The organism is Spirosoma migulaei (assembly GCF_054776855.1).
Window position 1 is genome coordinate 1 of record NZ_BAAHBG010000035.1, and the last position, 45,667, is coordinate 45,667.

Consider the following 45,667-nt stretch of genomic DNA (forward strand, 5'->3'; position numbering starts at 1 on the left):
TCCCTTTAGAGCGACTGTGGACCGTCGAAAAAGCGGCACCAGACCTTATCGTCTGGGCAGCCCCGGTCATGTTTTTACTGACCGGAATAGAAATTCTGATTACGCATTTTCAGGAGAAGCCCTATTATAATAAACAGGAAACGATTGGGTCCATTTTAGTGGGTTTAGGCTCAGTTGTGATTGGAACCAGTCTGAAACTCGGCCTGCTGTATGGGGTCGTCTGGCTTTACAACCTGCTTCCCTGGCGCATGTCACTTCAGTGGTGGACGTTTATTCCCTGTTACCTCATCTTTGATTTTTTTAGTTATTGGGCGCACCGCATTTCGCATGAACGTCGATTCTGGTGGACAACCCATGTAGTTCATCATTCCAGTGAGCATTACAATCTGACGGTTTCATTCCGTCTGAGCTGGATTCAGAACTTAAAGGTTATTTTTTTTCTACCCGTAGCCCTGATCGGGTTTCACCCCATCATTTTCTTTACGGTTAGCCAGGTAGCCGTCCTGTTCCAGTTTTGGGTGCACACCGAGTACATCCGTCGGTTGCCGAATTGGGTCGAATTTATATTCGCCACGCCGTCTAACCACCGGGTACATCATGGATCGCAGGAGAAGTACATCGATAAAAATTACGGGGCTACGTTTATTATTTGGGATCGGTTGCTGGGAACCTACCAGCCTGAAGAGGAAGCGCCGATCTACGGTATCACGACGAATATTGGCAATAAAGCGAATCCAATCCACATCAATTTTCACGAGTTCATTGACATGGTGAATGACGTGCGAAAAGCTCGTGGCCTTCGACAGAAGCTCTTTTATCTTTATGGCAGTCCCATTGCCGTTTCACAAAAAAAACAGGAGCTTGTCAACGTAGAGACCGTTTCGGAGGATGAATTAGTTGAACGGGCGGTATAACGAACAGATTACTATCAATACACATTTAAACAATTCGATCACGATATGGAAAGCGAAGACAGAGAAGATATCATCCGGGCCAAACAGGCCATTTCACCGAACGGACTGGAAAACCAGTCGGCCGAAGGACACAGTGGCGTAGGCAGTGAACAACCCGTCAGCGATTTACCAGATGAAGAGCTGCCGAACGACGATCTGAACGAGGAATACTGTCTTACACTGAAATAGATTGTCAGATTTTCACCCAAAATCGACAACTATGCAAGACCACATTCGCGACCTGTTGAGTCGCTTTCAGTACAGCGAACAACTCCGAGAGACCGACGTTTTTCGTATCCTCTTTGGCGGTGAAGAAGTAAGCCAGGTAATGGAGGATTTAGGCATTCACAGTGGCCATACTCTACGTAGCTGGGTCCAACTCTATCGCCAGAAGATGAAGACGGGCTTGCTAACTTTACCCGCCATGAAGCAAGCACAAAAGCGCGACATGGCCGCCTTAAAACAGCGTAATGAGGAGTTGGAACAGACTCTACAGCAAGCCAATTTGCTGATCTTAGCGCTCAACACCATGATTGAGACCGCTGAAAAAGAATTAAACGTGCCGATCAGAAAAAAGTCTGGCACCAAACGGTCCTAACCCTTCGTGAAAACGAGATAGCAAAGGTGAGTGTCGGAAGCCTTTGTCGACTGTTTGCCGGGCCGCCGGAGCTGTGTGAGCCGACAAGCATTTCATGCTAGAAAACAACGTGCTCAGCGATCGGTGAGTCATGCGATGTTAGTATTAGACCTGGTGACGGCGCTCAGACGAGATGTGCCTGGCCTGGGCACCCGGAAATTACATCTTCTGTTGGCAGAGCCATTAGCCAAAAGTGGCATCAAATTAGGGCGTGATAAGCTGCACAAGATCTTATACAATCATGCTATGGTTATCCGTCAGGGTCGACAGACGCCACGAACAACGGATTCTAATCATCGCTTACAGAGATATCCTAATCTGCTTATTGATAGGGTTATAAATGCTCCCAGGCAGGTTTGGGTTAGCGATATAACTTACTTGTATATTGGGTTGGGATTTGGTTATCTATCGTTAATAACGGACGCTTATTCAAAGCTGATTGTGGGCTACTGCCTTCATCCATTCTTGACGGCAGAAGGCAGTCTAAAAGCCCTGGATTTGGCTCTATCAACCCACTTGGAAAGGGAAGACGAACTGATTCATCATTCTGATCGAGGCAGCCAATACTGTAGTTTTGACTACGTTCGCAAGTTGAAAGGAGCGAACATTTTGATCAGTATGACTCAGCAAGGCGACCCTTATGAGAACGCCATCGCTGAAAGGGTGAATGGAATTCTAAAGACGGATTTTCGGCTAAACCGAGTGTTCGTTACTTTTGAGGAAGCTGAGAAAGCGATTCATAAAAGTATTTATAATTACAACCACCTGCGGCCCCATATGAGCTGTGGTTACCTGACACCAGTGATGGCTCATCAGAGCGAGCAACCGTTGAAAAAGTACTGGAAACCGAAGGTATATAAACGGTCAAAGGTTGTCCGGGATCAAGGCCAATTTGGGTAAGTATATCCGTTTTATCTACTTTGACAATGCTATATCAGGATTAAGATTGACGAATATTTTTTAACTCAAAAACTGACAACTTATTTTCAGGATCGGACAACGGTCAACACTTTTCCGGACGGGTCAATTTTTACAAGCTTTCAAATACAATTTGTAGCCTGTGTATCACATCTTACGCCAACCCATGTTCTACGGCAAACTTCACCAGATCGGCAGGTTTGTTGATGCCCAATTTCAGATTGATATTGTTCCGATGCGTTTTCACGGTAGCCACGCTCAAAAACAGTTTATCCGCCATTTCTTCGTTTGTAAAACTCTGCCCGACTAAGCCGATAATCTCGATTTCGCGCTTGGTCAGTTGAAATTGCTTTTGAAACGAATCGTCAACGTGTTGATTGGGTGTCGTGCTTTTGGTGAGTTTTGGGTCGTAATAGCGCTTACCAGCTAGTACAGTTTCGATAGCAGTCAGTACTTCATCCACACCGGAATTTTTCAGGATATAACCTGGCACGCCCATCCGCTGGCAATCTTCCACAAACTTGCGGTCGCTGTACATGGTGAGCATGATAATTCGCACCTTCGGATAGCTTTTGAGTAGTTTGTCGGCCACTTCCAGTCCATTCAGGTGTGGCATATTGATATCCAGCAACACGACATCGGGCTGCATCCTAAGGACGGCATCAAGTACGTCTTTTCCACTGAATACCTGCCCAACTACCTGAAGAGTATCTTCGGCAGCGAGCATCATTTTCATGCCATCATTAAAAAGTTGATGGTCATCAGCGATGAGAATTTTGGGGGAAGTGTCCATGATTGAGCTTAATTAAGGGTAAGGTATTTCGGCCAGCACCGTTACACCGTCGGGGCTGATATTAGTGTTGATGGTTCCGTTTATGAACGCCACTTTCGAGTGCAGGTTGTTGTATTGGGGAGGATTTGGGCCATCATCTTCAGATAGCAGCGTCAGGCTGTTGTCGCCAAAAATCAATTGAAACGTAGCATGGGTGGCGGCCGAATTCTTTACAATGTCATTAATGAGTTCAGCTGCGATACGAAAAACCTGCACTTCCGTATTGGCATTCAACCGCCGTTCTGGCCCGCTTACGATGTACTGGAATTTTATATCGGTACTGACAGATACCTTGTCGATGGTCTCGGCCAGGGAGTTGGCTAAGCCTAGTTCAGCAAAATTCTTGGGCATCAGATTGTGCGATACCATGCGCAGGTTGTCCACCGCCCGAACCAACAGTTGGCGGGCTTCTGTCAATAATGGAAACCGCTCCCGAACGTCGGGTTTACGGAGCACACTCGACACATAGCCAATAGCCGTTGACAACATAGCCCCCACATCGTCGTAGAGATCTTCCGCCATACGACCCCGCTCAATTTCGAGCGCTTCGATAATGCGATCAGACTGGGCCTGCTCGCTTTGATGAAGAGCCGTTAGCAGTTGGTTATTTCGCTGGCGATAGTTGGTGAACCCGAAATAAAGTACACCCATCGACATCAAGACCAGATCGACTAAATAATTAACCAGCACAAGCCCTTCATTCGGCATCGGAAACAGTGCCTGGCCCGCCCGTGTCAGCAGCAGGTTGGCAAAAAACAGGAGTAATGTCAGCACCTGGATGGCCGTGATAGCTGCGTAAAATAGAATAATTGGTTCACGTCGATAGCTGCGTTCACGCAGACTCAGTACCGCTAACGGAAGCACCAGTAGTGAAAAAAACAGGGTTTGCCAGACCAGTACCCGGAAATAGAAAGACGGCACAGCCTTAAACAACACGAGTCCGATCGTTAAAACAATACTCGCAATGATCGTGTATTTAAATCGGTTAACCCAATGAATAATGCGGCTGTTATCTTCCCGTTGGCCAATAAACCGCTGCATAAAATGGGCGTGGGCCAGCACAATGAGCCAGGTGGAGATCGTCTGCGGATACCAGGCATTAATGACGGGTGCATTGGGCCAGCCGTACTGAAAGCCCAGCCCTGACGCAGCCATCAGGTTAAACGCAGTAACCACAATGACAGCCATAAACCAGCCATTAAGTGCGTCGGACGTGGCGAGCCAGACCATGCCATTCAGCAGCAATACCAGCACCGTTAGCCCGGCCAGCATGCCCCATAACAAATACCGCTGCCGGTCGTGGCGTTCAAATGCATTTGAGTCCCATACAGTTAATTGAGTGCTTAGAATTTCGTTGTGTTTATCAAGTTTGATAAATACGTCGGTGGGCCAACGAGCATCAGTAAGTACAGGAAATATCCAGTTAAAATGCGGAAATACGCGTGACCCAAACGGCAATGAATCGCCCGTAATAACCTGCCTGACCGTCTTTTTATTCACGACCTGATAAAAGTCAACCTGATTAATACGTGGATTGTCAATTTCCAGATAAACGACTTGCCGACTACTGGCGGGGGCCAGTTGCAAATGAAGCCAGTGGGTGGCAGACGTGTAGTTTTTCAGTAGGCGATTACCCGGTAAGACCCGGAATTGTTCCCGTTCGTGAAGCGATTGAATCTGGGCCAGGGTTAGCTGCCGGGTTGAATCGGCAAAGGTGTCTGCAAAGCCACCAACCAGCAATGGTTGCCCCAGCCTGATGAAGGCCGGGTGTTGCGCATAACCGGAGCCTATGGTCAGCGCAACTAATAATGCTATGTAACGGATTGACGCCAAGGCGCTGAGTTGGTTGATAGTTTATCAAAAGTAAGCGGATGGACCGCTTGATAACATACAAACAAGTTTGTATATTTTATTAGCCGTCTATACATATCACTGTCCCATTTTCGCCTGTTTGTGTGGTAACTATTGCCCCCAGCATTTGGGCGCGGGCAGAGAGATTTTTGAGACCAATACCAGCCTGCTTTTGGATTAGCATCGGATCGAATCCCTGACCATTGTCAGATACACTCAGTTGCCAGCCATCGGGCTTCTGCCGCAAAATGACCTGACCCTCCGTAGCGTTGGCATGCTTTATTAAATTGCTAATCAGTTCATTAGCTACTCGATAAAGCTGCCTGGTTTGCGTGTTCGATAAATTACATACGTCTGTAGTACCGCCCATTTCGTGGGTGAAGGATATATGTACCGAACTGGTTTGGCTGCGTTGCCGAACCAGTTCGGCCAGGGCAACCGGGAGGCCTTTTTGCGCCAGATCGGGGGGAATACTGTCTCGGAGAATCTGCTCAAGGCAGTCGTCCGTTTTATCAATCAGGCCAACGGCTTCGTTCAGCAAGCTTGAGGGGGTTAGCGTAGCCAGCAGCGAGCGGGTTTGGGTAAGTCGGCCACCCACATCCATTACAATGAGTGTTCCCACCTGTTGCCGTTCCGATTCCAGCACATCGATAACCACTTCGTTGGTAAGTTGCTGGGTCTGGGCCAGGCTAATCTGTAGCCGCCGGTGTTCGTCCAGCGATTTGCGATACCGGTAGGCCAGCAGGTATGAAAACACAACAAGATCGATGAAAAAGACAATCATCAAAATTAGGTAAGGCTCCACCAGAAATAGGCTTTCGCGTTGATAGCTCATCATATTCTGGCTCGCGACAACCAATTGTCCAGCCGTCTGAATTCCGAATCCGATGGCATATAATCGCTTTACGGCATCGGTACTTCTTAATCCAACCACCATATTGGCGATAACCACCAAAAGAAAGGTGTTGGTCAATACCGTATGTATTTGCCGGATCAGCCGATTTGCGCCCGCGTAAGATTCAGTGATGCCGGTTAGCTGGCAAATTACCAAGCAAATAAACAGCGCAAAAATGACATATTGGAGTACCTGAGTTGCCCAAAAGGCGGGTTTCGATTCAGCCCGCAGATTCAAAAAATGCTGTTGAAACAGGAGCATAGCGGGCAGGTATAACCAGAGGGCTTCAATTACGGGGTCCGGTTGATTAATGGCGGGCGTGGATGGCCAAAGAAACTGAAACCCCAATCCGGTATCGGCAAATTGCCGGAGGGCCAGACCTGAAATATACAAGCCGTAATAGGCATAAATCGGATCACGGGTGGTACTAAAAAACAGGAAGGACAACCCAACAATTAACCCCACAACGCCCGAAAAAATACCCCACAAAAAATACTCCCGTTGTTCTTTATCCTCAAAATCGCGGGTGCGCCAAAGGGTTAGTTCAGTGGCCAGATTCTTATATCGATTGTCGAGCCGGAGATAATAATCAGCCTGTTCACCGGGCTCAACATTGAGCAAATAAGCAAAGGTCTTCGTCGGTGAGGGCCGCTGGACAAAGGGCAGGCGACTCCCCGTTTTTCCCAGCGATGTAATACGCCCATTTTTCACCTCGAACAACTCCAGCCGGCCGATGGAATGATTGCGGATTTCAAACGTCAATTCCTTTGGTAACCGATCCGCTGCCAATCGAAATCGGAACCAATGGATGACCTCGGTATAACCAAAATTGATCCGACGTTTTCGAACTGGCGTGAAGCGATGCAACGAAGCTAAACGCATGGCATCCAACACTCTAGCTCGCCCACCAACATCCTCCCAGTGGGTATAAGGTGTAGCCTGCTCCGGCAGGGCATTCATCGACTGAAGATGGTACGCAGCAAGTCCCAGTATGGAAGCGACGACGACGACAAAGAGTAGAACCAGATTTCTAATCATACCTGTGCCGGATTAAGCATGAGCACACTCACCATAACCGAATTGCCCGTTTCGGTTGAGTCGATCAGTAACTCGGCTTTAAGCAACTCGGCTTTGGCGCGGAGATGATCGATAGTAGTAACGGACGAAAGGGCTGGCCCGCCGTCGTCCTCTACCGACAGATTCACTTGTTCCTCATGATACAGGAGCTGAACAAGGACTTCAGTAGCCTGCGGGTGCTGGCGGGCGTTGCGAATTAGTTGCGTGGCCAGGCTGAATAGCAGTTGCTCGCGGGGCTCGTCCATCGGCCGGGCTTCCCCCAAGCTCATGAACCGAACGGGTACTCCATGCCTGCCTAGTTTGCGGCAAACTTCAGCAATGGCATCCGCAAGCGGCTGCTCTACATTATGCCGGGGCAATAACTGGTGGGACAGGGTACGTAGTTCGTCAGCCGCTTCGTCAATCAGGCTCTGCGCCTGTGTCAAGGGTGGGGATGGCTCGGTTCGAAACAGGCGAGAAAGGTATCCTTTGGCGGTGGCCAGCAAGGGGCCAACGTCATCATGCAGGTCCTGAGCCAGTCGCTGCCGTTCGACTTCTAGCGACGTAATAAGCTGACTCTGAGCCATCTGCTGATTAGTCAGCAGCTCCAACTCCAATTGTTGGTTCTTTTCCTGAGCCTGCTTGTAGCGATACGTCAATCCCAACGTAAAAAACACCAGATCAATTAGTACGCTCATGCCCATTAGCGCGTACGTCTCTACATCGAAGGGAAGCGACCAGCCCCGTCCCTGGCAAAAGTTCATGAACGCCACGAGCACGTACCCACTAAATTGAACTGTTAGGGCGTATCTATAATAGCGTACTACTTTTTCGTCGGCGTGTTTAGTACGGCTTTTTTCATACAGGCTCAGCATCATCAGCAAGGCCATCATGGGTACAAAACAGGTCGTACCCAGGGACTCTAACCGGTACATATACGTCTCGCGGCCGGTAATTTGGAGCCAATGTACAGCAATGGATGCCGCCAGGGCTGTGGTTACCAAAATCCTGAACGCATTGACCCACCTATACATCCGGCTATTACGGCGATTTTGATGGATGAAATATTGCATGAATGTGGTTTGAGCCACCATAGCCGCCCAGATATAGAGGTAAACTGGTGAAAACTCGTTTAGGTACGGCACGTTCGGCCATAAGTACTGGAATCCCAGACCGGAGTCGGAGAAAAGGTGCATGGTAATGAAGTGCAGATACAAACTGTACCAAACGTAGATCCAGTCGCGCAGGGCCAGGAGCATAACCAAATTCAACACCAGCACAATGCAGATGATACCCACGTAGATGCCCCAAAAAAAGTATTCGGTGCGGTCGGAGGCTACAAACACCGGACGGTTCCAGAGCTGCATGGAAAACGATAAAATAGCGTACGGTTGCTTCACCCGCAGATAATACCCCGTTTGCTGCCCCGCTCGCAAGGTGATGGGAAATACATAATTATTATTCTGGTAAGGTCGCTGGGCGTAGCGAAACCGGTCGCCGGTTGGGCCGGCGGTTTGAATGCTGTCTCCGCTAACCTCGAACAGTTGGAGATCATCAATGTTGGCGTACTCTATTTCGAGCATCAGCCGGGTTTGCTGAGCAGTAGCAGGATTCTGAAGAGTAAAAAACAGCCAATGGGTATCAGTCGTATTGTAGCCAAAATCCTGCCGATCGGTCAGGCTAATCAAGGGCTGAAACTGGTCCATTCGCTGGCGTTCGATGACCTGCTGAATGCTCAGCTGACCCGTCGATTCAACGAGATGGAAGAGGTGATTTTGTAGCGAAACCTTACCCGTTGCATCAAACTGAACGGGGGCTACTCCTAGGGGCTGCCGGATTAACTGAGCGTTGACCACACCTGTCAGCAAAAGAAATACCCATAGGTAATAGGAACACTTCATGTTGATAATCAAGAGGAAGAACCTAAATAACGCCTTTTCGAGTGAAAATACAAACATGTTTGTATGGATTTACCCACCGGCTATCCGCCACCTTTGTATCACTCAGACGAGCTAAAAAATCTTCCTCTTTTTCTTACCAATTCATGAAAACGCAACAGAAAACAATCGGTATTATCGGTGCCGGTGTGAGTGGGTTAGCAACCGCCAAAACCATGCAGGAGCATGGTTTTGAGGTCGTTCTTTTTGAAAAAGAATCCGAGCTGGGCGGGGTCTGGACGTCCACCCGGCGGTACCCGAACGTGACCACGCAGAACACTCGGGATACCTACACCTTTTCGGACTTCCCGATGCCCAAACACTACCCCGAATGGCCCACCGGTCAGCAGGTGCAGGAGTACCTGACGAACTATGCCCGCTACTTCAAGGTGTTGCCTTTCATTCAGTTCAACACCACCGTTCAGCACGCCGAACCTATCGACGGTGGACGGGGCGGCTGGCTGCTTCACACGGCGCAACAGGGTCTGTCCAGTCAGCAGGCCGTTGATTTTCTTGTAGTTTGTAATGGGGTGTTCAGCGAACCCAATATACCCACCGTTCAGGGCCGAGAATTATTCAAGGGGCAGGTGATGCACAGCACCGAATTTCGGCAGGAACACCTCGACGCGGCTAAAACGCAGAAAGTAGCGGTGGTTGGTTTTGCTAAATCGGCTCATGATATTTTGTCGCAGGTAAGTTCGGTTTCTACCCAGCCGGTGTGTATTTACCGGGAAGCGAAGTGGAAAATGCCGCGTATCTTCCGAGGCCTCAATTTTAAATACCTGCTGCTACACCGCTTCGGCGAATCGCTGTTTCCGTACCGGTTTTTGTACGGCATTCATAAATTCCTGCACGGGCCCATGGGTAAACCCGTTACCAATTTCTTGGTGAAGACCATTGGTAATCAGGTGGCTTCTCAGCTAAAACTCAAACAAAGCGGTCTGCTGCCCGATAAGCCCTTCGACAGCATCGCCAACTGCTCCATTGGCCTGACCTCCGATAACTTCTACGAGCGGGCCGCTACGGGCGAAATCCAGCTCGAAAAAGGCGAAATCAGTCGCTTCGAAGCAGACGGTGTACGCCTGACCAATGGCAAAAAGATAGAAGCCGATATGGTGGTATTTGCCACTGGATTCCGGCAAACGGTGCCGTTTTTCGATGCAGTTATCAGTAATCGACTGCGAAATCAGAAAGGCTGGTTCCAACTGTACCGGAATGTGCTGCCCGCCGACGTACCCAACCTATCGTTTGTAGGCTATAACCCGTCTCTGTTTACACCTTTCACGTCGGAATTAGCTGCGCATTATTCGGCGCAATACGCGAAGGGGCAGCTTAATGTGCCCAGTGCCGAAGCGATGAAAGCCGAGATTGCCAGGCATCAGGAATGGCTCATGCAGCGGGTACCACACGGGCATTCGTCGGGGACGTGCATTATTCCTTTTTCGTTCCACCATGCCGACGAACTCATGCGCGATATGGGCCTGAAAACCCACCGAACCGGCAATCCGATCACTGAATTTATGGCTCCCTTTAATCCAGGTATGTATAAGGGATTAACGCAGGAATTGCAGACACTTCAGTCCGTAAAAACACCGGCAAGAACGAAAGAGTCGCTAGTTGAAGCTTAAAAATATAAACAAGGTTTTGTACAGACTGGTCTTCCGACTAGTCTGTGCGGACGTTTAAGTGACTTTCCAATTATGCATTCTCTATACAACTTCCTAAACCGCATGGCTAACGGGAAAACCGTGCTACTCCTGCTGGTTCTTTACCTAAGCTTCCCGGCCTACTGGCTCAAAAATGCGGAGAGCACCATCAATCAGTTAGCGGGTAAATCCATTGGCCCTATCGACCTGACCTTCGGCTTTAACACCGCCCGAACACTGACTATGGTAGCCGATTACGGCCCGGCGGCTCGCTCCTACTACGCCCAGATTGAAGTTACTGTTGATCTGGTTTACCCGCTTGTATATAGTTTGCTGCTGGCGGTTCTGCTGACGATGCTATTCCGCCACAAACCAAATCGAGGGTTTGTTGTACTGCCCTTTTTCACGCTGCTGTCCGACTATCTGGAAAACGCAGCCATTGTCACGTTACTCCTGAGTTACCCAACTCAATCGACGGTAGTCGCGGTGTTTTGTGAGCTGATCAAATTAGCCAAGTGGCTCTCGTTTGGGGTTACCCTTACACTAATCGTATACGGGTTTATCCTGAAAGGTATTAACCGGGCTAACCGGACAAGTACTGTTGTAAAAGATCTGCGTTAATGAGTAGTATAGCTAAATGAATTCGTACAATGGACATGCACTTAACGTTTACCATCGACCAGCCAGCCGATCTTGTTTTCAAGTACCTGACGGATATGCAAAAGTTTGCTTCGGTACATCCAGTCATTACCAAAATTGTCCCGGCAGGTAATCAGCAGTATGTTGTGCACGAAACCTTACGAATCGCTTTCCTGCCCGTTTCCTTTACTTATTCAGTGACGGTTGAGTCAGACCGGGCAAAAAACTGGGTGAAGATGCTGGCAAGGGTCATGAAATTAGTTACGATCCGCATGAACTTTACCATCCGTACCGAGAATAGTCGGACCGTAGTGGAGGAAATTATTGACTTCAACGCCCCGGTTCCGCTACAGTTTGTTATGCAGCCTATTTTCAGAAAACAGCATGAATTACTGTTCAAAAATATTGACGGCCTAAGCGAGTGTGAATAAACCAGGCGTCTAAGATTCTTCTTTTTTTCCGGTACATAGTAGTACAGCCGCCCCAACCGTTAGGACGGCTATATTTTTTCTAATCATCTGATTTCTTGAAAAATACAAACTTGTTTGTATGGATTTACCCCTCACCCATGTGCCACCTTTGTATCACCCAAACGGGACAAAATCAGTTCTCTTTTTTTAATCAAACCAATCAAAACCATGAAAAAAATATTCAGTATCATCGCCCTTCTCCTCATTGCCTTATCAGGTTACGCACAACCCGCCAAATACTCTTTTGAGGAGGTAGCGTACAGTCCCCGCGATCAAACCAAGTACGTAACATTTTATTCAACGGATATCGACGATGTAACTGGCGCCCCAAAGTACAAGGTAAAAGCCGCTATTGATATCAAGAATAATAAAGTAGTTGAGTGGTCGACGTATTTGGCTACTGCCGGCGTTTCGGGTGAAATCTGCATGAGTCAGATTACGCACATCAGCCATCTTTACTTAAGTACTCCCAACACGGGGGGCGTCGAGGCTTACGCCTGCAAGAATAAGTTTACCAATGTAGTCATTTATTTCCTGGCGGGTGCTACGACCTCCGACACACTCAAGTTCCTGATTTACGCACCATCGGGTCCACAAGACATAAAGTTATAAAGCCGGACAACAGGCAATCGAGCAGCCGGGAACCAAACGATCCCCCCGATTATACCGACAAATTACGTCCTCTTTTAATTAAGCCACCCGCGAACTGGCCCCGGCCAGTTCGCGGGTGGCTTGTACCCATTTTAGATCGTAACCCCTCCAAACCAGAGCTTGCTACTAACTGGTAATGAGGGAAATACAAACTTGTTTGTATTGGATTCAGGGTACTAAAACGGTCAATTTTGCAGGGCACCTCCCCTACTACAGATACCGTGAAAATTGCGCTGCTTTTCCTCTTTGCTTTCGACTTAGTAGGCAGGTCAGTTATGGCGAATGACTTGATGACCTGCCCGGATACCACAGGGTCAATACAGCCGGTTTCGGCAGCTCTGGTTCGGTCAGATACAATCCATCCGACCGAACCAGAGCTGAATGTTACTGGCGATCTGAACCTGACAACGAGTGTTTACGCCCTGCGAAATCAGGATACCACTTACGTTCTAAACTCTCCCTGGTATCTAAGCGGCACCCTGACTTTAACTACGCGTACGGGCTGGACTATTCCCCTTCAGGGCGTGTGGAGTACGCCAGCCAGCGGGTACGGGCAGGGGTATAATGCCATCGGGGTTAGCCCGCGCTACCAAAACTGGCTGATCCTGCATGGTGGCTACCGCAACGTGGAGTTTTCACCCCTAACGCTGGCGGGTCATACGTTTCTGGGTGCCGGCATTGAGTTGAATCCAGGTTTGTTGCGCGTTGGCTTCATTGCCGGACGGTTTAACCGGGCAGTTGAACCATCCACCACTGACCACGACCCAGTGCCCGCCTTCCGGCGAATAGGCTACTGTGCCAGACTGGGTATTGGGACGGATCGTAGCTATCTCGATATAATCCTGCTTCACGTAGCCGATGATGCCCGTTCTGTCCGCGCCGATAGTGTCTCGTGGCCGCTGCCCGCCGAAAACGCCGTGCTGGGCCTGAGTGGCCGGATTCAGGCCAACCGAAAATTAACCGTCGAACTGGATGCGGCTGGCAGTGCCTATACCAGCGACACTCGCGCTGAAGCCCCGCCTATAACCGGACCTGCCGACAATCCGTTTCGATACCTGAATTACCTGAATGGATTCAGCAAATTAATTACTATCCGGGCATCAACCAGCATCCGTACAGCCTTGCAGGCATCGCTTAGCTACCGCACAACCTGGGGCGATCTGAAACTCCGGTACAAACGCATTGAACCCGGCTATCAGTCGATGGGCGTGTATTATTTGCAGACCGATGTAGAGCGGTTTACAGTAGCTCCCACCATCCGGTTGTTTAAAAAACGACTTCAGTTGCGCAGCAGCCTGGGTTGGCAACATGATAACTTGTTCAATCAAAAGCGTATCCGCACCAACCGGCTGATTGCTTCCGCCAGCATCTCGTACGCATCCGATAACAATCTGACGGTCGAGCTAACGGGGTCTAACTACGGCATTACCCAGGCGGCAGGCTATCGCCCCCTCAATGATACAACCCGCGTGGCCCAAAACAACGGCACGCTGTCGGGTAGCGTGTTCAAGTGCTGGGCGAATAATACCCGACAGCACAGCCTGAACGGCTCGGCTACGTACCAGGCATTGCAGGACCTGAACCCCTACACCGCCGACGGGAACCAAAGCCAGAACTGGATATACGCGCTGGAGTATACATTTCAGCGATCGGCCGCCGGGTTGAATCTGAACATCAACTACAGTTATAGCCACTCCCGCGCTTCAGGATTGAGTTTTCTCGTTCACGGTCCTTCAGTGAGCATGGGCAAAAAGATAGGGAAAGACCACAAACTATGTGTATTGTTTATAGGGAGCTACCTCACAAACAAACAGCGCCTAAGTGATGCCGATGAGCTGAACACGGCTATAAATACTAGCCTTACCCTCGATTATCAGTTGACACCCTTACATCGTCTATCGGTGAACGGCACTATGCTTGTCAATCAGGGCGTACGTCCTTTTGGGCAGCAACAGGGTACAATTCAATATAGCGCGGCTTTTTAATGATTCTAAAATTAAAAAAACAGTTTTTTTCAGTAGTTACTTCAGTACTGGAAAAATAAGGGTGAATTAACCTGGGTATTCACCGATTTTGGCAATCGTAAACCCGAAGACCCAATTAATTACAATCTCGGACTAGCACACGGGTGTTTTTGCTCAACCTGTCAACAACAAGCCAGTGTGGTAGCTTTGCCGACAGTGTATGGATCAAGAAGACTTATTTGTTCACATTGTGGTTTCAATAAAGTTGCAAGCGTTTCTCAAACCTCTGCAGAACTACCGTCAGATCCTTATTTTGGCTTACCGCTTTGGTTGACTACTCCCTGCGGGACGAATCAGTTATGGGCGTATAATTATGAACACCTCAGGTTTCTACGTAACCATATTGAGGCTCAATTGCGGGAACGGACTGGGTTGGCCATGCGAAATCAAAGCCTGGGGAGTCGTTTACCCAAATGCATGCTTACCCGAAAGCATAGAGCACTTGTACTAAAATCAATCGCACACGTAGAGAAACTACATCAAAATTGACCTGGCTCCTTTCAACTGGGCATATTCTCCCAGCTATACTTATTTCTATCTTTTGCGTTGCTTGACAAGAAGCGTTATTATGAATAGGCGTTTAGATGTATCTTATGTTGGTTTGTCTAGTTTGGTTTATTTGTTATCGTTCACGAAAAGGTCAAGCATCATCATTAACTGAACGAGAAGTAATCATCTCCCAAAACCGTTCAGAAAAACGTCTGATTAATTGATCTACAAGTTTTTAATTGTCTCCACTACTTGGGTAATTTTTTCAACCTCCTCTTTACTCCACAACCGGGGATCTTTTTGCTTTCGATAAAAACTTGAAGGGTCAGTATCTAATTTCTTACAAATGAATGTGATAGTCAAATCAGCCTCTTTGATGTAATCAGTTATTTCATTTGAAAGTTGACGACCTATTGCCTGGGTCTGGTCATAAAGTTGAATCAGGGTATTGTCATTAAGTAGCTTTGCAAAAGCGGCAATCTCATCACGTGGTATATTCTGCGGGTAATTCAAGCGCTGGTAGTACATATTGGCCGTTAAGCCTAACCCTTCTTTTAAGGCTTTCAGCGATGAACTGGCTTTTACGCGATTCTTCAAGGTACTAGCCAGTTCAGCTAATGCCCCTTTGTAAGCGTTAAAAGCAATTATAATTTTAGATTCCATGCAATCCGTTGTTTAACCGCAAAGCTTTAACCATTTCCCTGTCAGTATAGCAGAGAATCGATTAGTTAAGTTATGTCTCATCTGACAGCGGCTTACCACATTCAACATGAAAAGCGTAGTCTTCTTCGCTCAAATTTTGCCGTAGAAACTCATCCATACCTAGGTCGTGTCGTTCAAGAACGTAACGACGGAACGGATAGCTATTTTTTGCTTTATCAAGTCCACCTTCCTTTTCTGCTCTTCGTAGTCCATCGTGCGGCAAACCCGCCAAATATTCTTCAAAATAGATCTCAAGCAATTCACGGGCGGAGTTACTTCCCGTCTGAAATTGTCCCTCCGGGGGGTTACTGATCTGTAGATTCAAAAGCTGTTCCAACCAAGCCAGTAAATCACCTAATGGTTGTTCACCCTCATTTCCCTTACCGAATACAGTTAGATTCTTTACTTGGTTATGATAGGTATAGGATGCATTACCGATTCGAAACATTCGCGCCATATAATCCCGCTGATCTTCAGGCAAGTTCGCTAGAACTTCAGCTTGTTGCTGACGGTTCGCCGCTGCGATTGTATTTTTCGATTGGGTGTCTCATGTTAAAACCCACCAAAATATGGAGTAAAAAAACCCTTTTGGTAATCGTGGTTCAGTTTACCTACATTCTCAAAACTATACGCTAAGTCAGTTGCCTGATTAAATTCCAGAAACTTCCATGTTTCAGGCTCCCAACCGCCTAAATTACGACCGTCCTCCGCAATCAGGCTAATTCCGTAGCTATTATCAGGCCGATCATAAACTTCATACACTAAGGCGTTTACCCCTTCTTCGCTTGGGTGCGTAATGGTTACCAGGTCACCCACCTGCCAAAATCGTAAAGACTGCACTGGCTCAACTCTAATCGGCTGCAACGCAATGACGCAGCTTTTTTCATCAACGGATTCTTTCAGCATTGACAAGCTAATTTCCTCAACCTCTGACTCCATCCATTCCTGATCATTCATTTCCCTTTCTAAGGCTACTTGTAATCCATCCCGGTGATCAATGAGAAAATCCGTAATATCGATTTCTTTCTGAAACGGTGCTCCAGCCGGTTGCCAGTGGCTAACAAACGTTTCCTTAAAGGATTGATAGAGCACTTCTGCCACGTGCTGATTCTTGAAGATCTGTAGACAAATTGCCAGGGCACTCTGCGCAGGCCCGGAGCCACCGTATCCCCAACTAAAGCCATCCGGGCTGTGATTAACTAGTTTCTGGCTTTCACCGGGCAAAATTTCGACGCCATCCACAAACAACCTTTGGTTCCCTCCAATGGTAATGACCCCATTGATAACAAAGGTCGTTTTCTCCAGATAAAACACAGGTGCTTCCTTTTTCATTCGTTTTTAGTCATTCCGGCGTAGCCGGACAATTTTACAAGTTTTTACGCACAAGCCCGCAATCCAAGTGATTGCAGGCTTGTGCGTTGCTTCTTATTCCTGCTCAGCAGATTGCCAGTCCGTCAACGTAGGGGAAATAAATTGAACGGCTTTCTGCGCTTCCTTTGCGGCCCAAAAGATAAATTTCTTTTCCTCTTTCAGGGGGCGTAACCACCCCTCTAGATAAGCCGCTGCATTACCTAACAGCTCCGGGGTTGCGATCCCGGTAAAGGTGGACAGAAATGATGCACCCAACTCCGCCACTAATTCTTCTTTGCTGTAGTTAGTCGATCCGTAGCGACAAAGCTGGGTAACGCCCTCCCGGTTTAATCGGCTCGGATGGCCGGTTGCATGGGTAAGTTCATGAAACAAAACTTTATAGTATTCAGCGGAAGAGGTGAATTGCTCCAGGTCTGGCATATTCATGTAATCAGCGGATGGTACGTAGTAAGCAGCGTTTTTATTCGAGTGACGGATAACCGGTGCCTGAGGCATGGCAGCGACCAGGTTTTCACAAACAGTAATGGTCTGATTCTCATGTCGAGCCAATGTAGACTGAGGAATCACAAAGTCTATTCCTTCTACATCGCGGACATTAAAGACGTTATAGTACTTAATAAACGAGTTTTTCTTAGGTTCCTTCTTACCATCTCTGGTCACGGTCTCGGTTTTACTTTCCACTACATTCCAGTAAACGACGGGCAAACTTTTAGCCCCTGCCCGTAACTTACCGCCTTGCGCTTTGATCTGATTGAACGTACAGAAAAAAGGTACATCATACGGGGTCAATGCCAGCAGGAATAAATTAATACCCTGGTAAGTCGATTTGGTAAAATAGTTTTGTGGAGCGAGACCCGCCGTTGACCACGTTTTGTTCCAGGGATTGACACCTTGTTCAATTTTTTCAATGAACAGATTGGTGATTTTCAGGTAGATGTCTACACTTTCTGACGCATTAGAAGTTGTTGCACCTGGCGATTTAGGGGTGAATTTCGCTTTCATAAATATCAAGTATTTAGTCGTTTAACTGATTGATTATGAACTAAAGTTAAATATTTATTTCATATTTTACAACATATAAAATTTTATTTTATAAAATAATCAAACTAAACCCCCTTTTTTTCCCCGTCGTTCTTTTTGTTGTTTATCAGCTTTTACGTTCAATAAAAAAACCCACGCTCAGTGGGCTTCCTAGTTTTAAATAAATCCTTCAGTTCGCTATCCTGGCTGATTCCTTACTTGATAAAAATGGTTGTAAGTCAGCTCAAAGGCTTTGTAGGGTGATATTTTTAAGAAACTAGCTAATTTGGTTATTTCCTCAACGGACACATTTTTGCTACATAGCTGACGGTTTTTATACCAGGTAGTGGCTTTCATATCCATGGATTCGGCCACTATTTTGTGCTTTAGCCCCTTTCGCTTTACATAATGTACGATGGTCTCATTGGTGGTTTTCATGAAGCTTTGTTTTAGGGCTTTACATTGACATCCCACGTTTGGTCTCCTGCTGCTGACTGATATCCTGCTTTGTATCCTTTAAATCGGCTCCATCTACATTCCCCTTACCCGCTCCTGTGGCGCTAGCGACTTCCTTGTTCATCGCCGTTTGCAGGTCTTTACCTGAAGTGCCTTCCCTGGTTAATTCTTCCTGGTCGTATTGTGATTCTTTACGCAGTTTTGTCTGGCCATTGGCTGCTACTTCAACTGTATATTCCGTTTTAGCCACCGTATTGCCATCTCTATCGACTACTTTAATATCTCCTGCATTTGCTTTTGCTGCGGCCAGACTTACTTGCTGCTGCCGATCCTGAATTTCCTGTTGCTTTTGCTGCTCATCAACCCGTTTTCCAAATTCTGGAGTAGCAACTACCTTTTGGCTCTCCTGATCATATTGGGCTAATTCTACTTTTTTGGCACCTTCTGGCGTTTTGATTTCCATATAAGCGGATACCTGGGCCTGGGGTTTTTCCAGGGCTTTTTCAGCAACTGCCGCATAGGTGTCTATCTCCTTCTTATAGCGCCCGGCGATGTACTCCCGGCCACTGGCTTCCTGGTAGGCAACGATGAACGGAGTTGCCCGCTTTAAATCTTCATTATAGTCCTTTTCAATGGGACGCTGAACCTGGACGTAATTACTAAGACCACGTTCCTGAATCAACGTCTTTTCCACCCGAATTAGATTTTCCCGGTTGGCAGTAAAGGCGATTTCCAGTTCAGAGGATCGCGAACCGTTTTGAATGATGGTGGCCTTGGCTTCTTTTTCAGCACCCTCTGGTATCGTTTTATTAATGGCCGTTGTAAACCGCTCCGCTAGTTCGGTGAGTCGCTGCTGGCCTTCCCGCTGATTCTGGTGGGCAAGCGTGATCAGCAACCGTCCATCCGTCCGTTCATGTACATTAAGTTGAGCATGCATTGTTTCGCTTTCGGGTGATACTTTCAATCGACCGGCCAGGTTAATATTCTGTCTAATGCCCCCCGGATCATTATCATTGGCTAGAATCAGTTTGTCAGCCTGGCTTTCTTTCACAAGTTTTTCAATGAGCACCGGTTGCTCCCTGGATATATTACCAGCGGTAGCGATATATAATCGTTTTTCATCGGCTGCGGGTGGGTTGAGCTGGTGATAGGATAGTGAATCAATCGGACTTTCATGAATGACGACAGTGTTTACGGGTCGTTTATCATAATCTGTTCTGGATGACCATACCGCATTTTCTTTCGACTGTTCGATACGGTTATACTCACTGTTTCGATTGATGGCCGCAATGACATGTTCTTCATTTCGCAAGGGGAACGATGTGTTCACGATTATTCGGTCCGTAGCCCCTTCCGGTGCCTTATACCCATACGTATTACGCAACGAATCTAAATAGTTGTCAGGCAGCTTACCCGTATCTTTTACGTGTCCCTGGATCGTTTTAAGCTGGTCAAAAAACGGTTTTGAATAGTATTTCTCCAGGCCAATCACCTGGATTGCTTTTTTCTCAGCCTCCGGAATAGGGGCCAGTTTACCTAACTGATTGACGCCCTTCTCCAAAAACTCTTTGTAGCTAAATTCCTTATTAAAAATCCGATCCTTAAACTCCTCAGCATAGATCGTGGCTTTACTAATGCCCCGGCTTTCCAGATAGTCGGTCTCCGTGATCGTTTGGAACTTGAAGTTATGCTGAAATGCCTGGTTATGTGAATGCGTATTCACGGGTTGCGACACTAAACGGTCCTGCGACACATCCCCCACATAGCGAGCTAATTTGTCATTAATTTCCTTCCAATCCGTTCCGTTTTTAATCCGCTCAAAGCTGATAACATCTCCTTTCTCCCGGTCATGATTGGGTGTATAGAAGTAATCATGATCCTTTCCCTTGTACACAACAATGGTATCCTGCGTCTCACCGAGAACCTTTTTATCCAGCACGGTTGCTGTGTTCGTTGATTTATCACGGTCTACCTCCCATCCCTGACGCTGGGCATACTCGCTTAGGTCTATTCGTTTCTTATACTCATCAAAGGTCGTCATAAGGCTTACTTAGGATTAATGCAGGAACATTTATCAATGCTACTTTTTTCTACCATTTATCAACTAAAAAAGTATTTTATTATGATAGAAAAAAGTAGCATACAATTCTAAGAAAGTTTTTGCTATACTTGCTAATGAATGGGGTAAAATTGTCTTAATTTTCAAATTAATTGTATTAATACAATATTTAATATGATTATTATGATAAAATGGAAAACTTACTGGCCTATTGCCTTGCTGACCACTGCAATCGTTTTTTATTTTTTCTTTGGTATAAATTTCTTCCATAATCTTTATGATTTTTCAATTGGAAATCCTTACGATGAAACAGGTATATACCTAGCAATTTTCTGGTTTACAGGCCTCGTCTGGACAGGTCTAAACCGCAAACAACCAGATCACTTGAGGGCAACTGGCCAGGGTGGTGGCCTATACCAAATTACCGGCTTACGTGAAAAGCAGCTACTGCATGTCTCCGCGCTGTCCTACAATGAAGGGAGTAAACGAGTGATTAACCGCTTTCAACCCGATAAAAATAACGAACCTGACCTAAGCAAGAAACCCCAGGCTTTGTCAAAGCAGGAACCTATAGCCACATCGATCACTGGCAAGTTCCAAAACGACGGGGCAAAAAAAGAGGAACCACAGACTAATTCAACCCCCAACGACGCTGGATCAACTGGAGTCAGTCAATCCACAAAGGCCGTTGAATCGGGCCCGTTAGCAACCATCAATACGGCCCTGAAAGGGGTAAGTCAGTTTGACGAAGAGAAAGCGAAAAAACTTCGGGCCAGCCTAAAAAACTTTGGCCCTAAGCGAAAGGAGACGACTCAATCTTAATCCTAAAATTCACCTAAACGTATGCTGCTCCATAGTTTATTTCTAACGAGTGATGGGCTAACAAGCAGCCCCGTACCCAATCGATTCCTGTGTCAAGGCACCTATGAAAATGCGTTAAAAACACTGGGTAATGCGTTGCTCGACGACGTGTTCACACTCTTATGTATCGCCCTTTTCCTGTCAGCCATCGGCCAGGTAGTCAGCTATAGTTCATCTAAAAGTTTACTGGCTTTAACCGCTCGCCTGCGGCAAGCAAAAAAGCCAATTCAGCCTTCACCAAAACCGAGAAATCCAGCAATAGTTACTGACAGTCAATCAAATGCAAACTCCTTTCATTTTCTAAATCAATAGATTCACCCCTAAACACAACATGGTATGTTACTCTCAGAACAAAAAAGTGCTCAGTCTGTAACGCGATCAGTAGCCTTCTTTATCATCGCCTTTGGGCTAGTGATCCTGGGTCCCGAGGCTTATGCGCAATCAGGGATATCTGGGTCGGTAAAAAACATTGCCAAGATTATTCAAACGGCGGCTAATGCACTTTTCATCATACTCATGGTCGTCGGCCTGATACGAACTGTTGCGGGCTTCATTTCCAACTCACCCAATGCGGCTCGCAACTTACTGATGCTTGTCGTAGGGGCAATCCTCTGGTACGGCTTTAACACCATCGTAGAAGATATTACCTCATCGGTTGGCAGCAGTTCGACGGGTGGTTTTGAGCCAAGATAGACTAGCGATGGAAGTACGAAAATCACTGGAACAAAAGACGCTAATTCTTGGCATTGAAATCCGCGATTTAGGCGTTACGCTGGCCTTATTTTTTGGCATCATGATTTTTATTGGCATCGTCCGCATGTTTATTCCCATTTCGGTCTGGTATAACATTGCGGGTATTGTGGCCATGGGCATCTACATCGGAATTGTCCGCTATGGGCTAAAAAACAAGCATCCTTCGTACATCGTCAGTTTGCTTTCCTTTCACTTTTTCCAACCCAAACGGATCTGGATGAAAAAGTTAAGTTTCATCGATAAACGCAACCAACGCAATGGTCAGCATCGACAACAATACAAAAACAGTTGATGACATTATACCCATCTTTTCGGTAGAATCGAGTCAGCTTATTTTAAAAGATGGGCGGGTGGCGGTTGGCTTTTCGGTCGATGGTATAGAAGCCGAAAAGCTATCTGCTAAACAGTACGATTATCTGAATACCCTGCTTTTTGGCGCGTTAAAAATACTTCCGGTAGGAACGATCATTCAAAAGCTTGATGCGTATTATTTCAAGGAGTATAAGACCTCTACCCGGGATAAAACGTACTTTCAGCGCCGAACTATCGAGCATTTTACCGAACGACAAATTTTACTTCATGACGGCTATTTGCTGATCAGCATGGGACCCGAACTCGAACGGGATCGCAACGCAGCCAACACCTTATTTGCCCTAGGTCGGAGTTTAACAAAAAATCCGTTTGACAGAATTGAGGATCGACAAGCTGCCATTGAGCAGGTAGCAGCCGATTTTACGACAACGCTGGCTTCGTTTGAGGGTATTTTATTCAATCGGCTGGATGATGAAGGCTTACAAAACCTCTATCTGCAATATTATAACCTGGAATTTGATAAGGCGTATCAGCCAACCGATGCGTTGAGAACTTTTGGCCCCTCCTCAACCCATGCGGCCATTGGCGAAAAGAGGGTGAATGTAATTACCATGTCTGGTCAGGGTAGCCCGCTAGAGCCCTTCGCGCGCAATACCCGTAACATTATGTCGCCCTGGGTGTATCCGCTGACTAATTACCTCTACTTCCCGCATGTATTGAGCGTGTCGATAAAGATCATGAATAAAGAAAAGATCTTATCCGACATGGATACAACGGCTAAGGTTATTCAGAACCTCGACTTTATGATGACCCAGGATAATCGAATCAAGCGGGAAGAAATTCTAGACTTTACCGAAGAGGTCAGAAGTGAGAATAAAAACATTGTTTCCACTTCCGTCAGCCTCATTCTCTACGGGGGAAATGCGTCCGAGTTAGAACGACACATTCAGCGAACTGTGGCTGCTTTTCGGGAAATGGGTTCATCGGACTGTTTTATTGAAAGTATGGATACGGCTAATCTATTCATTGCCAACGCACCCGGAAATTCCGACCAAAACTACCGGTGGCTGACGATGACGGGGGATAATGGAGCCGCTTATCTAAATTTTCTGACCAAATATACTTCGGATGTGAAAGGCGACTTACTGTGTGACCGCTTTGGGGTTCCAGTTTTAGTCAATCTGTTTAATACCGAATTAGAGAATCAAAATGCACTGGTGATCGGACCGACCGGGAGCGGAAAATCCTTTACGATGGCCTGGTTTATTCTGCAACGATTTGACCGGGGCGAACCACAAATTATCATTGATGTGGGCGGTACTTACCTCAGTGCATCGATTGCGCTCGGCGGCAAATATTTTGAGTATGACCCCGAGCGACCGCTTAAATTCAATCCCTTTTTAGTGGAGCGAAATCCAGATGGAACCTTCGTTTTAAATGGCGACAAAAATAATTTTCTAACGAACTTATTAACTGTCATTTGGAAAGGGCAGAACGGCACCGTTCGGCAGTCAGAACGGTCAGTCCTAAACGAGTTGCTGTTGCATTATTATGTTCACTACAACCAACAGTCTTTAGCGACTGATTCATCGGTTACGGTACCTTCTTTAGCGGGCTTTTATGAGTACATCATCGAGTATATGGAGTCAAGCAGTACGGATCGGGAGTACCAGAAACAGGCCGGATCGTTCCATTTTGACGAGTTTTTATTATGCCTAAAACCCTTCGCCATTGGGCACTATAAGGAGGTCTTAAATTCGGATGAGTACGAGGATTTAGCGGAACAGAAGCTGATAATTTTCGATATGAAAAAAATCAAAACGAACCCTATTCTTTACCCCGTCGTGGGCATGCTCATCACCGAATTAGCCGCCGATCAATTGGCGCGCTATCCCAAAATCAATAAATGGATTTACATGGACGAGGCCTGGTCCATGCTGTCGGACACCATGACTGATTTTATTGAATTGATGTACCGCACGATTCGAAAGAATAACGGCAGTATGACCATCATTACCCAGGGTATTAATGAAATCATCACCTCGCCAATCGGGAAGGCCATCAAAGTAAATGCATCGACCAAGTACATTCTACGCCATACCGATACGGAAGAGATTGATGTACTTTCCAAAGAACTGGCCTTCACTCAGCACGAAAAAGACAAAGTGCTCTCGCTGCAACTTGACAAGCATTACCGAGAAATCTTCCTAAAACAGGGTGAATACGGCAAGGTATTCCGCTTAGAAGCTCCGTTTGCCGTCCAAGCTGTGTCCACCTCGAAGCCTCAGGAGCGGGAGACACTGCGGCAACTCACGACTGAATACGGAGACATCTATGCGGCTATCCAACAATTTGTTGAACTAAAAAAAACAGGAAAACTATGAACATGGCTGGCTTTATTCTACTTCAGGCTTCCTACAACATAGGCGAAATTTTCTTCCGTGCAGCCCAGAAACTAATTGACGGCATGGCCACCAAATGCCTTACGTTCATTCCCCTCATGCTCTTTCTGCACGTGGTGATTTCGCTAGCTAAAATGTATTTTGGTGATATGCGGTTTGATCCATCGGCCATCATCAAAGTGATAGCCATATGGATTTGTCTGGCTGCTTACTCACCTTTAGTGTACGCCATTTATGACGCTACCCTGTGGTTTACAAGCTTGACGGGAATCGATAGCAGTACAGACATTTTAAAGTCATTGAACACGCTTTCTGAGACGGGTTATTTAAAGAAACATACGTCTGAATTTTCCTTCCCAAACGTCAAAGTACCCTTTGATGATGCCACCTCGTTTTTTACCTGGTTGATTCTGGCCGTCGAGAATGGGTTGGCGATGATTGTACGGCTGTTTGTTGAGCGAATCAAAAGTATGCTATTGGCCTTTACGCTGGCCTGTGGGCCGGTAGCGTTTACCATTGCTACCATACCAGGATTTGGGGGAACTATTGGCCACTGGCTACGCATCTTTATCTCTACGTCACTCTGGGGTCTTACGCTATCCATACTGGATGCAATTATGGCCAGTTTTATTCACGATTTCGATATTCCATCGGGAACAACGCTGTCCGAAGCATCAGCAGTCCTAGACGTTCTAGTCATCAATGGGGCCGTTATTCTCATGTACTTAAGTGTACCTCTGTTAACCTCTTTCTTTATTGGCAGTGCGGCATCAGCGTCGTTTCTGCGGGCTGCGCAGGGTGCTGCCGGTTCAGCGGCTATGCTGGCTGGTGGAGCGGCTAACAAAGCCCTGAATGATTATCGTCAGGATCGCGAAAAACGAAAAGAGCAGCAGCGTGAACGCCAAAAGATGTTAGAAAGCAGCGATCAAATCGCCTAAACGAGCAATCATGGTAACAGAAACGAATAAACTCGGTGTAGCCGTCAATTTTAGTAAGGCGTTTACGGCTCTCAAATGGATTACAATCGTTACAGTCCTGCTCCTGTTTATTTCCAATGCCTTTTGGGGATGGACCTATTCGACTAGTTTAAAAGAAGCTCGCCAAACGGTGTATGTGGTTTCGGATAAAGGGACTACGGCTGCGGTTGAATCGCCAACCGCTACCCCTTCGGTATATGAAGCCCGAAACCACATAAAAAACTTTATGCGCCTGATGTTCAGTCATGACGCAGAAACCTTTAAAGACCGTATCGATCTAGCCTTTAAGCTGATTAACCGGCAGGATGGTTTAGCCATTTATCAGACGTTTCGGGAAGGGAAAGTCTTGGAGAATTACAACCGCTATTCAATTCGGACGGAACTGCAAATCGATAGTGTCACCGTCAATGTCTCCTCCCAACCCTATACCGGAATCGTTTACACCCAGCAGAAGGTACTCTATCCCGATGAAGTTCAATACGTCCCAATTGCTGCCAAGTTCAATCTTATTCAGACCTACCGCTCCGAGGATAATCCATTCGGCTTGCAGATTAAAGAGTTCAATTTCATTGAGTATACCCCAAAACGAGAACCCTGATGAATAGCCTATGGACACTTGCGTTTTGGGCCACCCTGCTTCCGGCCACCGCGCAGCATTTAGACACGATTTCGGTTACTGTCGAAGGAACGAGTTACGTTATTTTTGATGAGCCGATTAGCCTGGTAAACCTGGGGACAAAAGCCTACATTGGTAAAGTGGAAAACGAACGAATGCTTTTTTTAAAAGCATTAGCACCCAATGCCACACCAACTACTTTATTAATTCAAGCGGGCTCCACGCTGTTTACTGGGTACATTCGATACGAGCGAAAACCGGCGAAAAGCTTTTATGATTACCGGGTATTGGACGGCCCAACTACCAGACTTGGGCAACCTTCATCGTCAACAGTGGAAGCCCCAGTGAGCTCTAAGCTTACCCGGATGAAAGTGATCAAACCAAATACGCATATTCGGGAGGTGAAAGATGGCATTGAGCTGGAATGTGTGCAGCTTTTTAACGATCCGGAGCGCACCTATTTAAAGATCGCTTTTCGGAATACGACCACAGTTGCCTACGTGCTGGATATCGTTTCATTCACCTATAAGGAAAAATTACCGCGTCGGTTGCGCAACAAAGTCTCTCCCCAATTTGAGGAAATGAAACCGGATGATCGGTTGGAGCCTGCCCGAATTGAAGCGGGACGAACGGAAGCATTTTACTATTCTATTCCGCTCTACTCCACAACGGAAGATGGCTATCTGGAAATCATCTTCCGGGAAAAAGTAGGTGCCCGGGTGGTCACCCTGGAAGTACCTGCTCAAAAGATTATGAATGCCCCCTTGTTGTAATTCCTCAATATATCAACGTATGACGCTTCAAGCTAAACTAATCGACATTCTGGGGATTCGAAAACAGCCAGAGATGCCACTCAATCCCCCAACGACAGAGAGTCCGTTGACAGATTCTCCTGACCAACGCGTTCAAAAGGCCCGGGCAATAGCAGCAAAAAACAAGATGACCTTACTTGTCTTGTTGGCCCTAGTCTTAATTGCAGGGGCTCTGTTCGGTTTACGGACAGTCAGTTTGGGGCTAAGAGGTCTGCGTGTAGTACCCGATGACCCGAATCTGTATAAAACCGTAAAAACCAGGTTAGAAAAGTCCAGTATGGTCAGTTCCGTTGAAGCCGAAATCAATAATAACAACCTGAACGGGCAAACGGCAAATCCTGATGTAAACTATATAGCCCGTAAATGGAATTACAAACCGGTTGGTCAACTCCAGTCGAAGAAGCTACTGGATACGGGTCGTCAACAGACCACCTTGCCGATCCCGGTTCAGGTAGTCAGAACAGACGCGCCAGTAGCAACGCCATCCAAAGCAAGGTCAGTTGTTCAAAAGCATCAGCTTAAGCGTCAACGCTCAAGGGATGTTGCCGGGGAGGGCGATCCATTTAATACAGTTCGTGTCACCTTAACAGAATCAGTTACTGCTTCTACACCGCGTCCTTCTGCTTCGCCATCGGTCGTCAGTTCCAGTAACGACGTTGATGGGATCCGCTACATTCCAGCGGCAGTATACGGAAAGCAACTGATACGAACGGGCGGGAAAGTCCGCTTTCGAACAACGGAAGCGGTGACATTTCTACGTGTCTATATACCCCGGAATACCATATTAACGGCAGTGGCGTACCTAGGCTCCGGGCGAATTCAATTTCAGGTTCCCGCCCGTATGATCGCTGGCCAAAAGTTACCGGTTGATTTGATGTGCGTCGATACCGATTACCAGACCGGCATTACCTACAATTACGATTATGTCAATGACAATATGCGGCAGGTAGGCGGCTCAACCGTCAACGATGCGGTCAGTAGCGCTACGACGTATATACCCTATGGTTCGGCACTGGGTGTTGTCGGCTCGATTGGTTCTTCAGCGGCTCGGGGAATTGCCAACGCCGTTACGGCTGGCAGTCGCCAGCGCTCGATTCAACAGGTAGAAATTCAGGATGGGTATCAGGTTTTTTTCAAATCAACTAAATAGGAAACAGAATCATGAAACGGAAAATAATCTTAGCGGGTGTTCTCTCTTTTTGTATGTTGATCGCCAGACCCGTAAAGGCGCAAATTGCCATCGATGTAACGGCCATCCAACGATTAATTGAACTCAAGAATCTGGTTGATAAGGCCAAAAAGCAGCTTGGTGAATTACAAAAAGGGAATACCATCAACAATGGTACCCGGCAAAATACCAGCGCCTTACTCGAAACGCAGATTGAAATAGAAAACCTGCTGCGGACAGCGGACGAGTTTCTCAACATTGCCGCCCGATTCAGTAAATTTTCGGATGTGGGCAAACTGGATACCTTCGGAGAATATGCAAAGGTTCCTTACAATGAATACATCCAGCCGCTTCTGTGGGATCAGGCCTACATTTTCAGCGTCGTTCAAAGTGATCGGGATTTGAAGGAAACCGACGGCATGAAATTGTATGATTACATCCAAACGGGTAGAACCGCCGAAAGCCAAGCTGAAATAGCTGATTTAGGGGAATATTTCGAGGTAAAACGAAATACGTTGAATCGCACCTACGGCTTACAGACAGTCATGCAGAAGCGCAAAATTCAGCAGGCACTTGTTTATTACAAGATGGCCGAGGAAATCGAGAAGAAAGCCTTCGCCATGAATTTGGCCGTCAAGGGAGATATCAAAGGTACGCCCCTGATGGTCGCCAATAAAGGGTTATTTAGTACAGGCTCCCTAGCTAATGGGAACATCTTTAGTGATCCCTTCTCCTTTGACAATACCTGGAATGATGGAGCTATGCAGAATATGCTCCAGCTTATGACAGGCGGAAGTGGTACGGGTGGCCTTCTAAATGCAATTGGCGATTTGTTTAAAGGACCCGATCAAAAAATGATGGAGCTCCAGGTGCAGAACATGATTGCCCGGGCGCAGGCCGATGCCCTAAAAACGGCAATGGCTTCGTTTCAGGGAAGTTCAGGCGTTGATTATGGGGCATTTTCGCTAGCTCCATCGACCGGCGCTGCGGCCTTTGGTACATCATCGGCGGCCACCAGTCTACGGATGACGACCGGCGAGCGCATGTCAAATCAAAAAGGGGCCATCGATCTGTACGTAAAAGCCGCTGAACTCCGTCAAAAAGGAGACGAGTTGATGTTTGAAGCGGTCCAGAGGACAGCGGAGCAAAAATATGTCGACGGAGCACGCGAACGAAGCTTCCAACGCTATGCTTTAGCGGCTATTAAGCTATGAAAACCAGTCTGCCTATTCTGCTTATCTGTCTGATGGGCATGGGCTGTTCGTCTAAACCGAACGCCCCTGAGCATATCTGTGCGGTTTACCTCAGTTGCATCAACGCGCAAAAATGGGAACTGGCCTCCCGGTACGTATTCGATACGACGCCCTCACTCCTGCAACTGTCACCCCTGTTAACCAAGAATTATCAGTACAAAAAATTCAACTTTATCCGGGCTGACTACGGAAAAGATTCGAGTCGGGTACGGGTGAAAGGCGTGCTCATCTATGCCGATGAGACGTATTTGGATTCGGTTTTTCTGCTCGAAAAAGATTCAACTCAGTTCCCAAACGCATGGAAAATAAAATCACTCTAAAAAGTAGGCTGCCCCTCATCACGTTTATAGCGTTTGCGTTACTGGGGTTTTCGGTCATGGTCGCGGAACTCATCGTTCACGTTTCGGCTAAGAAACGAAAAGACACGTTGCCTGCCATCAGCCATACTCCAATGGAGCCAAAGCAGGTGTTACTGACAGTTTACCAGGAGGCAAATAAGTACTTTCTCGGTGACAAAACGGTGTTGAATCAGGCTGTCTATACGTACTGTTCTAAACCGCTGATTCAGGAATTTAGTAAAACGCCGGGTATTATGGAACAGACATTCGCCAGGGAAACACGCATTGGCCGGTTAAAAAAGGTAGAGGTGGTTACTCAGCACTATCAAGGAGTAGATTCGGCGATGGTCAGTGCCAGGGCGTTTTATAATGATGGCTTTTCCAAAACATTTAACCAGCTTTTCGTCAAAGAGAATGGCCGGTGGAAATTAGGCTTGTCCTATGGGCGTGACATTAACTAATTCCAACATGATCCGAATCCGTAAAAAGCACCACTCATCTAAGCTTTTTACGGACTCGGTTCCAGTTCTCTCCGATTATGCATATTAATCAACTTAAAATTGGCATCTGGAGCCTGACACTTTTGCTGCTGGCTTTACTATGCCTGGAGGGAGTGATTCAATATAACCCGCTCCTATTTACCCCTTACATTTTGCTTCAGGTTTTTAAAACGGGCTTTGTTCTCCGCGTTGGGTTTATTATCCTGTACGCCTGCTGCTTCTTGCTGCCTGAAACCTCCCTCCAGGCTGAACTAGACCGAAAAAAGCAAAAGAGTTTATTCAGTGTTGACCGAATTGCCTTACTACTAATCGGAGGTTGTTTTTTACTGGGCTGTCTGCTGCTGTTTAAATTTGAACTCTTTCCCTTTAGCTATTATGTGGAACTGGCAGGACTACTGCTGGTGATTCCATCAATTCCATTTTTAACTCATTTCGTCAAGGGTGATCAAACGAAGTATAGAATACCGACGGATAAAAAGCAGATTGACAACCCGGATTCGTTCAGTTTCCGGGGAGCCAATGGAACGTGGGTAAACATTCCCAATCCAGCGCGGGGCGTCGGGATCATCGGCTCTAACGGCTCAGGTAAAACGGCCTCAGTCGCCCATCAGATTATTGCCCAGGCTGCCTATAAGAATTACACCGGTGTACTCTTTGATTTTAAGTTTCCCTCTCTGACGGAGTATGCATACAATCACTATAGCCGTTCTGAATGCCAGGTCGATCTAGCTATCGTCAATTTTGTCGACCTTTCCAGAAGTCATCGGATCAACCCCCTCCTACCCGAACTGTTATACTTCCAAGCGTATGCCTACGAATTTGCCGCTGCATTTTATTGTACGCTCAACCGAAAAGCCATTCGAGAAAAGGACTTTTGGGATACCTCAGCCATTTCCATTTTAGCGGGTGTCATCTGGTACATGAAGATTCATTATCCCAACTACTGTACATTGCCGCACGTGCTCAATATGATTCTGGGTCATGATGTATACCAGTTGATCGGGTTATTAGAAACTAACTACGAGACCAAAACGATTGTGGCCAGCGTCAGTACGGCCATTCGAACCAAAGCAGAACCTCAGCTAGCGGGTCAATACGGTACGCTGCAAAATGCGCTAGGGCGAATGAATACCAAGGAAATCGCCTGGGTATTATCGGGAGATGATTTTGACATTAACTTGAATGATCCCCAACACCCCAAGCTGCTTTGCATCGGTACCAAACAAGATATCATTGAGGCCCTTTCACCTGTTGTCTCTCTGCTCATTACGGCTTCGCTGAAGCAGTTAAATAACCCGGATAAATTACACAGCATGGTGCTGCTGGATGAGGGCCCCCAGTGTTACATACCGAACCTCTCCGATCTACCAGCTACGGCGAGAAGTAACAAGGTAGCCACCATTTATATGGCACAGGATATTAGTCAGATGATCAAAGCCTACGGCAAAGAAGAAGCATTCGCGATTATATCCAACCTAAACACCCAGTTATTTGGTAAGAATCCCAATATCGAAACGGGTGAGTATGTCAGTAAGCTGTTTGGGAAAGAGGAAATGCTTCAGCGGAACGAGAGTCAGAACCGGAGCAATCCCAACGGTATAGATTCAAAGTCTGGCTCCCACAGCCAGGGTGTAAGTTTTTCACTTCAGGACAAGGCTCTGTTTAAGCCCCATGAAGTAAACCGAATGGAAACTGGCGAATTTGTAGGCATTACAGCTGAAACTGTCGAGCCCGTTTTTCATACGCGGTTAAAGCTGCCCACGTATACCTTTGCCGAAGGGACGAACCGTAAGCTACCCGTTTTTTACGCGGACGTCGATGCAGATTTAAATTTTGAACGCATACGGGTCGAATGCGAAGCTATTGTTAAAGGGTTAATTCAGCCAGAGAATGAACATCAGTTGATAGCAGGTAATCTGCGCTAGTCTATTACATAACTACAACTTTAATTTAAACTGGGCTTCTTATTGTAAATGGGCGGAAATTTACGCCGAGCCGTCGATACGGTCGCTTCGGCGCTCCGATTTAAACGAGATATATAGTTTATAGCAACAAGTTTTTGTCTCAGATAGGAGCGATTTTTGAGAAAGTACCTTTTAAGTACCTAGTGGCCTATTTCAATTCCTCTCCACTGCAATTCGTAGCATACGATTTTCTGTATATCAAGTCAAAATCAACACTTTATGGAGTATTTTCATTTTAGTACTTCTTCGTTGCAGGTGTTCTCATTGAAACCGACGTAGACCGCGCTTAGCTCAGCATTAAGTAGTCGCCGTGACGCATTTCGTATCAGCTTTAGGACGCAAACTAACCAATTCCCTTGTTGACGTACCAACCACTTTAGAGTGTTCTCAATTATCACGTCGAGTTCGATGCACTACGGCTTTTGCGCTTGAACGGCTGTTTGACGAAAGCGTCCAGGAGTTAGGCCATAGTGTTTTTTGAAGAGCTTTGTCAAATGACTACTATCGGTAAAGCCAAATTCAGTGGTCATCTGCGTGATACTTTGATTGCTGAATCGCAACCGATTCTCGATCATCCTGAGCTTATACTTGAGAATGTAAACCTGCAGCGATTCCCCCATTTGCTTTTTAAACAACACGCTTAAATAGCTGGCCGACCGATTAAAGCGTCCTACCAATCGTTCAATTCGCAAGGCGTTTGGGTCCTGAATGTGTTGGCAGATATACAGCAAGAGCTCCTCCATTAGTTTAGGGCTTGGACGCTGTTGGGATTCATGTGTTCGTTGCCGAACCAGCGTACGAGATAGCATCACCAAAAGAGCTTTCATGATTCCATTAATGATCAGCATGTCATAGCCTTCTTCCCGATCATATTCATGCACTAGTACAATCAGCAAATGCTCCAAAAGCTCTTTTTCGCCTGGATCTTTCACCAAACTTCCGTTGGCCTGGTAAGGGGTTTGAAGTAAATACTCGACCATAGGTAGCCACTGGGTGGATTGGGCCAGCGCAGGGTCCCGAAGAAACAACTCCGTGAAACGGATATAACAAAACGTAGTCGGTTCTTGAATCTCAAAGAAATGGTAATCTTCCGGACCTAATAAAAACACGTCCCCCGTTGCGTAAGAAAAGGTATGACCGTTTATAAAATGCCGCCCAAGACCGTTACGGATAAAAATAATTTCAAAATAGCTATGCTTGTGAACTGGGTGCGGCCAGCGATCTACGGTAAAGTGATAGACATTAAAGGGCTCATGCTGAATATAACGTTTCATCTAATCAATATACAACTGCCAATAGGAATATACTAACAAATAACTGATTTATACCAAAATCGAACTAGGTAGCTTGTCTACTTTTGAAAGTAATTTCCTGCTTGGCTATATGCGTTCAGTAATCATCATTCTATTGATTTGCCTAAGCAGTTGCTTAGGACTCGTTAGGTGTGTTGACCCCAGGCCAGCAACCATTAACAGCTCGCTTAATGTGTTGATTGTTGATGGCACCATTACCGATAAGGCGGAGACTCAGGTGATTCGGCTTAATCGCTCCCAGGCGGACCCCCTCAGCGGCCGATTAGGGTATCTACCCGTCACTAAGGCTACCGTACAGCTCGTCGTTGACTCAGGAAACGTGGTGATCGCTCAGGAAACTACCGATGGCCGCTATCAGCTACCCGCTGACTTTAAGGGTCAAACTGGCCATACGTACCAACTCAAGTTCACGCTATCGGATGGCACGCACTATGAATCAACCCCCGAGTTACTTCAGCCCGTGGCGCCCATCGGGCAAGTTCGCGCTCAGTTTAATCCCACAAGTTTAAGCGGAACGGAGCGATTAAATAATATTTATACGGCCGCTCATGATTTCTACGTAGACTTTACCGACCCGGCTAATCAACCCAATTATTACCGGTGGGAATGGACGGATTGGGAACGCCAGGAATGGTGCCGTAGTTGCCAGCGAGGACTCTACCAAATTCTTGATGCGCAAGGGGCCTTGTTGGAAGATTGTGTCAATAATACGTTAAATTCTTCCTTCCCTAATTATGATTATACTTGTCGAACAGCCTGTTGGGAAATTATTTACAGTAATAACCTGATCTTGTTCAGTGATCAGTACAGCAATGGGAATCCGGTCAAAGGCCTGCTCGTTGGCCGCATTCCCCTCTACTCGAAAGAGCATTGCCTGGTTGACATTAGACAAAGCTCCTTAACCAAATCGGCTTACGAGTACCTGAAGCGATTGAGTGACCAGACTCAGACGACGGGCGGTGTGGACGGTGGGCAGCCGGCTCTGCTGGTCGGCAACATACACAATGTGGCGCAGTACAATGAAGCGGTGGTTGGGTATTTCACCGTATCCAGCGTTTCTTCGTTTCGCTATTGGCTAACCCGTAGTGACGCAAGTGGTTTCACGCCTGGCTTATTTCAAGCCCTGAACGGTCATGACCCGACCCGGGAGCCAGCTATCGGTAACCGCCCTCCCTTAGCCGTTTGTGTCTCCAGTGATACCCGAACGCCGTATAAACCCGAAGGCTGGCGTGACTGAACCTTGTAACGCCCACCAGGCCTAAGCGCTTATACCTACTGCCTGATGTTGTTTTTATCAGTTTCCCGAGCTCAGTCGTTGCCCAAACCATCTACCCAGTATAGTCCGCAACACAGGGCTACAATCGAACCGGAAGAATAGCGAATGACAAACCCAGTTAAACTCGTGATGAACTATACCGTATTCGTTCTAGGGTTAAATCTGCTTGCCAGCCACCTCGTCCAGGCGCAGTTCGTGAATCAACCGCCTGGCAACAAAGCCCCTGATTCCATTAACCGTACCAACGCTGAAGGTGTACGCCCAGGCAGTCTACTGGAAAATAACGTGTTGAGGATAACGACTTCATCAAAACTGGCGGCTTTTTTACCAGACTCAGTGCTGGCAACGGGCACCGCCGTGCTTATTTTTCCGAAGGTTAGATTGACCACGCAGGCATTGGACCCGGAAAGTAGGACCCTGGCTTCTCGACTAACCGCACGAGGCATAACGGTTTTTGTAATACCCTACCGATTGGCTCAAGGCTCCGTGTTGCCCGCAGCGGGTCTGGAGCGTACGTTGAGCCCGCAAGATTCGTTGAATGTACGAGCCATGGCCCTTGCTGATGGCCGCAATGCCCTTAGCTACCTGCGCCAACACGCGGCCGAACTGGGTATCAAACCGGATCAGATTGGCGTATTGGGCGTATCTACGGGCGGAACGCTGGCACTACAACTAGTTTACAACCCGACTAAAGCAACCCGCCCTGATTTTGTGAGCCTTCTTCAGGTTGAAATAGGTGCCCTAGCCGCCGACTCGGTTCCGGCCAATGCGCCAGGTCTGTTTATTGCCGCCCTGTCAGGGATGACTAGTAACCATGCCCGCCAGAAGGCTATCCAGACCGCCCAGTTATACCAGCAGTGGCTACAGGCTGGCCGGTCAGTAGAGTTGCATAGCTATGAATTGGGAAGTCAACGGGTTGGTAGTACTCCGCTCGATACGGTACCTGATGCCTGGCTGGACCAATGGACCGATTGGTTAAACCGGCAAGGCTATTGGCAAAAGCGGATTGTGACTCAGGGCCATCAACCTGTTGCCCCGAATACGGCGATCATACCCAATGAGCCACCAGCCGTTCTACCAACGTCTCCGCTGTCCAAAACGACGGCCATTGTAGAAGCGCCGGCCGGAAGTCAGCAGCCACCCGCACCAAGCCGATCTGGCGACCTGATAACGGCGTATAAAACACCTGGAGCGTCGAGCGACCGTAATGGGCTACTATCGGTTAATGGCACCGTTCGCGATTCGGCTACGGGTCGAGTGCTGGCTCGTGCTACCGTGCTGATCGATTATGAAAAAATTGGTAAAGGTACCGCTACCAATGAACAGGGGCAGTTTTTGGTTCGCCTGTCGCCGGGAAAGCACGCCGTCGTCATTCGAAGCGTGGGCTACCTGCCCTTCCGGACCACGCTCTATCTGCGGGAAAACACAACTCTAGCGGTGAAACTGGCTTCTGTCGCCAGCCAGTTGGAGGAAGTAGTCGTTACCAGTAAAGGCTACGATCGAACGGTTCGTCAGCCCCTGTTGGGGGTTAGTCAGATCAATATCGCGACGTTGAAGAAGATGCCTGCCGCTCTGGGTGAGGTAGACATTTTACGCAGCCTGCAAATGCTGCCCGGCGTGACGAGTGTGGGCGAAGCCGCTAATGGGCTCAACATTCGGGGGGGAACTACGGATCAAAACCTGATCCTGCTCGATGATACGCCCATTTTCAACCCCACCCATATGTTTGGGCTGTTTTCGGTCTTTCCACCGGATGCGGTTAGTGGGCTTGATCTCTACAAGGGTAATGTGCCGGCCCGGTATGGGGGGCGAGCCGCTTCCGTACTGGACATTAGCCTGCGTAACCCTGATCTTAAACAACTTCATCTGAGGGGCGGAGTGAGTCTGGTGGCTAACCGATTGACCCTTGAGACCCCGATCATCAAAGACAAACTGGCGCTGATGGTCTCCGGTCGAGGGGCGTTTAATGACTTTCTGCTGCGCGCGGTTTCTCCCCGCTTTGACAACATTCGGGCCAAGTTCGGTGATGGTACGGCCAAGTTGTTCTGGCGTGTCAATGACCGTAATACAGTGACCGCCACCAGTTACTACAGCCAGGATTTGTTTCAGACTAATTTGGTGGGGAGTCTGTCTAATGTCAATGCGATCAATACGCAGTACGCTCAACAAACCGCTAACGGCATGGTCCGCTGGTTTCACGCCATCAACAACCGGGTGAATGTGCAAACCACAGCGCTGGTGGCTCAGTACATTCCCCGCATCCTGTCTACCGAAGACAGTACGGCCAACAAAGTCGAGTTGAAACAGTCGCTCTTACAACGACAGATTAAGTCAAATCTAAACTATCAGTTAGCGAATCAGAAGATCGAGATTGGCATCAGCGGCTTACATTATCGACTCAATCCCGGCGAACTGATCCCCGGCAGCAGTCGGACCGTCAACTACCAGAAAACACCGATTGAGAACGCACTGGAGCTAGCCATCCATGTCGAAGATGAGATCAGTTTGTCCGATAAACTAGCGGTTTCAGCTGGACTGCGGTACTCCCATTTTCTGAATTTTGGACCGTCAATCGTGCGTCGGTATGCAAACAGTGACGTGGCCGATGCGTCGGCGGTCGTGGACTCTACGGTTTACCGGGCCGGACAGCTAAGCAAACAGTATGGGGGTTTTGAACCCAGGCTGGGCCTGCGGTATACGCTAACTCCTACCTCTTCGATCAAGATTGGCTATAATCTGATGCGGCAATACGTACAGGTGATTACCAACACGATTACGCCCCTACCTACTTCCCGATGGAAAACATCCGATGCGCATAGCCAGCCGCAGGTGAGCCAATTGTGGTCAGCTGGGTATTTTAGGAACTCAAAAAATAACCTCTTCGAACTATCGGCAGAGGTGTACTGGCGAAGTACGCAGCATATTCTGGACTACAAACCAGGGGCTAATTTTTTGTTAGAGCCCTACCCCGAAACCCAGTTGCTGCCGGGCCGCAGTAAAGCCTATGGTCTGGAGGTGATGGTGTCCAAGAAAAAAGGCGAACTAACGGGCTGGGTCAACTATACCTTTGCCCGCACGCTGAATCAGGTGAATCAAGGGGTTGAATTCCAGCAACAGATCAACGGGGGGAACTGGTACCGAGCTAACTATGATCGGCCCCATAGTCTAAACATGAGCCTGACTATCAATCAGGGCAAGACCCATAGTTTCTCCTTCAACTTTTCGTACAGCACGGGGCGGCCTTACACGGCACCGGAGGGATTAATTCGCTACCAGGGCCGGACGTACCCGTATTACGACGAGCGCAACCAGTATCGGTTACCGGACTATCATCGGTTGGATTTTGCCTGGAACATCTACAACCCCAGTATGAAAAACCGGCGCTGGCAGGGTCACTGGACGTTTACGGTGTATAACCTGTACGGTCGTAAGAATGTGTATTCAATTTTCTACCGAACGGAAGGGCAAGCGACAAACCCTTATCAACTGAGTATCTTCGGCGCACCCATTCCAAGTTTGACCTATAATTTTGAATTCAACTAAATTGGTCTTGCCTGAGGATGAGATGGGATACGTATATAGTGGACTTGCTACCTTTTATTGGACAAAAAGCTAAGTAACATTTGTCTAGAGAGGTAACTAACTTAATCTCACGAAATGCTCGTGGCTGTTGCACAACTCTGCTTTCTAACTGACTTCTGATTGTCTAAATAGGCTAATAGGATTTTCTACCTTCGGTTTCTAATCTCAGTTAAGAAAAAGCGTCCCAAAGCCTCGAAAAGTGTCTTGGAATGCCAAAGACCACTCCACTTTTAGGGCTATGGCCTGGCTGAGAGCGGACTTGGTGGTGAACTTCATATACTTCTTCAGATTGAAGGCAATAGCCGCCATCAGCATCACTTTATGAGCCCCAGCTTTGCCCCGTACATTGATCTTTCGTAACCCATAATAATCAACTAGACTGCCTAAGACCGGTTCCACCGTCCGTTGGCGAAGCTTCTTCATGCGCTGGCCCCGCCGACTCTGCTGGCGTTCCAGGGCTCGACGATAGAAGGGATCGTAGGCCGTCCGGATAATTTGTCTGCATTGACTCTTAGGAACGCAACTGGGTTTGAGCGGGCACTGTTGGCAGTCTTGATAATCCGCCCGATAGACTTTCAGCCAGCCCCCATCGGCGTTCTTGTCAAATGTCTTAAACACTAAACGCTTACCCTGCGAGCAGGTAAAGTGATCGGCTTCAGGAATATAGGGAAAGCCTTCGATTTGGGGCTTATATTGACCGAAGACGGGTATCCAACCAGTGATTTTCCACTGTTCTAGTAAAGCATAGTTACCACCATTGGAGTAGCCAGTATCAGCCAGTATTTCTTCAAGGCGTAGCTCATTATGAGCCAACCGTTGTTGAAGCTTCAAGGTAATGTCAGGTAGGTTCTGGCTGTCGCGGCCATCGGCAAAATCGGCTTGTACATGGCTAATAACCCCTTCGGCGGTATCAACAGCCAGGCTGCAATGGTAGTTAAGTTTGCGGGCTTTACCCGGCTTGATCGAAATACGCGCATCGGGGTCAGTAGGACTATAGTGCGTCTTGTTGCTGAGCAACTGTGCCTTTTCGTTACCAGCCCCTAGAGTTGTCGGTGCACTCTTCAAGTTTTGCTGGTGTTTGGCCAGTCTCCTTAGCTGATGATCGGCCACGGTAATAACCGGCGCAGCCTGACGGATACTGAGTTTGGGTAGTGAGGCTACTGGCCCATTTCGATCCTCAATCGATTGGACCAGTCTGGGACCAGGTAAATTAGGTTGTTTTTCTAGCAGCGTTTCCATCGACGCATTCGCTTTGACAGGGGCGGAGTCGATGGCTACCCGACGACCAGCTACCATGTTGTTGGCCACGCAAAGACTGAACACCTTATCAAACAGTAACTCAAATAGTGTTTCTGGGTAAAGCTGTCGCGTGCGGCTGAGAGTTGAGTGCCAAGGCAATGGTTCATCAATGCAGTAGCCCAGGAAATACAACATATCCATCCGCATAGAACAATGCTCGATGAGCTTCCGATCGGAGGTAATGTTCTCTAGGTAGCCGATGAGCATAAATTTGAAGAAGACCACCGGATCAATCGAGGGATTGCCTGTTGAGCCGTAGCAATTTTTGGTGTGTTCATACAGGAAAGTAAGGTCAAGCGTCTCTTTCAGCCGACGGTAAAGGTTATCTTTCGGAATGCGGCTGGAAAGTTGGAAATGGGTAACGAGTTTTTCGTGGTCGTGTTTTCTTCCTTGCATAGCTGAAGATACAAAAACTCCACTTATTGAGTAGTTTTAGTCACTGGTGGAGTTGTGCAACAGCCACGAGCATATTGTGAGATTGTACTTTTAGGATACCATTCGGATAGCTTGAGAATGGATCAACTCCACCTTAGAACATTCAAACTTGAAAAACGGCTTTTACTAGTTACTTGACAATGAATTTAGCCCTCAGCCACCCATTTCTTGAATGTACCCAATCAAGAACAATGGAAAATGGCTCCTGAACAACAGCTACTAAACGTCTGATTTTTGAAAACAATCAATCATTTGAGACCTGAACGATTAATAGCAAACCAATCTAAGCAGCATTGTTCAGGGAAGGAGTTGGGTCGGGGTCGTGTCCCGAAAATGAAGTAACACATCGAAGCGGCCTCTCAAGGCTGTTATGGTATAAGATTGCTCAGGACGAGTTTCATCAAAAACCGCACCTGCTTCGAACAAAGGGTGCTGGGCGCTCAGCCAGTTGGTTACTACGGTGTCTAGTTGAGGCTGGTGCAGGTTCATCGCAAACGTGGTGTACTGCCCTTTACCTAGTAGGTAGTTGAACGAATTGTTCACGCCCTCCGTACGGATCGATAGGGATTTTAAGCGGCCAATACCTTGAGAGCCGTCAACGGCGGTAAACGAACCATTGGTGAGCAGTTGACCCACGATCAGGTACTTACTCGTCAACTGCTTTTTCAAATAAGCGCCCATTGTGGGCAGGCTACAGGAGGCAGCCGGCATATTGGCCATGTGATAATTATGGGCCCACAAACTGACCTTGCTAACGTTCATTCGGGTCAACAGCCATTGCACATTCTCCGCCATATACTGGTCCCGTTTGGCCCCCGAGTTGCAGGTGCTTCCATCGCCCAAATCCTGCTGCTGGATGAGCACGCGAGCTGCCTGCCGAGCAATCTCATAATTTATACGCCCGCCCACTGCCACCCATTTACTTTCATTGACGACAAACCGATGAGACAACACGGCCAGACCTTGGGCATACTGCTGGCGAAGCGGATCGGTCATGGCTAACTTGCTCACCAGGGCATACTGACTAGCCAAGGAATCAACTGTTGATCGAGAAGCGGGGTCAACCTGAGTCAAAAACTCCGTCAGCAAGGGAAATTCATCATCCGCATACTGGCAATCAAAGCCGTAGAACGAGAGCTGCTGATCAATTGATTTTCCGATATTGTAGTCTTTCATCCACTGGAGTAGCTCCCGTACCTCATCGGTGGACCACGTCCAAAAATACATGCTTTTAGCGGCTTCAGCGGCTGAGGCTAGCCCCGTAGGTTGGCCATGAATAAACCGGTTCACTAAAACGGCGCGACCAAAATTAGCCTCAAAAGCGATCGTCTGATGGCCATGTTTTTGAACCAGATAGCGAAACAGGCGGTCTTTCATGCGGAAAAACTCCCGCGTGCCGTGGGTGCCTTCGCCCATCCCCACCACTTGGGCTTTGGCCAGGACAGTATCCAGAGGGGCCAGCTCGGTAAACTCCCGTGTGGGGTCCGCATCCTGTAAAGGCAGAATGACTTTATTCAATGCTTGGACAACCCGGAGCTTGTCTGGTGATAAGTCGGCCAGTGGATCAGGTTCTGCCTTTTTGCAACGGATCAGAAGCAGGCTGAAGCCAAGATAGCATAGAAGAACAAAAGCAGGGCTGAGCCTTCGCATAACCAAGTGTGGGCGTGAAATCTAGTGGATAACTATTGGTGGGTACCGTTTCCTTAATTCACCGACAAGGTAACATCATCGTAATAGACTGTACCAGTCGTTTTTGGTAAGAAAAAGAAGAGTACATAATAGCTGTACGTATTGGCCGGGAATGAATCGAAGGTCAGCGTATATTCTTTGAACTCATTGGTTCCCGAGATGGCTACTTTCCCCCGACTTTCGGTAAAAAAAGCCGAGGCATAATTATCGTTGACGCCCTTGTTGCCACCCATGGCGATAGAGATGCCTTCACCCTGCAGGTTAACGGTCTTAATTTTGGCCTTTAAGGTCAATTTGGCACCCGTAGGAATTGGCGTAGAGGAAGTATAAAGAACCTGCTGAAACAGATGATAAGTCGAGTCCGTGGGAGCAGCCTTGCAACTAACTTTAATCGAATGCGAGGGTGATGAGGCGGCCTCGGTGGAGTACTCAACGGTATAACTCGTGGGTTGAGTAAGTGAATTTTTATTGACCGCCGATGACCAGGTTGAGTAAGGAGAGGTCTCAAAGTCGCCATCGGCCAGCACATTGGCAATGGTCTGCGGTTGTGCGTCTTCTTTTTTACAGGCGTTAAACAAAAGGCTACTGCTGAGTAAGAATAGAACTATCTTTGTCGCTTTCATCAAAAAAATGTAACTATGTAGTTAAATAGTATAAATAAGGGCAGTTGCTTAATTAACTACTTAGATTGTAAGAAGTCATTTACAGCTTTAGTAAACGTAATGATCAACTTAATCAAAAAGGCTAATTGCACCTAGTTTCATTTTTGAGATTGTTTCACCTTAGCTAGCTGAGCGATTAAGGACTGATGACTAACTTCAGTTGACTATTATTCACTGTTTAAACGGACCAATGGCCTTTGGCCCAGAAAGGCCGCAGAGCTAACCTCATCCCATAAATTCAAGATGTGCTGATGGTGTATAACTAAACGCCCGAATTATTGACACGTCCTCGTCTCAGTTGGGAGCGAATTGTGAGACAGTGATTTTTTAATCACTGTCCAACGCCATCAGTAGCATACGGACCGTATCCTCGCTTGATCGTTGAGTAACAGGCTTTCGTCATTGGCCTTGGTTTGGACCATATGGCTGAGTTCAATTCAGATAAAAATAAACTCATTTATAAGCATCTACTCGAACGTAGAACTGTTTTAACGGCTGAAATACAAGCCTGGCGTCAGTTAAGAATTAGACATAAACAAGCTATCCAGAGAAGCGGGCTGCTTGGTTTCACGGCTTGGAATGAGCAAAAAGAAGAAATTCAGGAACTAAGCCTAAAATTTACACTGCTACGAGCTGAGCTTGATAACCGTCAGCAAAAGGAATTAGACGAGTAGAATAGGATTATTTTACAATAGACATTATTACAAGCATCTCTTTAGATCTTATGTTTACGTATTACCATAAGAAGCTGTTTGAGTTAGGTTGTATTGGAAACGAGAAAGCCGCCAATCAGAGTTAAGTTGTGTGCAGCAACCTTATTCCTCCGACTTGACAGCTTCTCAATGGCAAGGTATTGAAAAGCTTATTTTCGTCCAACGAAAAAGTATTTGGCCGCTTCAACGGATTGTTGAAGCCATCTTTTATTTGACCAAAAACGGGATTATCTGGCGCGACTTGCCCGAAGGCTTTCCGCCCTGGCAGACCGTTTATTGGTATTTCAGGAAGTGGAGCAAAAGCGACACGTGGATACTGGTTGCCAACGAGTTGACACTGAATCATCGGCTTAAGGTTGACAAAAAGCCCTTGCCTAGGGTAGCTATCATTGATTCGCAAAGTGTCAAAAATAGTGCTACGGCTACTCAACAAGTAGGGTTTGATGGAGGCAAGTTGATTAAAGGCCGCAAACGTTTTTTGATGGTCGATACGATGGGCCACTTGTTGTGGACCGACGTGCGCCCTGCTAACGTAGCTGATGGCAAGGCAGGGGTGTTGCTTTGGGAGCAAGCCGAGCATCTTAACCCCTTGCTGGACGATTTGGTGTTGATGTACGCCGACAGTACGTTTGGGGGTCATTTTCGAGAGCAATTAGAAACTATATATGATATTCGGGTAGTAATTCCAAAGTCCCCCATTGCTAATCAACCTACTGACAGTAAGTTAGTTATTCATCACTGGCGATGGATAGTGGAGCGAACTATTTCTTGGTTGGGAAACAATCGACGGCTGGCTAAAGACTACGAGCGCACCATCTTATCCGCCCAAACGTTTATTTGGATCGCTCATATCAGGCGTACCATAAAACAAGTTTGGCATTAACTCAAACAGCTTCTAATCCTTGTTATAAAATCAATTAAGAAAAAATACTATGTTACCTTATTTCCTAATTATTGCCCATTTTGCACTTTTTTATTATCGAAAAATAATTTTCAGTAAATACGTTACTTTATTTAGTAACCAACGTCTAAAGGACACAGATTACATGTTCGAGCATGTGGCGCTTTTCTCATCGACTCCATCAAGTACAACGCTTGGCTATTTACAGAAGTAGCCAGGCGTTGTAGGTTTAGACAGTGCATAACTCCACTCTGTTAATCTGATGCCTGATTATCATTACCAGTTAGCTCGCCAAGGCTTACTCCTTCTGCATAAAGCAGAAGTCGATTAGAACTCGTAAACGAACAAATACAAGTGGGCTTTCCTGTTACTTTATCATAGCATAACTCCGCAAAAAAATCACTCAAACTATACAACTCTCGTACCCGGCAAAGATCGACTCGCTTGGCCAATTGCACGCCCCATACCTGTAAGGCACCTTGTCTAATAAAAAATGCGTTTTGATCGTATACCTCACGAGTAATATACATTTGAGAAGGATTATTCTGAGTGAAAATCCTACAACCCTAGTCTTACTTGAATTAGCCATTTTTGCTTTGTCAAGTGAGCCAATGGCCATGGTCAACGGTTTTCACCATTGTTCATGGCCATTTAGTTAGTGGATACACTCTGTACAAAAACATGCTTTCTGAGTACCTTATATAGACTCGAACAGATACTCATATCACCGTTTTAACACCACAAAAAAGGGATAATCTGCCTAGATTATCCCTTTCTAAAAACCTATGATGTATTAAAAATAGCTACCTACTCGGAGTAGATAGTTTGTCAAGATTAGGTTGGTTTAGCAAATATGCCAAAATAAGCTGGGTCTTTGTTTAAGCAGGTCATACTAGACTTGCTTTTCAGGCTAGTCGGCTTTACTCTGTGTGATTATTATGTAGCTACCTCTCCCATTTTAGGCTTGTTTTGACTCACGTTTGCAAAGCCTTGATACTAGGAATAGTTTATTAACTTAATAATTCTTATAAAAATTGACTTGGAATTGTACAATTATTACAAAAAGACGAGCTTCGGTTTATCCATATTTTATTCATATGCAATGAGCATGCTGTTATCACAAATTGGCAAGAGGAACTTTCCTTAATAATATGACTTACAGTTTCTTATAAACGAGCATTTTCTGAGATCAGCCTCATTCATCCCTAGCCCCAACAATCGTGGGAGCTAGGGGT

At 47.0% G+C, this 45,667-nt stretch carries 41 protein-coding genes; 26 read left to right on the forward strand and 15 right to left on the reverse strand.

Going from position 1 to position 45,667, the window contains the following annotated elements:
• The 4 genes from ACYVGO_RS32220 to ACYVGO_RS32235 all read left to right on the forward strand — a co-directional run.
• Positions 1 to 914: sterol desaturase family protein (locus tag ACYVGO_RS32220; protein WP_460972847.1), on the forward strand; the 914-nt coding region annotated here is incomplete at its 5' end.
• 45 nt (positions 915 to 959) lie between these two features.
• Positions 960 to 1,142, forward strand: coding sequence for a hypothetical protein (locus ACYVGO_RS32225; RefSeq protein WP_460972848.1), 183 nt, complete (start codon positions 960 to 962; stop codon positions 1,140 to 1,142).
• A gap of 31 nt (positions 1,143 to 1,173) precedes the next feature.
• A complete protein-coding gene (locus tag ACYVGO_RS32230) occupies positions 1,174 to 1,551 on the forward strand; it encodes a transposase (protein ID WP_460972849.1) in 378 nt (125 codons plus the stop codon).
• Positions 1,552 to 1,626: 75 nt separating this feature from the next.
• Complete coding sequence (locus ACYVGO_RS32235; RefSeq protein ID WP_460972850.1) at positions 1,627 to 2,490, forward strand: IS3 family transposase; 864 nt, start codon at positions 1,627 to 1,629, stop codon at positions 2,488 to 2,490.
• A gap of 172 nt (positions 2,491 to 2,662) precedes the next feature.
• Here ACYVGO_RS32235 and ACYVGO_RS32240 read toward each other — a convergent pair whose 3' ends face one another.
• From ACYVGO_RS32240 to ACYVGO_RS32255, 4 genes are all read right to left on the reverse strand, one after another.
• The gene (locus ACYVGO_RS32240; RefSeq protein ID WP_460972851.1) at positions 2,663 to 3,301 is read right to left on the reverse strand and encodes a response regulator; all 639 of its coding nucleotides are present in this window, start codon (positions 3,299 to 3,301) and stop codon (positions 2,663 to 2,665) included.
• 12 nt (positions 3,302 to 3,313) lie between these two features.
• Positions 3,314 to 5,173, reverse strand: coding sequence for a sensor histidine kinase (locus tag ACYVGO_RS32245; protein WP_460972852.1), 1,860 nt, complete (start codon positions 5,171 to 5,173; stop codon positions 3,314 to 3,316).
• A 79-nt stretch (positions 5,174 to 5,252) separates the two neighbouring features.
• Complete coding sequence (locus tag ACYVGO_RS32250; RefSeq protein ID WP_460972853.1) at positions 5,253 to 7,124, reverse strand: sensor histidine kinase; 1,872 nt, start codon at positions 7,122 to 7,124, stop codon at positions 5,253 to 5,255.
• Positions 7,121 to 9,043, reverse strand: coding sequence for a sensor histidine kinase (locus ACYVGO_RS32255; protein WP_460972854.1), 1,923 nt, complete (start codon positions 9,041 to 9,043; stop codon positions 7,121 to 7,123). The genes ACYVGO_RS32250 and ACYVGO_RS32255 overlap by 4 nt, the downstream gene beginning before the upstream one ends.
• A gap of 143 nt (positions 9,044 to 9,186) precedes the next feature.
• Between ACYVGO_RS32255 and ACYVGO_RS32260 the strand changes: the two genes are divergently transcribed.
• The 5 genes from ACYVGO_RS32260 (at position 9,187) to ACYVGO_RS32280 (ending at position 14,470) form a co-directional block, all read left to right on the forward strand.
• Positions 9,187 to 10,707 carry a flavin-containing monooxygenase gene (locus tag ACYVGO_RS32260; RefSeq protein ID WP_460972856.1) on the forward strand — a complete coding sequence of 507 codons (1,521 nt, stop codon included), beginning with the start codon at positions 9,187 to 9,189 and terminating at the stop codon, positions 10,705 to 10,707.
• A 72-nt stretch (positions 10,708 to 10,779) separates the two neighbouring features.
• Positions 10,780 to 11,346, forward strand: coding sequence for a hypothetical protein (locus ACYVGO_RS32265; protein WP_460972858.1), 567 nt, complete (start codon positions 10,780 to 10,782; stop codon positions 11,344 to 11,346).
• A 29-nt stretch (positions 11,347 to 11,375) separates the two neighbouring features.
• Positions 11,376 to 11,795 (forward strand): SRPBCC family protein, encoded by a 420-nt coding sequence (locus ACYVGO_RS32270; RefSeq protein ID WP_460972859.1) that lies wholly within the window; start codon positions 11,376 to 11,378, stop codon positions 11,793 to 11,795.
• A 207-nt stretch (positions 11,796 to 12,002) separates the two neighbouring features.
• Complete coding sequence (locus ACYVGO_RS32275; protein WP_460972860.1) at positions 12,003 to 12,446, forward strand: hypothetical protein; 444 nt, start codon at positions 12,003 to 12,005, stop codon at positions 12,444 to 12,446.
• A 230-nt stretch (positions 12,447 to 12,676) separates the two neighbouring features.
• The gene (locus ACYVGO_RS32280; RefSeq protein WP_460972861.1) at positions 12,677 to 14,470 is read left to right on the forward strand and encodes a hypothetical protein; all 1,794 of its coding nucleotides are present in this window, start codon (positions 12,677 to 12,679) and stop codon (positions 14,468 to 14,470) included.
• 753 nt (positions 14,471 to 15,223) lie between these two features.
• Here the strand turns inward: ACYVGO_RS32280 and ACYVGO_RS32285 are convergent.
• The 6 genes from ACYVGO_RS32285 to ACYVGO_RS32310 form a co-directional block, all read right to left on the reverse strand.
• Positions 15,224 to 15,661, reverse strand: coding sequence for a hypothetical protein (locus ACYVGO_RS32285; RefSeq protein ID WP_460972862.1), 438 nt, complete (start codon positions 15,659 to 15,661; stop codon positions 15,224 to 15,226).
• Positions 15,662 to 15,731: 70 nt separating this feature from the next.
• A complete protein-coding gene (locus ACYVGO_RS32290) occupies positions 15,732 to 16,181 on the reverse strand; it encodes a hypothetical protein (RefSeq protein ID WP_460972863.1) in 450 nt (149 codons plus the stop codon).
• Between the two features lie 71 nt (positions 16,182 to 16,252).
• Entirely contained in the window at positions 16,253 to 17,032 is a 780-nt protein-coding gene (locus tag ACYVGO_RS32295) for a DUF6166 domain-containing protein (RefSeq protein WP_460972864.1), read from the reverse strand.
• 93 nt (positions 17,033 to 17,125) lie between these two features.
• Positions 17,126 to 18,073 carry an ArdC family protein gene (locus tag ACYVGO_RS32300; protein ID WP_460972865.1) on the reverse strand — a complete coding sequence of 316 codons (948 nt, stop codon included), beginning with the start codon at positions 18,071 to 18,073 and terminating at the stop codon, positions 17,126 to 17,128.
• Positions 18,074 to 18,289: 216 nt separating this feature from the next.
• Positions 18,290 to 18,529 carry a hypothetical protein gene (locus tag ACYVGO_RS32305; protein WP_460972867.1) on the reverse strand — a complete coding sequence of 80 codons (240 nt, stop codon included), beginning with the start codon at positions 18,527 to 18,529 and terminating at the stop codon, positions 18,290 to 18,292.
• 19 nt (positions 18,530 to 18,548) lie between these two features.
• Entirely contained in the window at positions 18,549 to 20,588 is a 2,040-nt protein-coding gene (locus tag ACYVGO_RS32310) for a toprim domain-containing protein (protein ID WP_460972868.1), read from the reverse strand.
• A 201-nt stretch (positions 20,589 to 20,789) separates the two neighbouring features.
• Here ACYVGO_RS32310 and ACYVGO_RS32315 point away from each other — a divergent pair, with 201 nt between their 5' ends.
• From ACYVGO_RS32315 to ACYVGO_RS32375, 13 genes are all read left to right on the forward strand, one after another.
• Entirely contained in the window at positions 20,790 to 21,428 is a 639-nt protein-coding gene (locus ACYVGO_RS32315) for a hypothetical protein (RefSeq protein WP_460972869.1), read from the forward strand.
• A gap of 21 nt (positions 21,429 to 21,449) precedes the next feature.
• On the forward strand, positions 21,450 to 21,779 hold the full coding sequence (locus tag ACYVGO_RS32320) for a hypothetical protein (protein ID WP_460972870.1): 330 nt from the start codon (positions 21,450 to 21,452) through the stop codon (positions 21,777 to 21,779).
• Positions 21,780 to 21,803: 24 nt separating this feature from the next.
• Entirely contained in the window at positions 21,804 to 22,160 is a 357-nt protein-coding gene (locus ACYVGO_RS32325; RefSeq protein ID WP_111350803.1) for a hypothetical protein, read from the forward strand.
• A gap of 7 nt (positions 22,161 to 22,167) precedes the next feature.
• Complete coding sequence (locus ACYVGO_RS32330) at positions 22,168 to 22,512, forward strand: hypothetical protein (RefSeq protein ID WP_460972871.1); 345 nt, start codon at positions 22,168 to 22,170, stop codon at positions 22,510 to 22,512.
• Positions 22,478 to 24,916: a VirB4 family type IV secretion system protein gene (locus ACYVGO_RS32335; RefSeq protein WP_460972872.1), complete on the forward strand. Its 2,439-nt coding sequence runs from the start codon at positions 22,478 to 22,480 to the stop codon at positions 24,914 to 24,916. The genes ACYVGO_RS32330 and ACYVGO_RS32335 overlap by 35 nt, the downstream gene beginning before the upstream one ends.
• 2 nt (positions 24,917 to 24,918) lie before the next feature.
• Positions 24,919 to 25,872: a hypothetical protein gene (locus ACYVGO_RS32340; RefSeq protein ID WP_460972873.1), complete on the forward strand. Its 954-nt coding sequence runs from the start codon at positions 24,919 to 24,921 to the stop codon at positions 25,870 to 25,872.
• Positions 25,873 to 25,882: 10 nt separating this feature from the next.
• Complete coding sequence (locus ACYVGO_RS32345) at positions 25,883 to 26,509, forward strand: hypothetical protein (RefSeq protein WP_111350808.1); 627 nt, start codon at positions 25,883 to 25,885, stop codon at positions 26,507 to 26,509.
• Complete coding sequence (locus tag ACYVGO_RS32350) at positions 26,509 to 27,300, forward strand: DUF4138 domain-containing protein (RefSeq protein WP_460972874.1); 792 nt, start codon at positions 26,509 to 26,511, stop codon at positions 27,298 to 27,300. The genes ACYVGO_RS32345 and ACYVGO_RS32350 overlap by 1 nt, the downstream gene beginning before the upstream one ends.
• 19 nt (positions 27,301 to 27,319) lie before the next feature.
• Positions 27,320 to 28,489 carry a conjugative transposon protein TraM gene (gene traM, locus ACYVGO_RS32355; RefSeq protein WP_460972875.1) on the forward strand — a complete coding sequence of 390 codons (1,170 nt, stop codon included), beginning with the start codon at positions 27,320 to 27,322 and terminating at the stop codon, positions 28,487 to 28,489.
• Between the two features lie 11 nt (positions 28,490 to 28,500).
• Positions 28,501 to 29,721: a hypothetical protein gene (locus tag ACYVGO_RS32360; RefSeq protein WP_460972876.1), complete on the forward strand. Its 1,221-nt coding sequence runs from the start codon at positions 28,501 to 28,503 to the stop codon at positions 29,719 to 29,721.
• On the forward strand, positions 29,718 to 30,080 hold the full coding sequence (locus ACYVGO_RS32365; RefSeq protein ID WP_460972877.1) for a hypothetical protein: 363 nt from the start codon (positions 29,718 to 29,720) through the stop codon (positions 30,078 to 30,080). The genes ACYVGO_RS32360 and ACYVGO_RS32365 overlap by 4 nt, the downstream gene beginning before the upstream one ends.
• On the forward strand, positions 30,059 to 30,559 hold the full coding sequence (locus ACYVGO_RS32370) for a hypothetical protein (RefSeq protein WP_460972878.1): 501 nt from the start codon (positions 30,059 to 30,061) through the stop codon (positions 30,557 to 30,559). The genes ACYVGO_RS32365 and ACYVGO_RS32370 overlap by 22 nt, the downstream gene beginning before the upstream one ends.
• Positions 30,560 to 30,636: 77 nt before the next feature.
• Positions 30,637 to 32,523 (forward strand): type IV secretory system conjugative DNA transfer family protein, encoded by a 1,887-nt coding sequence (locus tag ACYVGO_RS32375; protein ID WP_460972879.1) that lies wholly within the window; start codon positions 30,637 to 30,639, stop codon positions 32,521 to 32,523.
• 452 nt (positions 32,524 to 32,975) lie between these two features.
• Here ACYVGO_RS32375 and ACYVGO_RS32380 read toward each other — a convergent pair whose 3' ends face one another.
• On the reverse strand, positions 32,976 to 33,836 hold the full coding sequence (locus ACYVGO_RS32380) for a helix-turn-helix transcriptional regulator (RefSeq protein ID WP_460972880.1): 861 nt from the start codon (positions 33,834 to 33,836) through the stop codon (positions 32,976 to 32,978).
• Positions 33,837 to 33,945: 109 nt separating this feature from the next.
• On the opposite strand from ACYVGO_RS32380, the gene ACYVGO_RS32385 reads away from it, so the two are divergent.
• Positions 33,946 to 35,112: a DUF4249 domain-containing protein gene (locus ACYVGO_RS32385; protein WP_460972881.1), complete on the forward strand. Its 1,167-nt coding sequence runs from the start codon at positions 33,946 to 33,948 to the stop codon at positions 35,110 to 35,112.
• A 144-nt stretch (positions 35,113 to 35,256) separates the two neighbouring features.
• Positions 35,257 to 38,694, forward strand: a complete 3,438-nt coding sequence (locus tag ACYVGO_RS32390; protein ID WP_460972882.1) for a TonB-dependent receptor domain-containing protein — start codon at positions 35,257 to 35,259, stop codon at positions 38,692 to 38,694.
• A gap of 204 nt (positions 38,695 to 38,898) precedes the next feature.
• Here the strand turns inward: ACYVGO_RS32390 and ACYVGO_RS32395 are convergent, their stop codons facing one another.
• The 3 genes from ACYVGO_RS32395 to ACYVGO_RS32405 all read right to left on the reverse strand — a co-directional run bounded on the left by ACYVGO_RS32395 (position 38,899) and on the right by ACYVGO_RS32405 (position 42,779).
• The gene (locus ACYVGO_RS32395; RefSeq protein WP_460972883.1) at positions 38,899 to 40,428 is read right to left on the reverse strand and encodes an IS1182 family transposase; all 1,530 of its coding nucleotides are present in this window, start codon (positions 40,426 to 40,428) and stop codon (positions 38,899 to 38,901) included.
• Positions 40,429 to 40,764: 336 nt separating this feature from the next.
• Positions 40,765 to 42,117, reverse strand: a complete 1,353-nt coding sequence (locus tag ACYVGO_RS32400) for an erythromycin esterase family protein (RefSeq protein WP_460972884.1) — start codon at positions 42,115 to 42,117, stop codon at positions 40,765 to 40,767.
• Between the two features lie 53 nt (positions 42,118 to 42,170).
• On the reverse strand, positions 42,171 to 42,779 hold the full coding sequence (locus ACYVGO_RS32405; RefSeq protein ID WP_460972885.1) for a hypothetical protein: 609 nt from the start codon (positions 42,777 to 42,779) through the stop codon (positions 42,171 to 42,173).
• Positions 42,780 to 43,240: 461 nt separating this feature from the next.
• Between ACYVGO_RS32405 and ACYVGO_RS32410 the strand changes: the two genes are divergently transcribed.
• Positions 43,241 to 43,492 (forward strand): hypothetical protein, encoded by a 252-nt coding sequence (locus ACYVGO_RS32410; protein ID WP_460972886.1) that lies wholly within the window; start codon positions 43,241 to 43,243, stop codon positions 43,490 to 43,492.
• A gap of 130 nt (positions 43,493 to 43,622) precedes the next feature.
• Complete coding sequence (locus tag ACYVGO_RS32415) at positions 43,623 to 44,414, forward strand: IS5 family transposase (RefSeq protein WP_460972887.1); 792 nt, start codon at positions 43,623 to 43,625, stop codon at positions 44,412 to 44,414.
• A gap of 272 nt (positions 44,415 to 44,686) precedes the next feature.
• Here the strand turns inward: ACYVGO_RS32415 and ACYVGO_RS32420 are convergent, their stop codons facing one another.
• The gene (locus ACYVGO_RS32420) at positions 44,687 to 44,962 is read right to left on the reverse strand and encodes a hypothetical protein (protein WP_460972888.1); all 276 of its coding nucleotides are present in this window, start codon (positions 44,960 to 44,962) and stop codon (positions 44,687 to 44,689) included.
• Positions 44,963 to 45,667 lie beyond the last annotated feature (705 nt).

Bases quoted from the DNA above. Each gene is read 5' to 3' on its own strand.
- ACYVGO_RS32225 (WP_460972848.1), top strand. From the start codon at position 960: ATGGAAAGCGAAGACAGAGAAGATATCATCCGGGCCAAACAGGCCATT.
- ACYVGO_RS32230 (WP_460972849.1), top strand. From the start codon at position 1,174: ATGCAAGACCACATTCGCGACCTGTTGAGTCGCTTTCAGTACAGCGAA.
- ACYVGO_RS32240 (WP_460972851.1), bottom strand. From the start codon at position 3,301: ATGGACACTTCCCCCAAAATTCTCATCGCTGATGACCATCAACTTTTT.
- ACYVGO_RS32250 (WP_460972853.1), bottom strand. From the start codon at position 7,124: ATGATTAGAAATCTGGTTCTACTCTTTGTCGTCGTCGTCGCTTCCATA.
- ACYVGO_RS32255 (WP_460972854.1), bottom strand. From the start codon at position 9,043: ATGAAGTGTTCCTATTACCTATGGGTATTTCTTTTGCTGACAGGTGTG.
- ACYVGO_RS32260 (WP_460972856.1), top strand. From the start codon at position 9,187: ATGAAAACGCAACAGAAAACAATCGGTATTATCGGTGCCGGTGTGAGT.
- ACYVGO_RS32265 (WP_460972858.1), top strand. From the start codon at position 10,780: ATGCATTCTCTATACAACTTCCTAAACCGCATGGCTAACGGGAAAACC.
- ACYVGO_RS32270 (WP_460972859.1), top strand. From the start codon at position 11,376: ATGGACATGCACTTAACGTTTACCATCGACCAGCCAGCCGATCTTGTT.
- ACYVGO_RS32275 (WP_460972860.1), top strand. From the start codon at position 12,003: ATGAAAAAAATATTCAGTATCATCGCCCTTCTCCTCATTGCCTTATCA.
- ACYVGO_RS32285 (WP_460972862.1), bottom strand. From the start codon at position 15,661: ATGGAATCTAAAATTATAATTGCTTTTAACGCTTACAAAGGGGCATTA.
- ACYVGO_RS32295 (WP_460972864.1), bottom strand. From the start codon at position 17,032: ATGAAAAAGGAAGCACCTGTGTTTTATCTGGAGAAAACGACCTTTGTT.
- ACYVGO_RS32300 (WP_460972865.1), bottom strand. From the start codon at position 18,073: ATGAAAGCGAAATTCACCCCTAAATCGCCAGGTGCAACAACTTCTAAT.
- ACYVGO_RS32305 (WP_460972867.1), bottom strand. From the start codon at position 18,529: ATGAAAACCACCAATGAGACCATCGTACATTATGTAAAGCGAAAGGGG.
- ACYVGO_RS32310 (WP_460972868.1), bottom strand. From the start codon at position 20,588: ATGACGACCTTTGATGAGTATAAGAAACGAATAGACCTAAGCGAGTAT.
- ACYVGO_RS32315 (WP_460972869.1), top strand. From the start codon at position 20,790: ATGATAAAATGGAAAACTTACTGGCCTATTGCCTTGCTGACCACTGCA.
- ACYVGO_RS32320 (WP_460972870.1), top strand. From the start codon at position 21,450: ATGCTGCTCCATAGTTTATTTCTAACGAGTGATGGGCTAACAAGCAGC.
- ACYVGO_RS32325 (WP_111350803.1), top strand. From the start codon at position 21,804: ATGTTACTCTCAGAACAAAAAAGTGCTCAGTCTGTAACGCGATCAGTA.
- ACYVGO_RS32330 (WP_460972871.1), top strand. From the start codon at position 22,168: ATGGAAGTACGAAAATCACTGGAACAAAAGACGCTAATTCTTGGCATT.
- ACYVGO_RS32335 (WP_460972872.1), top strand. From the start codon at position 22,478: ATGGTCAGCATCGACAACAATACAAAAACAGTTGATGACATTATACCC.
- ACYVGO_RS32340 (WP_460972873.1), top strand. From the start codon at position 24,919: ATGGCTGGCTTTATTCTACTTCAGGCTTCCTACAACATAGGCGAAATT.
- ACYVGO_RS32345 (WP_111350808.1), top strand. From the start codon at position 25,883: ATGGTAACAGAAACGAATAAACTCGGTGTAGCCGTCAATTTTAGTAAG.
- ACYVGO_RS32350 (WP_460972874.1), top strand. From the start codon at position 26,509: ATGAATAGCCTATGGACACTTGCGTTTTGGGCCACCCTGCTTCCGGCC.
- traM (WP_460972875.1), top strand. From the start codon at position 27,320: ATGACGCTTCAAGCTAAACTAATCGACATTCTGGGGATTCGAAAACAG.
- ACYVGO_RS32360 (WP_460972876.1), top strand. From the start codon at position 28,501: ATGAAACGGAAAATAATCTTAGCGGGTGTTCTCTCTTTTTGTATGTTG.
- ACYVGO_RS32365 (WP_460972877.1), top strand. From the start codon at position 29,718: ATGAAAACCAGTCTGCCTATTCTGCTTATCTGTCTGATGGGCATGGGC.
- ACYVGO_RS32370 (WP_460972878.1), top strand. From the start codon at position 30,059: ATGGAAAATAAAATCACTCTAAAAAGTAGGCTGCCCCTCATCACGTTT.
- ACYVGO_RS32375 (WP_460972879.1), top strand. From the start codon at position 30,637: ATGCATATTAATCAACTTAAAATTGGCATCTGGAGCCTGACACTTTTG.
- ACYVGO_RS32380 (WP_460972880.1), bottom strand. From the start codon at position 33,836: ATGAAACGTTATATTCAGCATGAGCCCTTTAATGTCTATCACTTTACC.
- ACYVGO_RS32385 (WP_460972881.1), top strand. From the start codon at position 33,946: ATGCGTTCAGTAATCATCATTCTATTGATTTGCCTAAGCAGTTGCTTA.
- ACYVGO_RS32390 (WP_460972882.1), top strand. From the start codon at position 35,257: ATGACAAACCCAGTTAAACTCGTGATGAACTATACCGTATTCGTTCTA.
- ACYVGO_RS32395 (WP_460972883.1), bottom strand. From the start codon at position 40,428: ATGCAAGGAAGAAAACACGACCACGAAAAACTCGTTACCCATTTCCAA.
- ACYVGO_RS32400 (WP_460972884.1), bottom strand. From the start codon at position 42,117: ATGCGAAGGCTCAGCCCTGCTTTTGTTCTTCTATGCTATCTTGGCTTC.
- ACYVGO_RS32405 (WP_460972885.1), bottom strand. From the start codon at position 42,779: ATGAAAGCGACAAAGATAGTTCTATTCTTACTCAGCAGTAGCCTTTTG.
- ACYVGO_RS32410 (WP_460972886.1), top strand. From the start codon at position 43,241: ATGGCTGAGTTCAATTCAGATAAAAATAAACTCATTTATAAGCATCTA.
- ACYVGO_RS32420 (WP_460972888.1), bottom strand. From the start codon at position 44,962: ATGTATATTACTCGTGAGGTATACGATCAAAACGCATTTTTTATTAGA.